Source organism: Pseudomonas sp. NPDC008258 (genome assembly GCF_042956345.1).
Lineage (GTDB): Bacteria > Pseudomonadota > Gammaproteobacteria > Pseudomonadales > Pseudomonadaceae > Aquipseudomonas.
Genome location: NZ_JBIBGE010000004.1, coordinates 1 through 57,671, shown reverse-complemented (window position 1 = coordinate 57,671; position 57,671 = coordinate 1). Strand labels below are relative to the sequence as shown.

Annotated in this window: 48 protein-coding genes and 1 riboswitch (1 of these 49 running past the window's edge); of the genes, 26 read left to right on the top strand and 22 right to left on the bottom strand. The window is 63.2% G+C overall.

All coding sequences use genetic code 11. The features are described 5' to 3' along the window. The 6 genes from pilH to ACFY9W_RS04330 form a co-directional block, all read left to right on the top strand. Positions 1-290, top strand: partial view of a twitching motility response regulator PilH gene (gene pilH / locus ACFY9W_RS04355; RefSeq protein WP_012274551.1) — the 3' portion only. The gene continues 76 nt to the left of window position 1, outside the view; the window shows 290 of its 366 coding nt (coding positions 77-366); the start codon falls outside the window, past its left edge; the stop codon is at positions 288-290. Next, complete coding sequence (locus tag ACFY9W_RS04350; RefSeq protein ID WP_012274550.1) at positions 287-841, top strand: chemotaxis protein CheW; 555 nt, start codon at positions 287-289, stop codon at positions 839-841. The genes pilH and ACFY9W_RS04350 overlap by 4 nt, the downstream gene beginning before the upstream one ends. Positions 842-888: 47 nt before the next feature. Continuing rightward, positions 889-2,928 carry a methyl-accepting chemotaxis protein gene (locus tag ACFY9W_RS04345; RefSeq protein ID WP_391126656.1) on the top strand — a complete coding sequence of 680 codons (2,040 nt, stop codon included), beginning with the start codon at positions 889-891 and terminating at the stop codon, positions 2,926-2,928. Between the two features lie 9 nt (positions 2,929-2,937). Then, complete coding sequence (locus ACFY9W_RS04340; protein WP_391126266.1) at positions 2,938-7,881, top strand: Hpt domain-containing protein; 4,944 nt, start codon at positions 2,938-2,940, stop codon at positions 7,879-7,881. Next, complete coding sequence (locus tag ACFY9W_RS04335; protein ID WP_391126264.1) at positions 7,874-8,347, top strand: chemotaxis protein CheW; 474 nt, start codon at positions 7,874-7,876, stop codon at positions 8,345-8,347. Before ACFY9W_RS04340 ends, ACFY9W_RS04335 begins: the two co-directional genes overlap by 8 nt. Before the next feature lie 139 nt (positions 8,348-8,486). Then, positions 8,487-9,104, top strand: a complete 618-nt coding sequence (locus ACFY9W_RS04330; protein WP_391126261.1) for a hemolysin III family protein — start codon at positions 8,487-8,489, stop codon at positions 9,102-9,104. Here ACFY9W_RS04330 and ACFY9W_RS04325 read toward each other — a convergent pair whose 3' ends face one another. The 3 genes from ACFY9W_RS04325 to ACFY9W_RS04315 form a co-directional block, all read right to left on the bottom strand. Next, a complete protein-coding gene (locus tag ACFY9W_RS04325) occupies positions 9,105-9,824 on the bottom strand; it encodes a 16S rRNA (uracil(1498)-N(3))-methyltransferase (RefSeq protein ID WP_391126258.1) in 720 nt (239 codons plus the stop codon). Positions 9,825-9,971: 147 nt separating this feature from the next. Further along, on the bottom strand, positions 9,972-11,378 hold the full coding sequence (locus ACFY9W_RS04320; RefSeq protein ID WP_391126255.1) for an adenosylmethionine--8-amino-7-oxononanoate transaminase: 1,407 nt from the start codon (positions 11,376-11,378) through the stop codon (positions 9,972-9,974). Positions 11,379-11,457: 79 nt separating this feature from the next. Further along, the gene (locus tag ACFY9W_RS04315) at positions 11,458-11,949 is read right to left on the bottom strand and encodes a hypothetical protein (protein ID WP_391126653.1); all 492 of its coding nucleotides are present in this window, start codon (positions 11,947-11,949) and stop codon (positions 11,458-11,460) included. A gap of 211 nt (positions 11,950-12,160) precedes the next feature. Here ACFY9W_RS04315 and ACFY9W_RS04310 point away from each other — a divergent pair, with 211 nt between their 5' ends. The 3 genes from ACFY9W_RS04310 (at position 12,161) to ACFY9W_RS04300 (ending at position 15,461) form a co-directional block, all read left to right on the top strand. Next, complete coding sequence (locus tag ACFY9W_RS04310; protein WP_391126252.1) at positions 12,161-14,023, top strand: FAD-dependent oxidoreductase; 1,863 nt, start codon at positions 12,161-12,163, stop codon at positions 14,021-14,023. 273 nt (positions 14,024-14,296) lie between these two features. After that, entirely contained in the window at positions 14,297-14,848 is a 552-nt protein-coding gene (locus tag ACFY9W_RS04305) for a cytochrome b/b6 domain-containing protein (RefSeq protein WP_391126249.1), read from the top strand. 34 nt (positions 14,849-14,882) lie between these two features. Continuing rightward, on the top strand, positions 14,883-15,461 hold the full coding sequence (locus ACFY9W_RS04300) for a YceI family protein (protein ID WP_391126246.1): 579 nt from the start codon (positions 14,883-14,885) through the stop codon (positions 15,459-15,461). 161 nt (positions 15,462-15,622) lie between these two features. On the opposite strand, the gene ACFY9W_RS04295 is transcribed toward ACFY9W_RS04300, so the two are convergent. From ACFY9W_RS04295 to ahcY, 5 genes are all read right to left on the bottom strand, one after another. Continuing rightward, complete coding sequence (locus ACFY9W_RS04295) at positions 15,623-17,518, bottom strand: DEAD/DEAH box helicase (protein WP_391126243.1); 1,896 nt, start codon at positions 17,516-17,518, stop codon at positions 15,623-15,625. Positions 17,519-17,736: 218 nt separating this feature from the next. Continuing rightward, on the bottom strand, positions 17,737-18,525 hold the full coding sequence (locus ACFY9W_RS04290) for a transporter substrate-binding domain-containing protein (RefSeq protein ID WP_391126240.1): 789 nt from the start codon (positions 18,523-18,525) through the stop codon (positions 17,737-17,739). Between the two features lie 232 nt (positions 18,526-18,757). Beyond that, positions 18,758-19,834, bottom strand: a complete 1,077-nt coding sequence (locus tag ACFY9W_RS04285; protein WP_391126237.1) for a hypothetical protein — start codon at positions 19,832-19,834, stop codon at positions 18,758-18,760. A 93-nt stretch (positions 19,835-19,927) separates the two neighbouring features. Beyond that, positions 19,928-20,773: a methylenetetrahydrofolate reductase [NAD(P)H] gene (gene metF / locus ACFY9W_RS04280; protein ID WP_391126234.1), complete on the bottom strand. Its 846-nt coding sequence runs from the start codon at positions 20,771-20,773 to the stop codon at positions 19,928-19,930. Positions 20,774-20,881: 108 nt separating this feature from the next. Next, positions 20,882-22,291, bottom strand: a complete 1,410-nt coding sequence (gene ahcY, locus ACFY9W_RS04275; RefSeq protein ID WP_391126231.1) for an adenosylhomocysteinase — start codon at positions 22,289-22,291, stop codon at positions 20,882-20,884. Positions 22,292-22,311: 20 nt separating this feature from the next. After that, positions 22,312-22,408, bottom strand: a riboswitch (S-adenosyl-L-homocysteine riboswitch). A gap of 178 nt (positions 22,409-22,586) precedes the next feature. Here ahcY and ACFY9W_RS04270 point away from each other — a divergent pair. Continuing rightward, positions 22,587-22,988 carry an acyl-CoA thioesterase gene (locus tag ACFY9W_RS04270; RefSeq protein ID WP_125465821.1) on the top strand — a complete coding sequence of 134 codons (402 nt, stop codon included), beginning with the start codon at positions 22,587-22,589 and terminating at the stop codon, positions 22,986-22,988. Between the two features lie 129 nt (positions 22,989-23,117). Here the strand turns inward: ACFY9W_RS04270 and ACFY9W_RS04265 are convergent, their stop codons facing one another. After that, complete coding sequence (locus ACFY9W_RS04265) at positions 23,118-24,353, bottom strand: cation:proton antiporter (protein WP_391126228.1); 1,236 nt, start codon at positions 24,351-24,353, stop codon at positions 23,118-23,120. Between the two features lie 283 nt (positions 24,354-24,636). On the opposite strand from ACFY9W_RS04265, the gene ACFY9W_RS04260 reads away from it, so the two are divergent. Both ACFY9W_RS04260 and ACFY9W_RS04255 read left to right on the top strand, forming a co-directional pair. Continuing rightward, the gene (locus tag ACFY9W_RS04260) at positions 24,637-25,470 is read left to right on the top strand and encodes an EamA family transporter (RefSeq protein WP_391126225.1); all 834 of its coding nucleotides are present in this window, start codon (positions 24,637-24,639) and stop codon (positions 25,468-25,470) included. 27 nt (positions 25,471-25,497) lie between these two features. After that, positions 25,498-25,884, top strand: a complete 387-nt coding sequence (locus tag ACFY9W_RS04255; RefSeq protein ID WP_391126222.1) for an MAPEG family protein — start codon at positions 25,498-25,500, stop codon at positions 25,882-25,884. Positions 25,885-25,995: 111 nt separating this feature from the next. Here ACFY9W_RS04255 and ACFY9W_RS04250 read toward each other — a convergent pair whose 3' ends face one another. Next, positions 25,996-27,147: an MltA domain-containing protein gene (locus ACFY9W_RS04250; protein WP_391126220.1), complete on the bottom strand. Its 1,152-nt coding sequence runs from the start codon at positions 27,145-27,147 to the stop codon at positions 25,996-25,998. A gap of 119 nt (positions 27,148-27,266) precedes the next feature. Here ACFY9W_RS04250 and ACFY9W_RS04245 point away from each other — a divergent pair, with 119 nt between their 5' ends. Then, positions 27,267-27,713: a cytochrome c gene (locus ACFY9W_RS04245; protein WP_391126217.1), complete on the top strand. Its 447-nt coding sequence runs from the start codon at positions 27,267-27,269 to the stop codon at positions 27,711-27,713. Between the two features lie 174 nt (positions 27,714-27,887). Here the strand turns inward: ACFY9W_RS04245 and ACFY9W_RS04240 are convergent, their stop codons facing one another. The 4 genes from ACFY9W_RS04240 to ACFY9W_RS04225 form a co-directional block, all read right to left on the bottom strand. Continuing rightward, the gene (locus ACFY9W_RS04240; protein ID WP_391126214.1) at positions 27,888-28,280 is read right to left on the bottom strand and encodes a DUF1090 family protein; all 393 of its coding nucleotides are present in this window, start codon (positions 28,278-28,280) and stop codon (positions 27,888-27,890) included. A 132-nt stretch (positions 28,281-28,412) separates the two neighbouring features. Then, a complete protein-coding gene (gene ligB, locus ACFY9W_RS04235) occupies positions 28,413-30,110 on the bottom strand; it encodes an NAD-dependent DNA ligase LigB (RefSeq protein ID WP_391126211.1) in 1,698 nt (565 codons plus the stop codon). Between the two features lie 145 nt (positions 30,111-30,255). Next, positions 30,256-31,446, bottom strand: a complete 1,191-nt coding sequence (metK, locus tag ACFY9W_RS04230; protein WP_016489516.1) for a methionine adenosyltransferase — start codon at positions 31,444-31,446, stop codon at positions 30,256-30,258. Positions 31,447-31,464: 18 nt separating this feature from the next. Beyond that, complete coding sequence (locus tag ACFY9W_RS04225; RefSeq protein ID WP_391126207.1) at positions 31,465-32,457, bottom strand: metalloregulator ArsR/SmtB family transcription factor; 993 nt, start codon at positions 32,455-32,457, stop codon at positions 31,465-31,467. 345 nt (positions 32,458-32,802) lie between these two features. Between ACFY9W_RS04225 and tkt the strand changes: the two genes are divergently transcribed. The 10 genes from tkt to ACFY9W_RS04175 all read left to right on the top strand — a co-directional run bounded on the left by tkt (position 32,803) and on the right by ACFY9W_RS04175 (position 43,194). After that, a complete protein-coding gene (gene tkt, locus ACFY9W_RS04220) occupies positions 32,803-34,800 on the top strand; it encodes a transketolase (protein WP_391126204.1) in 1,998 nt (665 codons plus the stop codon). Positions 34,801-34,979: 179 nt separating this feature from the next. Next, a complete protein-coding gene (epd, locus tag ACFY9W_RS04215) occupies positions 34,980-36,041 on the top strand; it encodes an erythrose-4-phosphate dehydrogenase (protein ID WP_391126201.1) in 1,062 nt (353 codons plus the stop codon). A gap of 12 nt (positions 36,042-36,053) precedes the next feature. After that, the gene (locus ACFY9W_RS04210; protein WP_391126198.1) at positions 36,054-37,217 is read left to right on the top strand and encodes a phosphoglycerate kinase; all 1,164 of its coding nucleotides are present in this window, start codon (positions 36,054-36,056) and stop codon (positions 37,215-37,217) included. After that, on the top strand, positions 37,217-37,468 hold the full coding sequence (locus ACFY9W_RS04205; protein ID WP_391126195.1) for a hypothetical protein: 252 nt from the start codon (positions 37,217-37,219) through the stop codon (positions 37,466-37,468). Before ACFY9W_RS04210 ends, ACFY9W_RS04205 begins: the two co-directional genes overlap by 1 nt. A 176-nt stretch (positions 37,469-37,644) precedes the next feature. After that, a complete protein-coding gene (locus tag ACFY9W_RS04200; protein WP_012274521.1) occupies positions 37,645-37,974 on the top strand; it encodes an MliC family protein in 330 nt (109 codons plus the stop codon). Between the two features lie 100 nt (positions 37,975-38,074). Beyond that, positions 38,075-39,139 carry a class II fructose-bisphosphate aldolase gene (gene fba / locus ACFY9W_RS04195; RefSeq protein ID WP_012274520.1) on the top strand — a complete coding sequence of 355 codons (1,065 nt, stop codon included), beginning with the start codon at positions 38,075-38,077 and terminating at the stop codon, positions 39,137-39,139. 237 nt (positions 39,140-39,376) lie between these two features. Next, positions 39,377-41,503 (top strand): EAL domain-containing protein, encoded by a 2,127-nt coding sequence (locus ACFY9W_RS04190; protein WP_391126191.1) that lies wholly within the window; start codon positions 39,377-39,379, stop codon positions 41,501-41,503. 39 nt (positions 41,504-41,542) lie between these two features. Further along, positions 41,543-42,043, top strand: coding sequence for a YgjP-like metallopeptidase domain-containing protein (locus ACFY9W_RS04185; protein ID WP_391126188.1), 501 nt, complete (start codon positions 41,543-41,545; stop codon positions 42,041-42,043). Positions 42,044-42,055: 12 nt separating this feature from the next. Next, positions 42,056-42,352, top strand: coding sequence for a helix-turn-helix domain-containing protein (locus tag ACFY9W_RS04180; protein WP_016395304.1), 297 nt, complete (start codon positions 42,056-42,058; stop codon positions 42,350-42,352). Between the two features lie 104 nt (positions 42,353-42,456). Then, positions 42,457-43,194 carry a transporter substrate-binding domain-containing protein gene (locus ACFY9W_RS04175; RefSeq protein ID WP_391126185.1) on the top strand — a complete coding sequence of 246 codons (738 nt, stop codon included), beginning with the start codon at positions 42,457-42,459 and terminating at the stop codon, positions 43,192-43,194. A 130-nt stretch (positions 43,195-43,324) separates the two neighbouring features. Here ACFY9W_RS04175 and yccS read toward each other — a convergent pair whose 3' ends face one another. From yccS to ACFY9W_RS04135, 8 genes are all read right to left on the bottom strand, one after another. Then, complete coding sequence (yccS, locus tag ACFY9W_RS04170; RefSeq protein ID WP_391126182.1) at positions 43,325-45,508, bottom strand: YccS family putative transporter; 2,184 nt, start codon at positions 45,506-45,508, stop codon at positions 43,325-43,327. A 211-nt stretch (positions 45,509-45,719) separates the two neighbouring features. After that, the gene (locus ACFY9W_RS04165) at positions 45,720-46,901 is read right to left on the bottom strand and encodes an aminoacetone oxidase family FAD-binding enzyme (protein ID WP_391126179.1); all 1,182 of its coding nucleotides are present in this window, start codon (positions 46,899-46,901) and stop codon (positions 45,720-45,722) included. A gap of 147 nt (positions 46,902-47,048) precedes the next feature. After that, positions 47,049-48,386, bottom strand: a complete 1,338-nt coding sequence (gene dbpA, locus ACFY9W_RS04160) for an ATP-dependent RNA helicase DbpA (protein WP_391126650.1) — start codon at positions 48,384-48,386, stop codon at positions 47,049-47,051. A 112-nt stretch (positions 48,387-48,498) separates the two neighbouring features. Then, positions 48,499-49,926, bottom strand: a complete 1,428-nt coding sequence (mdtD, locus tag ACFY9W_RS04155) for a multidrug transporter subunit MdtD (protein WP_391126176.1) — start codon at positions 49,924-49,926, stop codon at positions 48,499-48,501. A gap of 108 nt (positions 49,927-50,034) precedes the next feature. Then, a complete protein-coding gene (locus ACFY9W_RS04150) occupies positions 50,035-51,354 on the bottom strand; it encodes a metallopeptidase TldD-related protein (protein ID WP_391126173.1) in 1,320 nt (439 codons plus the stop codon). After that, the gene (locus ACFY9W_RS04145; RefSeq protein WP_391126171.1) at positions 51,354-52,796 is read right to left on the bottom strand and encodes a metallopeptidase TldD-related protein; all 1,443 of its coding nucleotides are present in this window, start codon (positions 52,794-52,796) and stop codon (positions 51,354-51,356) included. The genes ACFY9W_RS04150 and ACFY9W_RS04145 overlap by 1 nt, the downstream gene beginning before the upstream one ends. 32 nt (positions 52,797-52,828) lie before the next feature. After that, complete coding sequence (locus tag ACFY9W_RS04140) at positions 52,829-54,631, bottom strand: acyl-CoA dehydrogenase C-terminal domain-containing protein (RefSeq protein ID WP_391126168.1); 1,803 nt, start codon at positions 54,629-54,631, stop codon at positions 52,829-52,831. A 335-nt stretch (positions 54,632-54,966) separates the two neighbouring features. After that, positions 54,967-55,458, bottom strand: coding sequence for a hypothetical protein (locus tag ACFY9W_RS04135; RefSeq protein WP_391126165.1), 492 nt, complete (start codon positions 55,456-55,458; stop codon positions 54,967-54,969). A gap of 382 nt (positions 55,459-55,840) precedes the next feature. Here ACFY9W_RS04135 and ACFY9W_RS04130 point away from each other — a divergent pair, with 382 nt between their 5' ends. From ACFY9W_RS04130 to ACFY9W_RS04120, 3 genes are all read left to right on the top strand, one after another. Further along, positions 55,841-56,401, top strand: a complete 561-nt coding sequence (locus ACFY9W_RS04130; protein ID WP_391126162.1) for a hypothetical protein — start codon at positions 55,841-55,843, stop codon at positions 56,399-56,401. A 435-nt stretch (positions 56,402-56,836) separates the two neighbouring features. After that, on the top strand, positions 56,837-57,079 hold the full coding sequence (locus tag ACFY9W_RS04125) for a hypothetical protein (protein ID WP_391126159.1): 243 nt from the start codon (positions 56,837-56,839) through the stop codon (positions 57,077-57,079). 154 nt (positions 57,080-57,233) lie between these two features. After that, positions 57,234-57,497, top strand: coding sequence for a DUF3077 domain-containing protein (locus ACFY9W_RS04120; protein WP_391126156.1), 264 nt, complete (start codon positions 57,234-57,236; stop codon positions 57,495-57,497). Positions 57,498-57,671: the final 174 nt, after the last annotated feature.

Genomic DNA, 57,671 nt, shown 5'->3' with positions numbered 1-57,671 from the left:
ACCAGGTGCTCAAGGCCAGCAACGGTGCCGATGGTGTGGCCCTGGCCCGGCAGGACAAGCCCGACGCGGTGCTGATGGACATCGTCATGCCTGGCATGAACGGCTTCCAGGCTACCCGCCAGCTCAGCAAGGACCCGGAAACCAGTGCCATCCCCGTGATCGTGGTCACCACCAAGGATCAGGAAACCGACCGCATCTGGGCCACGCGCCAGGGCGCCCGTGACTTCCTGACCAAGCCGGTGGAAGAAGACGCGCTGATCGCCAAGCTCAAAGAAGTGCTGGGGGCTTGACCACCCGCCCGCAAGGCGCGTCGCTGACCGCCTTCGAGTTATTGCTGGACATCGACCGGCGCTGCCGCCTGCTGGTCGCCGACCAGCCCCCGCAGGACAACCGCCTGCAACAGTGGAGCGGCATCGGTTTTCGTATTGCCGGGCAGTGGTTCGTCGCGCCCATGGGCGAAGTGGCCGAGGTATTGCGTGAGCCACGCAGCAGCCGCGTCCCGGGTGTGCAGCCGTGGGTCTGCGGGGTGGCCAACCTGCGTGGCCGGCTATTGCCGGTAATGGACCTGAGCAGCTTTTTCGGCCTGGGCCACGCCGCCCCGGGCAAACAAAGACGGGTGCTGGTGCTGGACCACGACGACCTGTTCGTCGGCCTGCTGGTGGACGAGGTACTGGGCCTTCAGCACTTTGCCCTGGACAGCCTGCAACTGTCGCCGCCGCAGCCACTGATCCGTGCCGCCGCACGTTTTGTGCAGGGGCATTTCCCGCGGGAACGCAACTGGGCGATCTTCAGCCCCTTCGCCCTGGCCCAGGCGCCGGGCTTTCTCGATGTGGCGTTATAGGACCTGCGAACGTGAACAAGCCTGCCCCCCCCGTCACTGCCACCACCGTGACACCACGTACCCGCAGCATCGCGCAGATCACCGTGCTGTTTCTGATCCTGATCTTGTCGATCATCCTGCTGTTCGCCAATTTCGCCTACTTGAACACCCAGTCCAACTACGACAAGCAGTACATCGGCCACGCCGGCGAGCTGCGCGTGCTTTCGCAACGTATCGCCAAGAACGCCACCGAAGCCGCTGCCGGCAAGGCCTTGGCCTTCAAGCTGCTGTCGGATGCGCGCAACGATTTCGAGCGCCGTTGGGGCTACCTGCGCCAAGGCGACAAATCCACCGGTTTGCCCGCTGCGCCGCCCACCGTGCGTGACGAGATGGAGGCAGTACGCCGCGACTGGGAAAACCTGCGCAAGAACACCGATACCATTCTGGCCAGCGAGCAGACCGTGCTGTCGCTGCACCAGGTGGCGGCGACGTTGGCCGAAACCGTGCCCCAGTTGCAGGTGGAATACGAAAAGGTGGTCGAAATCCTGCTGCAAAGCGGCGCCCCGGCCAACCAGGTGGCAGTGGCCCAGCGCCAGTTGTTGCTGGCCGAACGCATCCTGGGGTCGGTCAACACCGTGCTGGCCGGTGACGACAGTGCGGCGCAGGCAGCCGATGCCTTTGGCCGCGATGCCGGGCGCTTTGGCCAGGTGCTGGAAGGCATGCTCAGTGGTAACTCGGCCATCCAGGTAACCCGCGTCGAAGACGCCGACGCCCGCGCGCGCTTGGCCGAAATTGCCGAATTGTTCCAGTTCGTGGCCGGCTCCGTGGATGAAATCCTCGAAACTTCGCCCGAACTGTTCCGGGTGCGTGAAGCTGCGGGCAACATATTCAGCCTGTCGCAAACCCTGCTGGACGAGGCCTCGCACCTGGCCAACGGCTTCGAGAACCTGGCCGGCGGGCGCACCCTCGATACCGTTGGCGGCTACGCGCTGGGCCTGCTGGCGCTGGCCTCGATCATCCTGATCGGTTTGGTCATGGTGCGCACCACCAACCGTCAATTGCGTGAAACGGCAGAAAAGAACGAACGCAACCAGCAGGCGATCATGCGCCTGCTGGACGAAATCGAAGAGCTGGCCGATGGCGACCTGACCGTGACCGTATCGGTGACCGAAGACTTTACCGGCGCCATTGCTGATTCGATCAACTATTCCGTAGACCAGCTGCGTGACCTGGTTGCCACCATCAACCACAGCGCCGTGCAAGTCGCCGCTGCCGTGCAGGACACCCAGAATACGGCGCGTCAGCTGGCCAAGGCCTCCGAGCACCAGGCCGAGCAGATCAGCGAGGCTTCTGAAGCGGTCGGCGACATGGTCGAGTCGATCGACCGGGTTTCTGCGCATGCCTACGAATCGGCCAAGGTGGCCGAACGCTCGGTGGCCATCGCCAACAAGGGTAACGAGGTGGTGCACAACACCATCAATGGCATGGACAACATTCGCGAGCAGATCCAGGACACGGCCAAACGGATCAAACGTTTGGGCGAGTCTTCCCAGGAAATCGGCGACATCGTCAGCCTGATCGACGACATTGCCGACCAAACCAACATTCTTGCCCTCAACGCCGCGATCCAGGCGTCGCTGGCCGGTGAGGCCGGCCGTGGTTTTGCCGTGGTCGCCGACGAGGTGCAGCGCCTGGCTGAACGCTCGTCCTCGGCCACCCGTCAGATCGAGGCGCTGGTGCGTACCATCCAGGCCGACACCAACGAGGCGGTGATCTCCATGGAGCAGACCACTGCCGAAGTGGTACGCGGCGCCCGCCTGGCCCAGGATGCCGGGGTGGCGCTGGCCGAGATCGAAGGGGTATCGCAGAACCTGGCCGACCTTATCCACAGCATTTCTGATGCTGCCCAGTTGCAGACTTCCTCGGCCGGGCAGATCTCCCACACCATGGCAGTGATCCAGCAGATTACCGCGCAAACCTCTGCCGGCTCTGGCGCCACCGCCGACAGCATCCGCCACCTGGCGCGCATGGCCAGCGAAATGCGCCGTTCGGTGTCTGGTTTCACCCTGCCGCCGCCTGCGCAAAGCCCAACTGAAACGCCGCGCTGAGGAGTGCCCATGGCTTCTGCTGCTGTAAGCCCCGAGCGCCACGACACGGTGGCGCTGGCCTGGACCAAAGCTGCCATCCTCGACTGCCTGGGCCAGGCGCGCCAGGCGCTGGAGCGCTTTGCCGGCGAGCCTGGCGACCTGTCGATACTGGCCTTTGTGGTCGACAACCTGCATCAGGTGCAGGGTTGCCTGCGCATGCTCGAGCTGCGGGGGGCGACGCGCCTGGCCGAAGAACTGGAACTGTTCGCCAGGGCCCTGGCAGACGGCCAGGTAAGCCCGCGGGGTGACTGCCTGGGGGCGTTGTTCCGTGGTCTGGAGCAGTTGCCCTCGTACCTGGAGCGCTTGCGCGGCGCCCGCCACGATCTGCCCTTGGTCATGCTGCCGCTGCTCAACCAGTTGCGTGCCTGCCGTGGCGTAGAGCCGCTGGCCCAGGCCAGCCTGATCAGCGGCGCAGCGCAGCGCTTTGCCGGCTCCGACGACCTGGCCAACCTCGACCTGTCGCTGGGCAACTGGCGCGAACAGTTGCAGGCCGGGCCGGGCCGCGATGCCCTGCGCTCGGTGGTGACCGCACTGTGCGACGACCTGATGCGCATCAAGGAGCGCCTGGACCAGTTCGTGCGTGGCGATCGCCAGCACAGCGAGCAGCTCGATGCCCTGCTGGCGCCGCTGCGCCATGTGGCCGATACCCTGGCTGTGCTGGGCTTCCAGCAGCCACGGCGGGTGATCATCGACCAGGTGCTGGCCCTGCAGGCCCTGGCTCAGGGCGAGCGGGCGGTGGACGATGCGGTGCTGATGGATGTGGCGGGCGCCCTGCTGTACGTGGAGGCCTCGCTGAACGGCATGGTCGGCCCGCTGGAAGAGAACGGCCAGGGCGGCCTGCCGGGCTCGGACCTGGCCGAGATCCGCCAGTTGGTGTTGAACGAATCACTGAACGTGCTGCAGCAGGCCAAGGACCTGATCGGCGATTACCTGGAGTCCGATTGGCCGCGGCAACGGCTGCAACCCTTGCCAGGGCTGTTGCATCAGGTGCGCGGGGCAATGTCGATGTTGATGTTGCCCGCCGTGGCTGAACTGTTTGCCGGCTGCGCGAGCTATGTGCAGCGCTGGTTGCAACACCCGGACGCGGAGCCGCCCGCCCAAGAGCTGGCCCACCTGGGCGAGGCCATGAGTGCCGCTGAATGCTACCTGCAATGGCGGGTGGCCGACCCGTTGGCCGATGCCCAGCCTTTCATCGACATGGCCCGTGCAAGCCTGGCGGCGCTGGGCGTGCACTGTACGCAGGCAGATGCCAGTGCAGGCCAGCACAGTAATGGCGATGGCATCGATGACGAGCTACGCGAGGTGTTCCTCGAGGAAGCTGGCGAGTTGCTACCGGAAATCGAGCGCCACTGGCTGCGTTGGCGTGCCGACAACCAGCAGCGCGAGGCGCTGGGGGAGGTACGCCGTGCGCTGCATACGCTCAAGGGCAGCGGCCGCATGGTGCATGCCGAGGCGGTAGCCGAACTGGCCTGGGGCGCCGAACACCTGCTGAACCGGGTGCTGGAAGGCCGCAGCGTGCTCAGCCCGGAAGGCGTGGTGGCCCTGCAACAGGTGTTCGTCCATCTGCCCGACTTGCTGGCCGACTTTGCCGCTGGCCAGTTGCCGCAACTGACCGAAATCGAACAGCTGGCCGGGCACCTGCATGCCTTGGCTGAAAACGATGCACCGGCTGCGGCTGATATCGATGGCCTCGATCCGCAGTTGCTGGATATTTTCCGCAGCGAGGCGCAAGGCCACCTGGCCAGCCTCGACGCTTTCCTGCAGGGTGCCGATGGCCGCGACACGCCGGTCAGCGATGGCCTGCAGCGTGCCCTGCACACGCTCAAGGGCAGTGCCGCCATGGCCGGGGTAATGCCGGTGGCCGAGCTGGCCACTGCCTTCGACCGTTTGGTCCGTGAATACAAGGGCCACCAATTGCCCCTTCAAATGGCCGAGATCGAATGGCTGGAAGCCGCACGCTCGCTGTTCCATCTGGGCCTGGCGCAACTCGACAGCACGCCGCTGGCCGCCATCCCCGGTGCGGCGGAACTGATCGAGCAGGTTGGCCAGGCAGTGGATGCCCGCCTGGCCAACCTGCATGACGACCCGCAGCATGCCCGGCGCAGCAAGCGCGACCCGCAGTTGCTCGCCAGCTTCCTGGCCCAGGCCATGGACATCCTGCTTGATGCCGAGTCATTGCTGTCGCGCTGGCAGCAACAGCCCGGCCAGCGTGACGCGCTGGATACCCTGCTTGATCAACTGACCACCCTGGGCCACGCCGCGCACCTGGCCGACCTGTGGCAGATGGATGACGTGTGCGAGGCCTTGCTGGACCTGTATGGCGCCGTGGAGGAGGGCAGCCTGCCCGCTGATGCACGCTTTTTCGCCCTGGTGCAGCGGGCCCACGAAGCGCTGCTGGACATGCTCGACGAGGTGGCGGCCGGGCAGGACATCCCGCCAAGGCCGGAGCTGGTCGACAGCCTGCGCCACCTGCTGGACCAGGCCCTGGCACCCGAGGCCACTGGCCTGGTGGGCATCGATTCGGTCACACCGTTGCACCCGGACATGGACCTGACGGATACCCTCGGGTTGGGGCTTGCGCATACCCTGCCAGAGGCGGGCGAGCCGCTGCCGGATGAGTCGGAAAGCCCCGGCGAAGAGCTGCTGGAAGTGTTCCTCGAAGAAAGCTCGGACATTGTCGAAAGTGCCGCCTCGGCGCTGGCGCGATGGCAGGCCGACCCGCGCAACAGTGTCGAGGTGGACAACCTTATGCGCGACCTGCACACCCTCAAGGGCGTGGCGCGCATGGTTGAAATCGCCCCCATCGGTGACCTGGCCCACGAACTGGAGTTTCTCTACGAACTGCTGGCGGCCGGCCGTTTGCCGCCGAGCGCGCCACTGTTTGCCTTGTTGCAGAACTGTCACGACCGCCTGGCCCACATGCTCGATGCCGTGCGCCTGGGGCAGCCACTGCATGCCGCCACGGCGCTCATCGACTATATCCGTAACTTCAGCAGTGCGGCCCTGACCGACAGTGCTGCCGGCCAGGGGCCGGTCGAAGCTGCCGCCAGTGAAGCGCCGGCGGCAACCCCGGAGCGGGCGCCAGGCGACATGGTCAAGGTCGATGCCGAATTGCTCGACGACCTGGGCAACCTGGCTGGCGAGCACTCGATCATCCGAGGGCGCATCGAGCAGCAAGTCAACGATGCACAGTTCACCCTCAACGAGATGGAAACCACCCTTGAGCGCATGCGCGACCAGCTGCTGCGCCTGGACATCGAGACCCAAGGGCGAATCTCCAGCCGGCAGCAGTTCGAAGGCGATGCCTATGATGACTTCGACCCGCTGGAAATGGACCGCCATTCCCAGCTGCAGCAGCTCTCGCGGGCCTTGTTCGAGTCTGCCTCGGACTTGCTCGACCTGAAGGAAACCCTGGCCCAGCGCGCTCAGGAGGCGTACAGCCTGCTGCAGCAGCAGGCGCGGGTGAACAGCCAATTGCAGGAAGGCCTGACCGCCACCCTGATGGTGCCCTTCGAACGGCTGGTGCCACGCTTGCAGCGCGTAGTGCGGCAAGTGGCCAGTGAGCTGGGCAAGCAGGTGGAGCTGGTAGTCGGCAACGCCGAAGGCGAACTGGACCGCAGTGTGCTGGAACGCATGGTGGCGCCGCTGGAGCACATGCTGCGCAACGCCGTCGACCATGGCCTGGAAAGCCGCGAAGCGCGCCTGGCTGCCGGTAAGCCGGAGCAGGGCACCATCCACCTGAACCTGCTGCACGAAGGGGCCGATATCGTCATCGAAATGACCGACGACGGTGCCGGTGTGCCCCTCGAAGCAGTGCGGCGCAAAGCCATCAAGCGTGGCCTGCTGGACCCTCAGGCGCAGTTGAGCGATCACGAGATTCTGCAGTTCATCCTGCGCCCGGGGTTTTCCACCGCCGAGAAGATCACCCAGATTTCCGGGCGTGGCCTGGGTATGGATGTGGTGCACGAAGAGGTCAAGCAACTCGGCGGCTCGATGAGCATCGAGTCGGCCCAGGGCAAGGGCGCACGCTTCTTGATCCGCCTGCCGTTCACCGTATCGATCAACCGTGCGCTGATGGTGCATCTGGGCGAAGAGCAGTACGCCATTCCGCTGAACACTATCGAGGGCATTGTCCGCGTGCCGCCGGCAGAGCTTGCGGCGTGCTACCAGCTGGATTCGCCGCGCTATGTCTACGCTGGCCACGAATACGAACTGCGTTACCTGGGCGAGTTGCTGCAAGGCCTGCCGCGCCCCGCGCTGTTGGGGCAAAGCGTGCCGTTGCCGGTACTGCTGGTGCATGCCAAGGAGCAATCGTTCGCCATTCAGGCCGACAGCCTGTCGCCCAGCCGCGAAATTGTGGTGAAGAGCCTGGGGCCGCAGTTTGCTGCGGTTGCAGGGCTGTCGGGGGCGACGCTGCTGGGCGATGGCCGGGTGGTGCTGATTCTTGACCTGCTTGGCCAGCTGCGCGGGCAGCAGCGGCGCCTGGCCCGTTTGCCGGGTGGCGGAGGCCAGCGCCAGCTGCTCGGCCCGGCGCCGCGCCGTGCGTTGCTGGTGATGGTGGTGGATGATTCGGTGACCGTGCGCAAGGTCACCAGCCGCCTGCTGGAACGCCACGGCATGAGCGTGCTGACAGCCAAGGACGGGGTCGATGCCATGGCCCTGCTGGAAGAGCACCGCCCCGACGTGTTGCTGCTGGACATCGAAATGCCACGCATGGACGGCTTTGAGGTGGCCACGCGCATTCGCCGTGACGAGCGGCTGAAAGACCTGCCGATCATCATGATCACCTCGCGCACCGGGCAGAAGCACCGCGACCGCGCCATGGCCATCGGCGTCAACGAATACCTGGGCAAGCCGTATCAGGAGTCGCTGTTGCTGCAGAGCATTGCACACTGGAGCCAGACCCATGCTTGAACTGATTTCCGGCCAGCGCAGCAGCCTTACCGGGCTGTTGCTGCCTTTGGGTGACCGTATGCTGGTGTTGCCCAACGTGGCGGTGGCCGAGTTGAGTGGCCAGCGCAACCTGGTGTGCCAGCACGGTGAGCCGTCCTGGCATTTAGGCTGGATCGACTGGCGCCAGCAGCGCCTGCCGTTGATTGGCTTCGAGGCGGCGTGTGGTGGTGAGACGCCGTGTGGTGAGCGGGCACGGGTTGTGGTGCTCAATGCCTTGGGCGACACCGGGCTGCGTTACCTGGCGCTGTTGCTGCAGGACATACCGCGCTCGTGCAAGCTCGACAGCCAGCTCAATTACGTGGATGTGGCGCTGGGGCGCCTGGAACTGGCGGCGGTGCAGGTGGGCGAGCAGGTGGCGCGGGTGCCCGACCTTGCCGGGCTGGAAAGGCTGGTGCGTGACGCGGAACTGCAACCTGAGCTTGGGTAGGATGTAAGGCACAGGGCCCTTTCGCGGGCACGCCCGCTCCCACAGGGCTAGTGGATAACCTGTGGGAGCGGGCGTGCCCGCGAAGAGGCCATAAGCATCACATCAGGAACCCAGCCCACCTCAGGAGGTCTGTGTTTGCATGTATTACGGTGAACGCTTCAACGCCTGGACCCACCTGGTTGGTGCTGTCCTGGCCTGTATCGGTGCCATCTGGCTGATCGTGGTCGCAGGCCTGCAAGGCGACCACTGGAAGATTGTCAGCTTCTCCATCTACGGCAGCACGCTGTTGTTGCTGTACAGCATCTCCACCCTGTACCACAGCACGCGCGGGCGGGCGAAGGTGATCATGCGCAAGCTCGATCACTTGTCGATCTACCTGCTGATCGCTGGCAGCTACACGCCATTCTGCCTGGTCAGCCTGCGCGGCCCCTGGGGCTGGAGCCTGTTCGGTGTGGTCTGGGGGTTGGCGGTTATCGGCATGCTGCAAGAAATCAAGCCGCGCTCCGAGGCGCGAATCCTGTCGATCATCATCTATGCGGTGATGGGCTGGATCGTGCTGGTGGCGGTCAAGCCGTTGCTACAGTCACTCGGTGGCGCCGGCTTTGCCTGGCTGGCTGCCGGCGGGGTGTTCTACACCGTGGGCATCATCTTCTTTGCCTTGGACAGCCGTTTGCGCCACGGGCACGGCATCTGGCACTTGTTTGTGATTGCCGGCAGCCTCATGCACTTCGTGGCGGTTTCGTTCTATGTGCGTTAGCTAAAAGTCGCCCCACAGTTGCTGTGCCACCGAGAGCGCAACCACTGGCGCAGTCTCGGTGCGCAGCACCCTTGGGCCCAGGCGTGCAGCATGGAAGCCGGATGCCTTGGCCTGTTCGACTTCGGCCTCGCTCAGGCCGCCTTCGGGGCCGATGAGGAAGGCCAGGGTGGCAGGCTTTTGGTGGCTGGCGAGCGGCTCGGCTACCGGGTGCAGCACCAGTTTCAGTTCAGCCTTGGTGCTGCCCAGCCATTCGGCCAGTGTGACTGGCGGGTGGATGACGGGCAGGGTCGAGCGGCCACATTGTTCGCAAGCGCTGATAGCCACCTGGCGCCAGTGGGCCAGGCGCTTGTCGGCGCGCTCGTCTTTCAGGCGCACTTCGCAACGTTCGCTGACGATCGGGGTGATTTCATTGGCGCCCAGTTCGGTAGCCTTCTGGATCGCCCAGTCCATGCGCTCGCCACGGGACAGGCCCTGGCCGAGGTGGATGTGCAGGGGCGAGTCGGCCTGGCCGGGCAGGGCCTTGTCGAGGCTGACACGTACGGTTTTCTTGCCCACTTCAAGCAACTGGCCGAGGTATTCCTGGCCGCTGCCGTCGAACAGCTGCACGGCAGCGCCGGGGGCCATGCGCAGTACGCGGCCGATGTAGTGGGCCTGGGCTTCGGGCAGGTCGTGCTCGCCAAGGCTCAGGGGGGCGTCGATGAAGAAGCGGGACAGTCTCATGGGTTTGCTCGGTAGAAGAGAGGCGCAGATCCCCTGTGGGAGCGGGCGCGCCCGCGAATCAGGCACCGCGGTGTCTGGCAAGGGCTTCGCCCTTGTTCGCGGGCTCGCCCGCTCCCACAGGGAAAGTGGTGTGGCGATCTGTCGGGGTTAGCCCGGGTCGCGGAAGTCGGGGTGGAAGTTGGCCGGCACCGCCACGCTGACGCTCTCGCGGGTAGCAATGTCGATGCCTTCGCTCGCCACCTCAGCCAGGAAGTCGATTTGCTCTGGCGTGATCACGTACGGCGGCAGGAAGTACACCACGCTGCCCAGCGGGCGCAACAGGGCGCCACGGGTCAGCGCATGCTCGAACACTTTCAGGCCGCGCCGCTCCTGCCACGGGTAGGCAACCTTGCCAGCCTTGTCCTTGACCATTTCGATGGCCAGTGCCATGCCTGTCTGGCGGATCTCGGCCACATGCGCGTGATCGGTCAGGTGCGCGGTGGCACTGGCCATGCGCGTGGCCAGGGCCTTGTTGGCCTCGATCACGTTGTCCTGTTCGAAGATATCCAGGGTCGCCAGCGCCGCAGCGCAGGCCAGCGGGTTGCCGGTGTAGCTGTGCGAATGCAGGAACGCGCGCAGGGTCGGGTAGTCGTCGTAGAACGCCTGGTACACCTTGTCGGTGGTCAGGCAGGCGGCCAGCGGCAGGTAACCGCCGGTCAGGGCCTTGGACAGGCACAGGAAGTCCGGGCGGATGCCGGCCTGCTCGCAGGCGAACATCGTGCCGGTGCGGCCGAAGCCCACGGCGATCTCGTCGTGGATCAGGTGCACGTCGTAGCGGTCGCAGGCTTCGCGCAGCAGCTTGAGGTACACCGGGTGGTACATGCGCATGCCCCCGGCACCCTGGATCAGCGGCTCGACGATCACTGCCGAAATGCTTTCGTGGTGCTCGGCCAGGGTCTGCTCCATGGCCAGGAACATGTTGCGTGAGTGCTCTTCCCAGCTCATGCCCTCCGGGCGCAGGTAGCAGTCCGGGCTCGGCACCTTGATCGTATCGAGCAGCAGCGCCTTGTAGGTTTCGGTGAACAGCGGCACATCGCCGACCGACATCGCGGCAATGGTTTCGCCGTGGTAGCTGTTGGTCAGGGTGACGAAACGCTTCTTGCCTGGCTTGCCGACGTTCTGCCAGTAGTGGAAGCTCATCTTCAGCGCCACTTCGATGCACGACGAGCCGTTGTCGGCATAGAACACCCGGTCGAGCCCGGCCGGGGTCATGGCCACCAGGCGCTCGGACAGCTCGATCACCGGCTGGTGGCTGAAACCCGCCAGGATCACGTGTTCCAGCTGGTCGACCTGGTCCTTGATGCGCTGGTTGATGCGTGGGTTGGCGTGGCCGAACACGTTGACCCACCAGCTGCTCACCGCGTCCAGGTAGCGCTTGCCTTCGAAGTCCTCCAGCCACACGCCTTCGCCGCGCCTGATCGGGATCAGCGGCAGCTGCTCGTGGTCTTTCATCTGGGTGCAGGGGTGCCACAGGACCTTGAGGTCACGTTGCATCCACTGATCATTGAGGCCCATGGGCACTTCTCCTGGCTTTGCGGCGTGGTTCGACCGCGTAAGCCTAAGCAATGCCGCAGGGCAGGACAACCGTCGCCGTTCAATGGCGCTGGGTGCTGGTCCATTCGAACTTGCGGATGTGCACGGTGCCGGCTTGCGAAGTGGAGATGGTCAGGCGCCGGAACGGCCCGTCTATTACTTGGTGGTAGGGCTGCGTGGCGATGGGGCCGGGGCGCAGGTCGCGAAAACCGCTGCCTTCAAGGGTGAGCCAATAGAAGTTGCTCGGAGCAGGGATAATCATGTCGTAATCGTGGTGCTCAGCCTCGAACAGCATGTGCAACTCGTCACACAGGAAGTCGCTGACCACGTAATACTCCAGCCGCAGGCACTCGACTTCCTGGCCGAAGGAGATTTCTACTTCACTGTGCTCACCAATGACCAGCTCAGTACCTTCTTCGCCCTTGAACGCTTCATGGAAGCCGGTCCAGGACGTGCTGTTGGAGCGGATACTCAGCCCGGAAGGTGTGCACAGCGTCTGCTTGTGCCACAGGAACTGCCGTTCAACGTGCTGGAAATGCTCCTCGAAGATCATGCGCATGCCCTCCTGGCGGGGCTTATGGCCATCTTCGCCAGCTTCGCCTGCGGCCGTGTGACATGGCTACTGGCAAAAATGTCAGTTGCCAAAAGCACTTGATGTCACTGCGCTGGCAGGGTTGGCGGAGGTGACGTATTCTTAACGCATCTCTCTCGGGGCATTCCTGCCTCTCCCCGCTTCTGTAACCTCTGACTCGGAGTTCGCCGACATGGCTGCTGCTTGGGTGCGCCTGTGCGCGTTGGTATTGATTGGTGTGTCCAGCGGCGCCGCGCTGGCCAAGGACAAGACACCTTCGGCAATCGTGGTAGGCGGCGGCCTGGCGGGCCTGACGGCAGCCTACGAGTTGCAGGCCAAAGGCTGGCAGGTAACCCTGCTGGAGGCCAAGCCGGGCATGGGCGGTCGGTCGGGGCTGGCCACCAGTGAGTGGATCGGCAACTCCAAGGCGCAGCCGGTGCTCAACCAGTACCTGGACCGTTTCAAGCTTGAAACACTGCCGGCGCCGGAGTTCGTGCGTACCCCCGGTTACCTGATCGACGGTGAATATTTCAGTGCATCGGACCTGGCTACCAAACAGCCTGCTACCGCCGAAGCGCTCAAGCGCTACGAAAAAACCCTCGACGACCTGGCCCGTTCGATCGATGACCCGCTGAACCCGCAGGCTACCAGTACGCTGTTCGCCCTCGACCAGATCAACGTCGCCACCTGGCTGGACAAACTGCAACTGCCGGCCACGGCGCGCCAGCTGGTCAACCAGCAGATTCGAACCCGCTACGATGAGCCGTCGCGCCTTTCGTTGCTCTATTTTGCCCAGCAGAACCGCGTGTACCGTGGTGTCAGCGACCGTGACCTGCGTGCCGCGCGCCTGCCTGGCGGCAGCCCGGTGTTGGCCCAGGCCTTTGTCAAACAGCTGAAAACCATCAAGACCAGCTCGCCGGTTACCTCCATCGTTCAGGACAAGGATGGGGTAACGGTGAAAGTCGGCAGCGTGGGCTACCAGGCCGATTACCTGGTCATGGCCGTGCCTCTGCGCGCCCTGGCCAAGATCCAGATGACCCCGGGCCTGGACAACCAGCACCTGGCGGCGCTCAAGGGCACCAACTACGGCTGGCGCGACCAGCTGATGCTCAAGTTCAAGAAGCCTGTGTGGGAAAGCCGTGCGCGCATGTCGGGCGAAATCTTCAGTAACGCCGGCCTCGGCATGCTGTGGATCGAACCGGCACTCAAGGGCGGCGCCAACGTGGTGATCAACCTGTCTGGCGACAACGCCCGCCTGTTGCAGACCTTTGGTGACAAGCAGATGGTCGACCAGGTGCTGATCCGCCTGCATGCGTTCTACCCACAAGCCCGTGGTGCCTTCACCGGTTACGAGGTCAAGCGTTACAGCGTGGACGCCAGCACCGGTGGCGCCTACCTGGCCTACGGGCCGGGGCAGATCAGCAAATACTGGCGCCTGTGGGAGCGCCCGGTGCAGCGTATCACCTTTGCCGGTGAGCACACCGACGCCCTGTACCCAGGCACCCTGGAAGGCGCCCTGCGCAGTGGCCAGCGTGCGGCCAGCCAGGTACAGGACCTGTTGGCCGGCAAGCCGTTCGACCCGGCCAAGGCGGCGCCGGTTGCAGCGGCAGCGGCGGCCGGTGCAGTGGCTGCCAAGCAGAGCAAGGGCGGGTTCTTCTCCAATATGTTTGGTGGTTCGTCCGACAAGGCTGACAAGGCGCCGGTGAAAGAGGAGCCGAAAAAGGTCGAAGAGGCCAAGCAGGACAAGCCGGGCTTCTTCAAGCGCCTGTTTGGCGGTGCGGACAAGCCTGAAGTGAAAGCCGAGTCGATTGCCAAGGCCGAAGAAGTGGCGCCGGTAGCAGCGCCTGCACCTGCTCCACAAGCTGCGCCGGCGCCGGTTGCGCCTGCACCTGTGGTCAAGGAGGCGGCGGCCAAGCCTGCGGCAACCAAGGCCGCCCCGGCCAAGCATGTGCCGGCGCACAAGCCAGCGCACAAGCCGGCCGAGACCAAGAAGGCGACCGCCAAGTCCGAGCCGGCCAAAAAGCCTGTGGCCAATACCCAGGCCAAGGCTGGCTGATGTATTGACTGTGCCGTCCTCTTCGCGGGCAAGCCCGCTCCCACAGGTTTCGCGCAGGTTCGAAGGCCTGCGCAGCACATGTGGGAGCGGGCTTGCCCGCGAATAGGCTGTTACTGGCAACCTCTATTTCCCCGGCTATCGTTAATGTTTCCTTAATGGGAAGCTTACAGAATAAATATCGGATTTCTCGATAATCCGTAGCAAGTTTTTCCGCTTTTATTCGATACGTTACGCGTTAGTCTGTGCACAGCTTTCACGGGGAATCACGCCAACATGCAACTGCGCAACTCACCTTCTCGCTACGGCGTGGTCAGCATCGTCCTGCACTGGGGCGTGGCGCTGGCAGTCTTCGGCTTGTTCGGCCTGGGCCTGTGGATGGTCGGCCTCGACTACTACAGCCCTTGGCGCAAGGCCGGCCCAGACCTGCACAAGAGCATCGGTCTGGTGCTGCTGGCGGTAATGTTGCTGCGCGTGGTCTGGCGCTTTATCAGCCCGCCACCACCGGCACCGGCCAACCACGGGGCGCTCACCCGCGTGGCGGCCAAGCTGGGCCACCTGGCCCTGTACGTGGGGCTTTTCGCAACGATGGTTGCCGGTTACCTGATCTCCACCGCCGATGGCGTGGGTATTCCGGTGTTTGACCTGTTCGAAGTCCCTGCACTGGTCAGCGACCTGCCCGACCAGGCGGACCTGGCCGGAGTCATCCATCTCTGGCTGGCATGGGGCCTGGTAATTTTTGCCGTATTGCATGCCCTGGCAGCACTCAAGCACCATTTCATCGACCGTGACGCGACCCTGACCCGCATGTTGGGCCGCAAAGCTTGACTCTCAACCTCAATTGCATAGGAAGGATATAAGGATGTTGAAAAAGACTTTTGCCGCTCTGGCGCTCGGTACCGCTCTGCTTTCCGCCGGCCAGGCCATGGCTGCCGAGTACAAGATCGACAAGGAAGGCCAGCACGCGTTCGTCGACTGGAAAATCAGCCACCTGGGCTACAGCTTCATCCACGGTACCTTCAAGGACTTCGACGGCAACTTCACCTGGGACAGTGCCAAGCCTGAAGCCAGCAAGATCAATGTCGACCTGAAGACTGCCAGCGTATGGTCGAACCATGCCGAGCGTGACAAGCACATCGCCAGTAAGGACTTCCTGGACGCCGGCAAGTACCCGGAAGCCAAGTTCGTCTCCACCGCTGTCAAATCGACTGGCGAGAAGACTGCTGACGTGACCGGCGACCTGACCCTGCACGGCGTGACCAAGCCAGTCACCTTCAAAGCCACTTTCAACGGTGAAGGCAAGGACCCATGGGGCGGCGAGCGCGCTGGTTTCAACGCCACCACCACGCTGAACCTGAATGACTTCGGCATCAAGGGCCCAGGCCCGACTTCGCAGACCCTGGACCTGGATATCAGTGTTGAAGGTGTGAAGCAGAAGTAAGCATTGCTTTGGCAATAAAAAACGCCGCCCATTGGGCGGCGTTTTTTTTCCCTTCGAGGGCCCTATCGCCGGCAAGCTGGGCTCCCACAGGAACACCACGGGCCCTGAGGGCAGTGATTTCCTGTGGGAGCTGGCTTGCCGGCGATAGGGCCGGCACAGGCTTAACCTTTTCGGGTCAACAAGGCAGGGCGCTCACCGCGTGGGCGGCTTGGCAGGTCATCCAGTTGCTCTGGTGTCGGGAAACGGTCCAGTTTGGATTCCTTGCGGATGATCACAGGCTGTTTTTCCGGCTGGCGCGGGTTGCGCACGGCCGGCTCTTGCCGGGCGGCATCATCACGGGCCGGGCGACCACGGCCAGCGCCGCCGCCATCACGACGGGCACCGCCACCGTTGTTGGCGCGCGGTGGGCGTTTTTCGCCGCCGCCGCCGCCGCTGCGCTGCTGGCCGCCATTGCGGGCCTGGCCCTGGCCACCGGCATTGCTGCGCTGGCCATTGCCTTGGCCTTGGCCAGCACCACCACCTGGGCGACGATTGCGGCCCTGGTTCTTGCCTTGGTACGGGCTGACATAGTCGGCGCGGTTACCGAAGTTGTCGATGTCGTCGTCCAGGAACTCTTCCGGGTCACGGTCTGCGGATGCTTTCGGCGCGCTGCTGCTGGCCTGCTGCTGTTGCTGCTGGCGCGGCTTCTTGTCACGCGGTTTGCGCGGCTGCTGTTGCTTGTCGCCGCTCTTTTCCTTGTCGGCCGGCTTCTCGGCAGCTTGCTGCTTGGCCTTGCCTTTATCCTTGCCTTTGTCCTTGCGGCCACCGTTGCTGTCTTTACCGCCTTCGCCACGGGCCTGCTGGTTGCGACCGCCACGGCCGTTGTTCTGTGGGCGCTCGCGTACTTCAGGTTTCTCGGCTTCCACCTGGCTGGCGTCAAAGCCCATCAGGTCGCCGTCGGCGATCTTCTGCCGGGTTACCCGTTCGATGCTCTTGAGCAACTTCTCTTCGTCCGGTGCGACCAGCGAAATGGCCTCACCCGAACGACCGGCACGGCCGGTACGGCCGATGCGGTGCACGTAGTCTTCCTCGACATTCGGCAGCTCGAAGTTGACCACGTGGGGCAGTTGGTCGATGTCCAGGCCGCGGGCGGCGATGTCAGTGGCGACCAGTACGCGCACCGTGTTGGCCTTGAAGTCGGCCAAGGCTTTTGTGCGGGCGTTCTGGCTTTTGTTGCCGTGAATCGCGGCGGCAGTCAGGCCTTGCTTTTCCAGGTACTCGGCCAGGCGGTTGGCACCGTGCTTGGTGCGGGTGAACACCAGCACCTGCTCCCAGGCACCCAGGGTGATCAGGTGTGCCAGCAAGGCGCGCTTGTGGCTGGCAGGCAGGCGGTACACGCGCTGCTCGATACGCTCGACGGTGGTGTTCGGCGGCGTGACTTCGATACGCTCCGGGTTGTGCAGGAGCTTGTCGGCGAGGTCGGTGATGTCCTTGGAGAAGGTGGCCGAGAACAGCAGGTTCTGGCGCTTGGCCGGCAGGCGGGCCAGTACTTTCTTGACGTCGTGGATGAAGCCCATGTCGAGCATGCGGTCGGCTTCGTCGAGCACCAGGATTTCCACGTGGGCCAGGTCAACCTTGCCTTGGCCGGCCAGGTCGAGCAGGCGCCCAGGGCAGGCAACCAGCACGTCAACGCCCTTGGCAATGGCCTGCACCTGCGGGTTCATGCCAACGCCGCCGAAAATGCAGGCGCTGACCAGAGGCAGGTCACGGGCATAGACCTTGAAGCTGTCATGCACCTGGGCTGCCAGCTCACGGGTCGGGGTCAGGACCAGCACGCGCGGCTGGCGCGGGCCGTGACGCTGCGACTTATCGGGGTGGCCGGCGGGGAACAGGCGCTCGAGAATCGGCAGGGCGAAGCCGCCGGTTTTACCAGTACCTGTCTGTGCGGCAACCATCAGGTCGCGCCCTTGCAACACGGCGGGAATAGCCCGCTGTTGCACGGGGGTCGGCTGGGTATAGCCCGCAGCCTCGATAGCGCGGACAAGAGCCTCGGAGAGACCGAGGGAAGCAAAGGACATGGGCGATCCTGTTCTCGTGTGGGCTGGGCCCGTTGGGATGTTCTGCCTGGCGCGACGGGCATCGGTGGGATGCGATCGCGTCCGGTCCAGCTGGGCTTTCACTGCACATCCGGGAAACGGAGGGTGGACGCGAAGGGGCGTCGGTGCCGATCGGGATGCCTGTTGCGAGGCCGAGCGTCCGGGCGTGAGCCGGGCGGGAAGGCCCGAGTATAACAGAGCTATCGCGCTGTGCTGCTTTCCTGCTGCTCAACGGCATTGAGAATGTTTCCGATGTCGCCTGTGTAGCGCTGGTTGATGTCGGCGAAGGCGCGTTCCTGCTTGAAGCGCTGCAGTTCTTCGGCAAAGGCCAGCGCCAGTGCCTCCCGCCCGGGTTTGCGTACCAGCCCCAGGTATTGGTCCTGGCGGTTGATCACCAGTGGCAGTTCCTCGATCTGTTGCGCCAGGCCCAGTTGCCGGAGCAGGTGGTGGCCAACCTTGCGGTCGGTGATTGCCAGGTCGATACGACCCAGCAGCAATTTGCCGAAGTTGGCTTCCTGGGTGGGTGCGGCCTCGCGGCGAAAATGCGTAGCCTCGTTGAACGCGGCGCCATAGGCGTAACCGGGGGAGGTGCCTACCGTGAGCCCGGCAAGGTCGTCCGGCCCGGTCACGGCATGGCGGCGCGCGCTGGCCTGGAACAGCACGAACTCGATTTGCGACAAGGGCTCGGGCGCGTAAACCAGGTAGGAGCGCCGGGATTCGGTCTGGAAGATGTCCAGAATGCCGTCGGCCAAGCCTTGCTCGATCATCGCCAAGCAGCGTTTCCACGGCAGGAACTGCCATTCCACCTCGACACCAAGGCGCTTGAACACCTCGGTGGTCACTTCGTAGTCGATGCCGTGGGGCGTGCCATCTTGCTGATAAATGTAGGGCGCCCAGTCATCGGAGACCAGGCGCAAGCGCTCGCCCAAGGCCAACGGGCTCAGGCAGGCGAGCAGCAGGATGCAGGACAGTCGGGCGACGAGTGGCATGGCCGGAGATTACGCGCTCGGCCGGAGCAAGGCCAGTGGGCCTGATATTCAAAGCGGCCGCGATCCTTGTGGGAGCAACTGTCTTATTCAAAATCTTCAAGCTCGCGCAATCTCTGTGGGAGCGGGCGAGCCCGCGAACACCGGCAAAGCCGGTGCCATCCACTGCGTTGCCTGTTTCGCGGGCGCGCCCGCTCCCACAGGGATTGTGCAAGGCTATGGAGGGGCGGGGGAATCAGCCTTGCGAGGTTCTCAGCAGATGTGTCTCGATTTCCTTGCGCCGCTCACCCAGCGACAAGCGCAGCCCCGGGTGGCGCAAGCACTGGCGCAGTTGCTCGGGCCGCATCTGGCCGTAGCGGGCATTGAGGTTTTCCAGCGCCTTGTCCCACCAGGCCGGCGCGCAGGCGCGGTCGAACTCGTTAGGGTAGGGGTAGCAGCCATACAGCAGCTCGCGAGCGAACTGGCGTTCGTGGCTGGGCAGGGTCAGGCTCAGCGCCTTGTAGCCCAGGCGGTGCAGGGCCGGTGGCCGGGGTAGCTGGTCGTTGACCAGCCGGACGTCAGCCAGCGCCGCCGGGCTCAGCGGGTCGTGGCCATGCTTGCGCAGCCAGGCCTGGATCTTCGCGCGAAATTGCGCCTTGCGGCTCCAGTAGTGGTGGATGATATCGGTGCACTCGGCCACCTCCAGCCTGCGGTAAGCCGCCACTGCCAGGCAGAACTCTTCCAGCGTGTAGGCCTCGCGCGCCAGCGGGTAGAACTCGTCCATCATGGCGATAGAACGGTCCAGGGCGTCGGCGTTTTCGGCCGTGAGGCCGATCACTCCAGAGTTGAGCAGAGGCATCTGGCAGTCGGCCAGGCCCCGCGCTTGCAGAATGGCCAGCAGGTTCTTGTACAGCAGGCACTTCTGGTTTGCGCCGTAGCGCGGGCCGATGGCGTTGCACAGCAGCTTGCCTGGCGCCACGCGGCTGAACAGTTGCAGTGGCGATGAGCGGAAGAAGGTGTCGGTGTCGATCAGCGCTGCCAGCGGGTGCTGTTGCAGCACCTGGCGCAGCAGCACATGTTTGCTGCGAAAGTGGTACCCGTGAGGCGCGTTCCATGCCTGGCGCGTGGCTTCGTCCAGCACGTGGACGGTGACGGGCAGTTCGGCATAGGGCTGCGGGTTGTCGGTGTACACCTGGATGTCCATGGCGTCGCCTGCTGCCGTGCCGAGATGAGCAAGGGCGCTGACGATGCTGAAGCAGGCTTCCTGGTGGTAGGTTGCCGGGCCAAAAGCCAGGTAGACAAGCTGTGGGCGCGATGGCTGGGGACGCTGCATGGCTGGCAAGACCTGTGTAACCCGAAAATGAACAAGGCTTTAGTCTATGACCAAAGCCTTAATCATTTCTTAAGCAGACTTTGCCAAAAAGTTTCAGCGCGGCAGCTTCAGGTTATTCCAGATCGCCAGGCTCGGCTCGGCCTGGTTCAGGGTGTAGAAGTGCAGGCCTGGCGCGCCGCCTTGCAGCAGCTGTTCGCACATGCGGGTGATCACTTCTTCGCCAAAGGCCTGGATGCTGGCGGTATCGTCGGCATAGGCTTCCAGCTGCTTGCGGATCCAGCGCGGGATCTCGGCGCCACAGGCGTCGGAGAAGCGTGCCAGCTTGCTGTAGTTGGTGATCGGCATGATGCCGGGCACCACCGGGATGTCCACGCCCAGCTTCTGTGCGCGCTCGACAAAGTAGGAGTAGCTGTCGGCGTTGAAGAAGTACTGGGTGATGGCGCTGTCGGCACCGGCTTTGACCTTGTGCACGAAGTTGGCCAGGTCGGCCTCGAAGTTGCGCGCCTGTGGGTGCATTTCCGGGTAGGCGGCCACTTCCAGGTGGAAGTGATCAGCGGTTTCCTGGCGGATGAACTCGACCAGGTCGCTGGCGTAGCGCAGCTCGCCACTGGCCATGCCCATGCCTGATGGCAGGTCGCCACGCAGGGCGACGATGCGTTTGATGCCAGCAGCCTTGTACTCGGCCAGCAGGGCGCGCAGGTCGTCTTTGGAGTCGCCTACGCACGACAGGTGCGGCGCGGCAGGTACCTTCACTTCGCTTTCCAGCTGCAGCACGGTGTTCAGCGTGCGGTCGCGGGTGGAGCCGCCAGCGCCGTAGGTGCAGGAGAAGAAGTCCGGGTTGTAGGTGGCCAGCTGCCGGGCAACGCCCATCAGCTTTTCATGACCGGCGTCGGTCTTGGTCGGGAAGAACTCGAAACTGTAGCGGCGTTCTTGTGACATCACTCGTTCCTCAAGCAGCCTGCTTCAAGCGGCAGGCTGCAAGTAAAAGCCAGGGCGGTGTGGGCCGGCCTGGCTTGGGCATCGTTGCGAAGCGTTGCCTGTGAACGCTTAGTAGCGGTAGGCGTGCGGCTTGAACGGGCCTTCGACGGTCACGCCGATGTAGTCGGCTTGCTGCTTGGTCAGCTGGGTGACCACGCCGCCGAAGCCGCGGACCATTTCCAGGGCCACTTCTTCGTCGAGTTTCTTCGGCAGCACTTCAACGGTCAGGCGCTCGGCTTTCTTCTCGTCCGACAGGTCGGCGAACTTCTGCTCGAACAGGAAGATCTGGGCCAGTACCTGGTTGGCGAACGAGCCGTCCATGATGCGGCTTGGGTGGCCAGTGGCGTTACCCAGGTTGACCAGGCGGCCTTCGGCCAGCAGGATCAGGTAATCGTCGTTCTGCGGGTCGAAGCTGCCAGCGCCGGTGCGGTGGATCTTGTGCACCTGCGGCTTGACCTCTTCCCAGGCCCAGTTCTTGCGCATGAAGGCGGTGTCGATCTCGTTGTCGAAGTGGCCGATGTTGCAGACCACGGCACGCTTCTTCAGGGCCTTGAGCATGTTGGCGTCGCAGACGTTCACGTTACCGGTGGTGGTCACGATCAGGTCGATCTTGCCCAGCAGGGCCTTGTCGATGCTGGCTTCGGTGCCGTTGTTGATACCGTCGATGAACGGCGAAACCAGCTCGAAGCCATCCATGCAGGCTTGCATGGCGCAGATCGGGTCCACTTCGGTGACCTTCACGATCATGCCTTCCTGGCGCAGGGACTGGGCCGAACCCTTGCCCACGTCACCGTAGCCGATCACCAGGGCCTGCTTGCCCGACAGCAGGTGGTCGGTACCACGCTTGATGGCGTCGTTCAGGCTGTGACGGCAGCCGTACTTGTTGTCGTTCTTGCTCTTGGTAACCGAGTCGTTGACGTTGATGGCCGGCACTTTCAGCTCGCCCTTGGCCAGCATGTCCAGCAGGCGGTGCACGCCAGTGGTGGTCTCTTCGGTCACACCGTGCACGCGGTCCAGTACCTGTGGGTACTTCTTGTGCAGCAGTTCGGTCAGGTCGCCACCGTCGTCGAGGATCATGTTGGCGTCCCATGGCTGGCCATCTTTCAGGATGGTCTGCTCCAGGCACCACTCGTACTCTTCTTCGGTTTCACCTTTCCAGGCGAATACCGGGATGCCGGCGGCGGCGATGGACGCGGCGGCCTGGTCCTGGGTGGAGAAGATGTTGCAGGACGACCAGCGTACTTCGGCACCCAGGGCAACCAGGGTTTCGATCAGCACGGCAGTCTGGATGGTCATGTGAATGCAGCCCAGGATCTTCGCACCCTTGAGCGGTTGCTCGGTCAGGTACTTGCGACGCAGGCCCATCAGCGCAGGCATTTCCGATTCGGCAATGATGGTTTCGCGACGGCCCCAGGCGGCCAGGGAGATGTCGGCGACTTTGAAATCGGTAAAACCAGCAGGCATGTTTGCAGCGCTCATGAGAGCCTCCATTCGTAGTGTGCGAATGGGCGCCGTTGTGCGTTAAGCGCCCGCGAGAGCGAGCAACGCCCCATCCGAGCCTGACAGGCCTAGCCTGCTGCAGCGCCCCTCGGACAGGTGGCGGGCATGGCACCGCTGTGGGCAACCATGTGAAACGGCGCAGATTATAGCCGCCCCCGCCAGCTTGCCCAAGGTTTTCTGTCGATTAATCGCGACGATAGTCGATGTTCAATGGAGCGATGGCGGCCGCTCTGCCATCATTGCCCTACGTTAGCCAAGCAGGTCAGGAGTACAGATGAACTTTCACACCCGCAAGTGGGTTAAACCCGAAGACCTCAACCCCAATGGCACCCTGTTCGGTGGCAGCCTGTTGCGCTGGATCGACGAAGAGGCAGCGATCTACGCCATCGTCCAGCTGGGCAACCAGCGCGTGGTGACCAAGTACATTTCGGAAATCAACTTCGTCAGCGCTTCGCGTCAGGGCGACATTATCGAACTGGGCATCACCGCCACCGAGTTCGGCCGCACCTCGATCACCCTCAAGTGCGAAGTGCGCAACAAGATCAGCCGCAAGGCCATCCTCACGGTCGACAAGATGGTCTTCGTCAACCTGGGTGAAGACGGGCAGCCGGCGCCGCATGGGCGTACCGAGATCAAGTACATCCAGGACCAGTTCCCGGATTCTGCCGTAGAGTGATTATCTGGGGCTGCTTTGCAGCCCATCGCCGGCAAGCCAGCTCCCACAGGTACAGCGCAGATCCAGGGTTGGGCGCCATCCTGTGGGAGCTGGCTTGCCGGCGATGGGCCGCACAGCGGCCCCAAGGTTTCAAGGCTGGGCGCTGACCTTGCGTACCACCCGGCCAATGCTCAGCCCCTGCACCAGGATCGACGACAGCACCACGATGTAGGTGATCGACAGCAGCAGGTCACGCTCCTCGCCCAGTGGCAGCGACAGCGCCAGGGCTACCGATACCCCGCCACGCAAGCCACCCCAGGTCAGTACCCGCACCGTGCCTTTGGGCACCGGGCGCCAGCGGCGCAGCAGCACGATGGCCGGTGCCACGGTCAGCAGCCTCGACAGCAGCACCGCCAGTGCCAGTACGCCGCCGGCCGCCAGGTGCATCCAGTTGAACGGCAGCAGCAACAGTTCCAGGCCGATCAGCGCGAACAGCAGGGCGTTGAGCATGTCATCGATCAACTCCCAGAAACCGTCCATGTAACGACGGGTCATGTCGTTCATCGCCAGGTTACGCCCCAGGTTACCGATGATCAGGCCGGCCACCACCATGGCGATCGGCGCGGAGACGTGCAGCTCGTAGCACATGGCCGAGCCACCGATGACCAGTGCCAGGGTCAGCATGACTTCCACCTGATACTGCTCGACGCTCTTGATCATGCGGTAAGTGGCGTAGCCGATCAGGCCGCCAAATACCACACCGCCGATGGCCTCGCGGGCGAACAGGATAGCCGTGTCGGTCATGCTCGGCGTTTCCCCCAGCTGGATGATGCCCAGCAACACGGTGAACACCACCACCGCAGTGCCGTCGTTGAACAACGACTCGCCGACGATGGTGGTTTTCAGCGGTTTGGAGGCATTGGCCGTACGCAGCGCGCCCAGCACGGCAATCGGGTCGGTGGGCGAAATCAGTGCACCGAACAGCAGGCAGTAGATCAGCGGTACCTGCCAGCCGAACATCGCGAATACCCAGTGCGACAGGTAGCCGATGACCACGGTGGCGATCAGTACGCCAATCGTCGCGAGCAAGCCGATCGGCCAGCGATAACTGCGCAAATCGCTGAGGTTCACGTGCAAGGCGCCGGCAAACAGCAGGAACGCCAGCATCCAGTGCATCAGCAGGTCGTTGAAATCGATCTGGTTCATCAAGCCTTCGACGCGTGCTTCCAGGCCAGGGAAGCCAATCAGGCTCAGACCCTGCAGCATCAGGGAGAACAACAACGCCGTGACCATCACGCCGATGGCAGGGGGCAGGCCGATGAAGCGGTAATTGACGTAGGTAAGGAGGGTGGTGAGGCAGATAAACGCGGCAACTAATTCAAGCATCCCAAATCCTGTAACAGTGGCTTCCAAGTCGTTACCCGAATGACTCGGGCAGTTCTTTGATGACCTGGCGCGGGGTTCGGGACACAGGGTTTGACCGGATTAGCCAAAATCGTTCCCGAAAACTGGCTGCACTGGGTACCCTGTGGGAGCGGGCGCGCCCGCGAACACCGGCAAAGCCGGTGCCATACACCGAGTCGCTTTCTTCGCGGGCGTGCCCGCTCCCACAAAGCCCCCCTGCGCGCTGTATATTCACAGCCATAAAAAGCCAAAAGGATAAGAAGGCGTGTTGGCAACATCCCTGGTGCTGGTCGCCGCCCTGCTGCATGCGACCTGGAATACCCTGATCAAATTCAGCGCAGAGCGGCTGCTGGTGATCGCCAGCATGGACACGGTGGCTCTGGCGTTCGCGGTGGTGGCCGTTCCCTTTGTCGAAGTCCCGCCTGCCACTATCTGGCCTTGGCTGCTGGCCTCGGCGCTCGCCGAGCAGCTGTACCGCTACCTGCTGATACAGGCCTATCGCGTGGGCGACCTGGGGCTGGTCTATCCTCTGATGCGCGGGCTGTCGCCATTGGTGGTGCTGGGGTTGACCCTGGCCTTTGCCGGGGAGTCGCTGAGCCAGCAGCAGATCATCGGCATCCTGCTGATCCCCTGTGGCATGGCCTGCCTGCTGTGGCAGGGCGGTGGTGGCGACCGGCTGCCCTGGTCAATGCTGCCGGTGGTCGCCCTGATCGGCCTGTGCATTGGCTGCTACACCTGGTTTGATGGCCAGGCCGTGCGCTTGTGGGGCAAGCCCTGGGACTACCTGGTGTGGCTGACCTTGCTCAGTGCCTGGCAATTCCCGCTACTGGCCAGTGTGGCGCGGCGAGCACCGTTCGTGCTGTTCTGGCGAACACAATGGCGCCTGGGGCTGGCGGTAGGGTTCTGCGTATTGTTCAGTTACGCCCTGGTGTTGTGGGCCATGCATCTGGGCTCAGTGGCAGAGGCGGCAGCGTTGCGCGAACTGAGTGTGATCCTTGTGGTGCTGTTCGGCATGCGCTACCTCAAAGAACCTTTTGGCGGGCCGAGACTCCTAGCTTGCGGGCTGGTCCTGGCAGGCATGCTGGTGATGAAGCTCTAACCCATTTTTGAACAAGGAGTCCTGCGCATGACCGTTGCCCTGTGGTGCATTTTGATCGCGCTGCTGTTGAACCCGCTGTGTGCCTTGATCGCCAAGGTGAGCAGCGGCCGCTTCGGCCTGAAGGACAATCATGACCCGCGGGCTTTTCTTGATACCTTATCGGGCTTGCCAAGGCGTGCGCATGCTGCGCAGCAGAACGGCTACGAGGCGTTTCCCGCATTCGCCGCAGCGGTGCTGGTGGCGGATATCGTCGGCAATGCCGAGCAGGTGACGCAGGATGTGCTGGGGGTGATGTACATCACCAGCCGGCTGCTTTACATCATTTGCTACCTGGCCGATTGGGCTGCACTGCGCTCACTGGTTTGGTTTGCCGGGTTGGCGCTGATCGTGGCGTTCTTTGTGGTTTCGGTCTGAAACCGAGTCGCCTGCTTCGCGGGCTTGCCCGCTCCCACAGGTACAACGCAGCATTCAAGGGCTGTGGTGTACCTGTGGGAGCGGGCGAGCCCGCGAAGAATCCAGCGCCGATCAAGGCACTTTAGGCACCTCGGGCAGTGGCTGGCCCTTGGGCCACAGCATCCAGATCTGCCCCTGCTGCTTCATGTTCCCGGCCAGTTCGCCGGCCTCCGGGCCGGTACCCCAGAACAGGTCGGCACGCACTTCACCGGCAATCGCCCCACCAGTGTCCTGCGCCCCCACCGGGCGTACCACGGGCGAGCCGTCCGGGCGCGTCGTGGACAGCCACAACAGGCTGCCCAGCGGAATCACCTTGCGGTCTATCGCCACACTGTAGCCAGCGGTAAGCGGCACGTTCAGCGACCCGCGTGGGCCTTCGTTGCTGTCCGGGCGGGCGCTGAAAAAGACGTAGCTGGGGTTGCTGGCCAGCAGTTCCGGTACGCGCTGCGGGTTGGCCTCGGCCCAGGCATGAATGGCACCCATGCTCACTTCTTCTTTTTTCAGCTGGCCCTGTTCCACCAGCCAGCGCCCGATTGGCCGGTAAGGGTGGCCGTTCTGGTCGGCATAGCCCAGGCGCAGTTGCCGGCCGTCCTCCAGCTGGACGCGGCCAGAACCCTGGATCTGCAGGAACTGCAGGTCCATCGGGTCGGTCAGCCAGGCCAGCACCGGAGCCTTGACGCCGTCACGATTGATCACTTCGGCAGTGTCGTAAGGCTTGAGCACTCGGCCATCGAGGCGACCGCGCAGGCGTTTGCCCTTCAACTCGGGGTACACGCTGGCCAGATCGACCACGATCATGTCTTCAGGGGGGCCGTAAACCGCCACATGGTTGGTCGCCGACTGCTTCAGGCTGCCGGGGTAGACCGGCTCGTAATAACCGGTAATCAGGCCGTTGGCATTGTTCCCGGCAGAGCGCAGGCCGTACACCGCCAGGTTCTGCTCCAGGAAGGTACGCACCTGGGCGGCACTCGCCGTGGCGCTGCCGGCCGCTTCGCAGGTAGCGGCCCAGACCGCGTCCCGCTTGAGCTTCTCGCAGCCACTACGCCAGGCGTAGAAACCGGCCAGCAGGTCTTCATCGCTGACTGCCGGCAGGTCTTTCCAGGTGGCCGGGGCGTAGGTGGCGATGGCGTGGGGTTCGGGCTTGGCGTTCTCGCCGCCGTTGCAGCCGGCCAGCAAGGCCAGCACCGGCAGTGTCCAGGCCAGGTGGCGCAGGGCAGATTTCATGAGTGTGTTCCTGTCATGGGCGAACATGAAGATTCGCCCCTGTATTTTATGTGGCTATTGGTCTTTGGCCCTTGGGCAGCGATACTGGCCGCCCATTTGCTTAGGCCGAAGTGAGCGTGATGTTGAAGCGATTGACCGTTGTTCTGCTGGCAGCACTGGCGCTGGGTGGTTGTGACCGGGTTGACCCGAACTCGCCGCTGGGCAAGCGCAAGGTGATCTTCAAGGACATGCTCAAGACCAGCGAAGACCTGGGTGGCATGCTGCGTGGCCGGTTGCCGTTCGACGGGGTCAAGTTTGCCGACGGTGCGCTGAAACTGGACGGCCTTGCACATCAGCCCTGGCAGCACTTTCCACAGGTACGCGATGGCGGCGACAGCGCCGCCCGCGCCGAAGTATGGGAGCGCCAGGCGCGCTTTCATGACCTGGCCCGGCAACTGGAGGGCGTTACCGGCGAACTGGTTGGCGTAACCCGTAGCCAGCCGCTGGATGTCGCGCAGTTGAAGGCGCCGATGGATAAGGTCGAAGCGGCGTGCAAGGCCTGTCATACCGAGTTTCGTAATCACTGAACACGTCATCGCTCTCACAGGCCAACACGTAACCACTTGATTGGCAGCGAACCTGTGGGAGCGGGCTTGCCCGCGAACACCGGCGAAGCCGGTGCCATACATCGCTTCGGCTTCTTCGCGGGCAAGCCCGCTCCCACAGGGTTGCGCGGCGGTTGATCAAGCTATGTTCGTCTATCAGCGGTCCAGGTCGTCGACTGCTTCCTGCAATTCCTTACGCGACTCGGCCAGCTTGTCCTTGCGCTTGTTGATCTTCTCGGCGTCGCCTTTCTTCTCGGCTTTTTTCAAGTCCTTTTCCCGCTGAGCCACTTCATGGCGTGCGTCGAGCACCTTCTGCTCACGCTCCTTGCGCAGGCTGGCGTCGGTGCAGTTGTCCACCCCGCGCAGGGCTTCTTCCAGCCCGGCCACCTGGTCGTTGTTGCCATGGTCACGGGCAATCTTCAGCTGGTTCTCGATGGCACTGCGCTTGGCCGCGCAGCCCGTCAGGCCTGCATCGGGCTCGGCAGCCTGGGCAGCGCCCGTAGCCAGGCCAAGTGTTGCAAGCAGCAAAAGGGTCGAAATACGTTTCATGAAAAGCCTCCTGGACGGGGCGGGGCAGCAAAAGTTGGTGGAAATCCTGCCTTGGTTTTGCCCATTTAGAAACCCTTGTCGGGTTTTTCTGGTGCAATCTCAGGGGTTGCCTACGGGTAAATTGGTAAAAAATCATTGCTCGCTGGGTTCGCTACCGTTCTGGAACCCGTTGATACCTGCTTTGGACAGCTCTGCCGCAAGGGCTTGAACCTCGCTGGCCGCAAAAAACGCCGTTAACTGCTGCCCGCGCTTTTCGCCAATACCGGCCATGGCCTGCCATTCACGACTGCTGCGCTTTTCCAGCGCTTGCCAGTCACCTGCCAGCGGCATGCGCGACGGTATGGGGGCACCCAGCCCGCGCATCCATTGGGCAAAAGGCCGTGAGCGGGCGGCGTTGAAGCTGCTCAGCAACTGCGCAGAGGTTGCCTCACTGATGCCGTATACCCGCCCCAGTCGCCCGGCATCCAGGTGCAGCCAGTCGGTCATCGAAGTCACCAGCCCGGCATCCACCAGTCGCCGCCAGGTGCCCGGCCCGGTACGTGGCAGGGCCAGCCCTTGTTTGCTACTGAGCCAGGTCAGGCGGGCAATGAATTGCTCCTCGCACCCCTCGCTGGCCTGCCAGCAACTGTGGGCGTGATAGCGGTCGGGTGCAGGCGCGCTGACTGCCTTGCGTTCGGTCGCACGGTGCACCACCTGCTCCAGGCGCGGGATGGTCAGCCCGGCCAGGCTGATGGCCACCTGGTCACCAGGGCGGATGTCGAGGCTGTGCCAGCGCGCCAGCGAGCCCAGGCTTACCTGGCTAACCCGCCGGTCGTCCAGGGTTACCGGCAGTAGATGCAGCACTGGCGTAACCCTGCCGGTGCGGCCAACCCTAAAGCGTACTTCGCGCACTTCGGCCAAGGCCTGCATGTAGGGGTACTTCCAGGCCGCGATCCAGTAGGGCGCCTTGGCCTGCCAGCGCTCGGCGGGTGGTCGGTTGCCCTGGCGCAGGATCACGCCGTCAGTGGCGAACGGCAGGGCAGAGCGGTACCAGTGATCTCGCCAATGGGCTGCGTCGTCCAGGGTGTCGATGGCAACGCTGAAGCGCAGGGCTTCCGGGAAGCCCAGTTGCGCCAGTTGCTCCAGGCGCTCCGCCTGCTGGCCTGGGCCGTGCGGCCAGCCCCAGACGAACAGGCCGATACCCGCGCCTTGTTCGCCGGTCAGTTGCTTGCGTGCCAGCAGCCCGGCCACACTGCCGCGGGCGTTGACGCTACCTGCCCGGGCTTGAACGTGCTGGTCCAGGCGCAGGTACAGCTCACCCTGCAATTGAAGGTCGATTGCCTGCGGTAACTGCCGGGTGATATTGCCAAGCTGGGGAATGTGCCGGCTCCAGTCGTGGCCTTGCGCGCCGTCGCCACGGCTGATCAACTGCACCAACTGGCCTTGCCGATAGATAAGCGAAACCGCAACACCATCGACCTTGGGCTGCACCCACACCCCGCTTTTGCCGGCCAGCCAGCGTGCCACGGCCTGGCGGTCGGGCAGCTTGTCGACGCCGGTATGCAATACCGGATGTTTGATCGGGCCGCGAGCAATGGCCAGGGGCGGCGGGCTGGCGGCAAGGCCAAAGCATTGCTGAAGGTGGCCCAGGCGCTGGCGGCTCTGGTCGTACAATTCGTCGGCCACCAGCGCGATACCCTGGCGATGGTAATGGTCATCCCAGCGGGCAAGGGTGGCTTGCAGTTGTGCGACTTCGGCATCGACCTGCCCTGGCGTCCAGTCGGGGCACTGTTCGGCCCAGGCCAATGGAGCCCGCAGCAACAGCAGCATGATCAACAGGGGGTAACGCATGGCCAGCATCCTTGCGTGGCGGGTGGGAACACCCAGCCTAGGCAGGTTCGCAGGTGCTTGCCGCCGCGCGATTGTCAGCCGATATGTCACAAAAAAGCCCCTGCCGATCACTCGGCAGGGGCTTTCGGCTGGTGCTGTAGGAAAGTTACAGGCCGGCAGCGTCACGCAGCGACTGGGCGCGGTCGGTGCGCTCCCAGGTGAAGGTGGTGAAGGTGTCGTCGCCGACAGTCTTCTGCTGTGGCTCACGGCCGAAGTGACCGTAGGCGGCAGTTTCCTGATACATCGGGTGCAGCAGGTCGAGCATGGTGGTGATGGCATACGGGCGCAGGTCGAAGCACTCGCGCACCAGCTGGATGATCTTGTCGTCGGAAACCTTGCCGGTGCCGAAGGTGTTGATCGAGATGGAGGTCGGCTGGGCCACGCCGATGGCGTAGGACACCTGGATCTCGCAGCGTTCGGCCAGGCCGGCGGCAACGATGTTCTTGGCCACGTAGCGGCCGGCGTAGGCGGCGGAACGGTCGACCTTGGATGGGTCCTTGCCGGAGAACGCGCCGCCGCCGTGGCGGGCCATGCCGCCGTAGGAGTCGACGATGATCTTGCGGCCGGTCAGGCCGCAGTCACCCACCGGGCCACCGATGATGAAGTTGCCGGTCGGGTTGATGTGGTACTGGGTGCCTTTGTGCAGCAGTTCGGCAGGCAGGGTGTGCTTGACGATCAGCTCCATCACGGCTTCTTGCAGGTCTTTCTGCGAAACCTCAGGGTTGTGCTGGGTCGACAGCACAACGGCGTCGATACCGACCACCTTGCCGTTTTCGTAGCGGCAGGTGACCTGCGACTTGGCATCCGGGCGCAGCCATGGCAGCAGGCCGGACTTGCGCGCTTCGGCCTGGCGCTCGACCAGGCGGTGCGAGAAGCAGATCGGCGCCGGCATCAGCACTTCGGTTTCGTTGCTGGCATAGCCGAACATCAGGCCCTGGTCACCGGCGCCCTGGTCTTCTGGCTTGGAGCGGTCCACGCCCTGGGCGATGTCCACCGACTGCTTGCCGATGATGTTCATCACGGCGCAGGTGGCGCCGTCGAAGCCGACGTCGGAGCTGTTGTAGCCGATGTCGATGATGACCTTGCGCACCAGGTCTTCCAGGTCGACCCAGGCCGAAGTGGTGACTTCGCCGGCGATGATGGCGACACCGGTCTTGACCAGGGTTTCGCAGGCTACGCGGGCGTATTTGTCCTGGGCGATGATGGCATCAAGGACGGCGTCCGAAATCTGGTCGGCGATCTTGTCCGGATGCCCTTCGGACACGGACTCGGAGGTGAAAAGGGAGTATTCGCTCATCTCGAAGGTTCCTGAAATTTACCGATGGTGTATGTCGCCAGCCGTCCGCTGGAAATGGCGGACCTGGATCTGGAAACCGTTACGCAAGCCTACGTACAGGCTGTCCGCATGGGCCAGCCCGGCAGCGTTGGCCCAGCGGGCCAGGTCGTCCTGTTCAAAGCCAAGCCAAAGGTCGCCGCAGGCGTCCCGCGCCCACCCCTGGTCATGGCTGCACAATTCGGTGACCAGCAGGCTGCCGCCTGCTTTCACCCGCTTGGCCAGCTGGCGCAAGGCCAGGGCCGGGTCGCTGAAATGGTGCAGCACCATGTTCAGCACAACGCAGTCGGCGGCCACATCCGTTGCACCCAGTGCATCGCCCAACTGCAGGTTGACGTTGTCGAGCCCTTCGCGTTGGCACACCTGGCGCGCCAGCTCGAGCATGGTCGGGCTGTTGTCCAGGGCGGTTACCTGGGCAAAGCGCCGGGCCAGGTCGGGCAGGAAACCGCCGTCACCGGGGCCTACCTCCAGGGCGCTGGCGGCCGGGTCGAAATGCAGCTTGTCGAGCAGCGCCAGCAGGCTTTCGCGGTACTGCGGCAGGCCGGCGATCAGGTCTTGCTGGGCGCGGAACTTCTCCTCCACGCGCAGGAAGAAGTCCTGGCTGGTGGCGGCGCGGCGCTGCTGTACCTGGGCTATGCGTGCTTGCACGTCGGACGGCAGGGCCAATTCGTCGACTTCTTCAAGCAGCGCCGCATGCAGCCGGCCACCCAGGCGCAGGCTGTCGGGCAGGGCGCGGCGGTAGAAGATGGCATTGCCTTCGCGGCGGGTGGCTACCAGTTCGGCCTGGGCCAGCACCTTCAGGTGGTGGCTCATGCCCGACTGGCCGATGTCGAAGATCTGCGCCAGTTCCAGCACGCCGAACGAGTCGTTGGCCAGGGCGCGCAATACGTTCAGGCGCAGCGCGTCGCCACTGGCCTTGCACAGGGCGGCCAATGCTTCGCGTTGCTCGGGGATCGATTGCGCACGGAGATTCATGGGGCGGCAGTCTAGACAGGCATCGATGCCCTAGCAAGGCCAATATCAAAAAGTTTTGATATTGGCTGATAGGTGGAACAGGAGGATAACCTCGAGGGCCTCTTCGCGGGCTCGCCCGCTCCCACAGGTTCATCACTGCTCTCAAGACCTGTGATGAACCTGTGGGAGCGGGCGAGCCCGCGAAGAAGCCAGCACGGTTCCCCGGATTTTTACCCGAAATCAGTGCCAATCAGAGGAAAATCCCCCAACTGCGACCATACGTCATTGCCCCAAGCCCCCCCAGTGGGCGAAAATGGTCGCCTTTTTTCGTGTCACCACCTATTCAAGCCCCCCAGGAGATCAGCGATGCCCAGCCGTCGTGAACGTGCCAACGCCATTCGTGCCCTCAGCATGGATGCCGTGCAAAAGGCCAACAGCGGCCACCCAGGTGCCCCCATGGGCATGGCGGATATCGCCGAAGTGCTTTGGCGCGACTATCTGAAGCACAACCCGAGCAACCCGAGCTTCGCCGACCGTGACCGCTTCGTGCTGTCCAACGGCCATGGCTCGATGCTGATCTACTCGCTGCTGCACCTGACCGGCTACGACGTCACCATCGATGACCTCAAGTCGTTCCGCCAGCTGCACAGCCGTACTCCGGGCCACCCGGAGTTTGGCTACACCCCGGGCGTAGAGACCACCACCGGTCCGTTGGGCCAGGGCCTGGCCAACGCCGTGGGCTTTGCCCTGGCTGAAAAAGTGCTGGGCGCCCAGTTCAACCGTGAAGGCCACAACGTCGTCGACCACAACACCTACGTGTTCCTGGGCGACGGCTGCATGATGGAAGGTATCTCCCACGAAGTCGCCTCGCTGGCCGGTACCCTGGGCCTGAACAAGCTGGTTGCCTTCTATGACGACAACGGCATCTCCATCGACGGTGAAGTGGAAGGCTGGTTCACCGACGATACGCCGAAGCGTTTCGAGTCCTACAACTGGCTGGTGATCCGCAACGTCAATGGCCACGACGCCGACGAGATTCGTACCGCCATCGATACCGCCCGCAAGAGCGACCGTCCGACCCTGATCTGCTGCAAGACCATCATCGGTTTCGGTTCGCCAAACAAGCAGGGCAAGGAAGACTGCCACGGCGCGCCACTGGGCAACGATGAAATCGCCCTGGCCCGCAAGGAACTGAACTGGAACCACGGCCCGTTCGAAGTCCCTGCCGATATCTATGCCGAGTGGGATGCCAAGCAGGCCGGTGCCAAGGCCGAAGCTGAATGGAACACGCGTTTCGACGCCTATGCCGCAGCCTTCCCGGAACTGGCCAGCGAGCTCAAGCGCCGCCTGAGCGGTGAATTGCCAGCAGACTTCGCGGAAAAAGCCGCTGCCTATATTGCTGAAGTCGCTGCCAAGGGCGAGACCATCGCCAGCCGCAAGGCCAGCCAGAACACCCTGAACGCGTTCGGCCCGCTGGTGCCGGAGCTGCTGGGTGGCTCGGCCGACCTGGCCGGTTCCAACCTGACCCTGTGGAAAGGTTGCAAGGGCGTCAGCCATGAAGATGCCAATGGCAACTACATGTACTACGGCGTGCGCGAGTTCGGCATGACCGCCATCATGAACGGCGTTGCCCTGCACGGTGGCCTGGTGCCTTACGGCGCGACCTTCCTGATGTTCATGGAATACGCCCGCAACGCCGTGCGCATGTCGGCACTGATGAAGCAACGCGTGATCCACGTCTACACCCACGACTCCATCGGCCTGGGCGAAGACGGCCCGACTCACCAGCCGATCGAGCAGCTGGCCAGCCTGCGCAGCACGCCGAACCTGGACACCTGGCGCCCGGCCGACGCGGTGGAATCCGCCGTGTCCTGGAAGCACGCCCTGGAGCGTAAGGACGGCCCGTCGGCGCTGATCTTCTCGCGCCAGAACCTGCAACACCAGGACCGCGACGCCCAGCAGATCGCCGATATCGCCCGTGGCGGCTACGTGCTCAAGGACTGCGCTGGCGAGCCTGAGCTGATCCTGATTGCCACCGGTTCCGAAGTGGGCCTGGCTGTTCAGGCCTTCGACAAACTGACCGAGCAAGGCCGCAAGGTGCGTGTCGTGTCGATGCCGAGCACCAGCGTGTTCGACGCCCAGGACGCTGCCTACAAGCAGTCGGTACTGCCGCTGGAAGTGGGTGCGCGCATCGCCATCGAAGCTGCCCACGCCGACTTCTGGTACAAGTACGTCGGCCTGGAAGGCCGTATCATTGGCATGACCACCTACGGTGAGTCGGCGCCGGCTTCGGCACTGTTCGAAGAATTCGGCTTCACCCTGGAGAACATCCTGGGTACTGCCGAAGAGCTGCTGGAAGACTGATGTAACAAATGGAGGGCAGTGACGCCCTCCAGGTCGTGCAAGGGGAGGGCTCTGCCCTCCATCGCGACACAAGGCCGCTCCTACAGGGTACTGCGCATGCAGCCCTTGTAGGAGCGGCCTTGTGTCGCGATGGGCCGCAACGCGGCCCCAAATGCCATCATGCGTTAGCGAGCCAACGAATGCCCCACCTGCGTCCCTACAAAGTTGCACTCAACGGTTATGGCCGTATCGGCCGCTGTGTCCTGCGCGCGCTGTTCGAGCGGGGGGCGAAGGCCGGTTTCGAGATCGTCGCGCTGAACGACCTGGCCGACCAGGCCAGCCTGGAATACCTGACCCGCTTCGACTCCACCCACGGGCGTTTCCCCGGCGAGGTGAAGGTCGACGGCGATTGCCTGCATATCAATGGCGACTGCGTGAGGGTAATGCGCAGTGCTACCCCTGAAGGCATCGACTGGGCAGCGTTGGACATCGACCTGGTGCTGGAGTGCTCCGGCGCCTACAACACCCGTGCCGATGGGCAGCGTTTCCTCGATGCCGGCGCACCGCGCGTGCTGTTCTCCCAGCCGATGGCCAGCGAGGCCGATGTCGATGCCACGGTGGTCTACGGGGTCAACCAGGCCTGCCTGACCGGCAGCGAGCGCCTGGTGTCCAACGCCTCGTGTACCACCAACTGCGGCGTGCCGCTGCTGCGTGTGCTGGACCAGGCGTTCGGCATTGAATATGTGCAGATCACCACCATTCACTCGGCGATGAACGACCAGCCGGTGATCGACGCCTATCACCACGAAGACCTGCGCCGCACGCGCTCGGCGTTCCAGTCGGTGATCCCGGTGTCCACTGGTCTGGCGCGTGGCATCGAGCGCCTGCTCCCGGAACTTGCCGGGCGAATCCAGGCCAAAGCGGTACGTGTGCCCACCGTCAACGTCTCGTGCCTGGACATCACCCTGCAGACCGCCCGCGACACCACCGCGGCCGAGGTCAACCGGGTATTGCGCGAGGCAGCGCTGGACGGCCCGCTTAAAGGCTTGCTGGCCTACACCGAGTTGCCCCACGCCAGCTGTGATTTCAACCATGACCCGCATTCGGCCATCGTCGATGCCAGCCAGACCCGTGTTTCCGGCCCCCGCCTGGTGAACCTGCTGGCCTGGTTCGACAACGAATGGGGTTTTGCCAACCGTATGCTCGACGTTGCCGAACACTTTCTGCACGTCGTTCATCCAACCCGCAACAAACAGCCCTGAAGGACTGCATTCATGACCGTGTTGAAGATGACCGACCTCGACCTGCAAGGTAAGCGCGTACTGATCCGCGAAGACCTCAACGTGCCTGTGAAGGACGGTGTGGTAGCCAGCGACGCGCGTATCCTGGCAGCGCTGCCGACCATCAAGCTGGCCCTGGAGAAGGGCGCGGCGGTAATGGTCTGCTCGCACCTGGGCCGCCCGACCGAAGGCGAGTTCTCTGCCGACAACAGCCTCAAGCCGGTTGCCGAATACCTGAGCAAGGCCCTGGGCCGCGACGTGCCACTGGTTGCCGACTACCTGGACGGTGTCGAGGTCAAGGCCGGTGACGTGGTGTTGTTCGAGAACGTGCGCTTCAACAAGGGCGAGAAAAAGAACGCCGACGAACTGGCGCAGAAATACGCTGCCCTGTGCGACGTGTTCGTCATGGACGCGTTCGGTACTGCTCACCGTGCCGAAGGTTCGACCCACGGTGTGGCCAAGTTCGCCAAGGTCGCTGCTGCCGGCCCGCTGCTGGCTGCCGAGCTGGATGCCCTGGGCAAGGCCCTGAAGGCCCCGGCCAAGCCGATGGCCGCCATTGTTGCCGGCTCCAAGGTGTCCACCAAGCTGGATGTGCTGAACAGCCTGAGCAGCGTTTGCGACCAGCTGATCGTTGGCGGCGGCATTGCCAACACCTTCCTGGCCGCTGCTGGCCACCCGGTAGGCAAGTCGCTGTACGAGCCTGACCTGGTCGACACCGCCAAGGCCATTGCCGCCAAGGTCAGCGTGCCTCTGCCAGTCGACGTGGTGGTGGCCAAGGAGTTCGCCGAAACCGCCGAAGCCACCGTCAAGGCCATTGCCGACGTAGCTGCTGACGACATGATCCTGGACATCGGCCCGCAAACCGCTGCCAACTTCGCCGAGCTGCTGAAGTCGTCGAAGACCATCCTGTGGAACGGCCCGGTCGGCGTGTTCGAGTTCGACCAGTTCGGTAACGGCACCCAGGTACTGGCCAAGGCCATCGCTGACAGCGCCGCGTTCTCCATCGCCGGTGGCGGTGACACCCTGGCAGCCATCGACAAATATGGCGTCAGCGAGCAAATCTCCTACATTTCTACCGGTGGTGGCGCCTTCCTCGAGTTCGTCGAGGGCAAGGTCCTGCCAGCGGTGGCAATCCTGGAAGAGCGGGCCAAGGCCTGATGACGTCGGCGCTTGGCAAAGGGAGTGGCCTGATGGTCAAGCAATTGCCTGTGATGATGCTGGCTGGCCTGCTGAGCGCCTGCTCTGGCAGCCCGGCCTCGGATGCCGACCCGGCGCATCCGCCCAAGGGCGGTTGCTACCAGTCCGAATGGCAGGCCGAAACCGTGCCGGTCATCAGCAAGCGCGTGGGCCCGGAAGGCCTGGAAAAGTACGACGAAGACCACCAGCGCAAGGCGCCGGGTTGCCCTTGATCGGGTGACAGGCAACCTGACGGCTGATTTGTGGTCTTCAAAGGGGGCCGCTGTGCGGCCCTTCGCGGGCTCGCCCGCTCCCACAGGTACAGCGCCAGCTTCAAGGATGTGTGGTCTCTGTGGGAGCGGGCATGCCCGCGAAGGGCTGCAAAGCAGCCCCAAATCGAGGAAACTGAATGAAAGCGCTTTTGGCCGTGACGGCCCTGGCGACACTGGCAGGATGCTCACTGCTGCAGCCGGCGCAACCCGCCCCGGCAGACAACTGGACCCGTTGGGTCTGTGACACCCAGGCCGAAGTGCTGTGGCGCTTCGCCGATGCACAACGCGACCAGGTTGACGTGCGCCTTGGCGGCGGCGACCAGGTCTACCGGCTCAAGTCCGAGCCGGGTGCTTCGGGTGCGCTGTACAGCGATGGCATGCTGGCCTTCCACACCAAGGGCGAAGAAGGCCTGGTGTACTGGGTGGCAACCAACGATCTGATTGGGCGGGGCTGCAAGGCACCGTGACTGGCCGGGCCGCGTGAATGGCCCACACTACTTGAACAGCAACCGCCCCTGCGGCAGGCTTGCACGAAACAAACGACGCTTGTCGGGAGAGAGATACACAATGGCACTCATTAGCATGCGCCAGATGCTGGACCACGCCGCCGAGTTCGGTTACGGCGTACCAGCTTTCAACGTCAACAACCTCGAGCAGATGCGCGCCATCATGGAAGCGGCCGACAAGACCGACTCCCCGGTGATCGTCCAGGCTTCGGCCGGTGCCCGCAAATACGCTGGCGCCCCGTTCCTGCGTCACCTGATCCTGGCGGCCATCGAAGAGTTCCCGCACATCCCGGTGTGCATGCACCAGGACCACGGCACCAGCCCTGACGTCTGCCAGCGCTCGATCCAGCTGGGCTTCAGCTCGGTGATGATGGACGGCTCGCTGGGTGAAGACGGCAAGACCCCGACCGACTACGAGTACAACGTCCGCGTTACCCAGCAAACCGTTGCCATGGCACATGCCTGCGGCGTTTCGGTGGAAGGCGAGCTGGGCTGCCTGGGTTCGCTGGAAACCGGCATGGCCGGTGAAGAAGACGGTATCGGCGCCGAAGGCGTGCTGGACCACAGCCAGATGCTGACCGACCCGGAAGAGGCCGCCGACTTCGTCAAGAAGACCCAGGTTGACGCCCTGGCGATCGCCATCGGTACCAGCCACGGTGCCTACAAGTTCACCAAACCACCTACCGGTGACGTGCTGGCCATCGACCGCATCAAGGAAATCCACAAGCGCATCCCCAACACCCACCTGGTGATGCACGGTTCTTCCTCGGTACCGCAAGAGTGGCTGGCGATCATCAACCAGTACGGCGGCGACATCAAGGAAACCTACGGTGTGCCGGTCGAAGAGATCGTTGAAGGCATCAAGTACGGCGTGCGCAAGGTCAACATCGACACCGACCTGCGTCTGGCATCCACCGGTGCCATGCGTCGCCTGATGGCCACCAACCCAAGCGAGTTCGACCCACGCAAGTTCTTTGGCGAAACCGTCAAGGCCATGCGTGACGTGTGCATCGCCCGTTACGAAGCCTTCGGCACTGCCGGTAATGCCTCGAAGATCAAGCCGATCTCCCTCGAAGGCATGTACCAGCGCTACCTGAAAGGTGAGCTGGCCGCCAAGGTCAACTGATCTTCAGGCAGCAATGAAAAAACCCGCAGCGATGCGGGTTTTTTTATGCGCGTCAGAATGTGACATCCATGCTGGAGCATTCGCATGCACATTATTCCGGCAGACTGACCGTTAGTCGGCTACCGTACAGGTGAATCACTGATAGCGTTCTGATTGCATTGCGCGTTGCATTCTCAGGTCTAGAGTATTAATGGATCCAACCGTATCTTGAAGTCGGTCACATAACAGAGAAGCAGCATGGATGGCGCTCAAGCTCAACCACAGCCACTGGATGGCAGCTCGGTACTTCTGGTAGTAGATGACTACCCGGAAAACCTGATCAGCATGCGGGCCTTGCTGGCCCGGCAGGATTGGCAAGTGTTGACGGCAAGCTCGGGGATGGAAGCCCTGAGTGCGTTGCTCGAACACGACGTCGACCTGGTCTTGCTGGATGTACAGATGCCGGAAATGGACGGCTTTGAAGTTGCCCGGCTGATGCGCGGCAGCCAGCGTACCCGGCTGACCCCGATCATATTCCTCACCGCCAACGAACAGTCCGAAGCGGCCGTGCTCAAAGGCTACGCCAGCGGCGCCGTGGACTACATGTTCAAACCGTTCGACCCGCAAATTCTCAAGCCCAAGGTCCAGGCGCTGCTCGAACAGCAGCGCAACCGCCGCATGCTGCAACGTCTGAGCCGCGAGCTGGAGGCCGCCAGGGCGTTCAACGCATCGATTCTGGAGAACGCCGCCGAGGGCATCCTGGTGGTGGATGCCCAGGGCATCATCAGCTTTGCCAACCCGGCCATTTCACGCTTGCTGTCGGCCCCCGTGCAGCAGTTGCAGGGGGCCCACCTGCTTGACCTGATACAACTGGCCAGCGCCTGCCTGTGGAATGAGTCGGACTTCTACCAGGCCTATCTGGGGCGGCGGATATTCCGTGTGCATGATGCCCAACTGCGTACCCTGAGTGGCGAACTGGTGCCCGCGGCGTTGTCCTGTGCACCGCTGCCGGCCGACCAGCAAGCCATGGTGGTGACGGTGCTGGACATGTCAGTGGTGCGCAACCTGCACCAGCAACTGGAGTACCAGGCCGTTACCGACCCGCTCACCGGGTTGCTCAACCGGCGTGGTTTCTACCAGGCGGCAGAGGGTGCGCTGCTGCGCAACGAGCGTTCGGACAAGGCGCAGGCGCTGATGTACATGGACCTGGACGGCTTCAAGCGCATCAACGACTCGTTGGGCCACGAAACCGGAGACCGCGTGCTGCGCTGGGTTGGCGAGCAACTGAAAGACTGCCTGGGCAGCGAGGCCTTGCTGGCGCGGATGGGCGGTGATGAGTTCACCGCACTGTTCGACAGCCTGCCTTACCCCGAGCAGGCGGGGCGTTACGCCGAAAAATTGCTTGAACGTATTTCCATCAGCCATCAGATCGAAGGGCTTGATGTAACCCTTGGCGTCAGCATCGGCATCGCCACCTACCCGGACTGCGGGGCCAATGTCGAAGGCCTGCTGCGCGCAGCCGACGCAGCGATGTACGCCGCCAAGCAGGCCGGTCGCCAGCAGTACCGGTTCTATGACCAGGAGCTCAACGGGCGGGCACGCTCACGGCTGATGCTGGAAGATGGCGTGCGTGCCGCCATCGAACAGCAGGACTTCACCCTGGTGTACCAGCCGCAGGTGTCGTTCATTGACGGCCGTCTGCGGGGGTTCGAGGCCTTGCTGCGTTGGCAGCACCCCAGCGTTGGCGACGTACCGCCGGGGCTGTTCATTCCGTTGCTGGAAGAAGCGCGCCTGATCAACCGCCTGGCCAGCTGGATCTATCGTCAGGGCGCGGCCCAGCGCCAGGCCTGGTACGAACGCTTCCCCGCAGACCTTGTGCTTGGCATCAGCCTGAGCCGTGCGCAGTTCGTCATGCCTGGCCTGGTCGAGGAACTGCAGCGGGTCATCGAGCTTTACCAGCTTGTTCCGGCGCAGCTGGAGGTGGAGGTCGCGGAAACCTCGCTGATGTACAACATCGACGCGGCCGTGAAACAGATCCACCGCTTGCGCGAGCTGGGGGTGCGGGTGGCCCTGGATGACTTTGGTGCGGGCGACTGTTCGTTGCGCATGCTGCGCGACCTGCCAATCGACACCCTCAAGCTCGATCGCCACCTGGTGGCACGCCTGCCCGATTCGGCGGTGGATGCTGCGCTGGTGCGCAGCGTGATCGGCCTGTGTGCCGACTACCGCATCACGGTGATTGCCGAAGGCGTGGAAACCCCGACCCAGGCCGCGTGGCTGAAGGCCAATGGTTGCGAATACGTGCAGGGCTTTTTGGTGGCTTACCCAATGACGGCGGCGGACGCCAGCGGCTTCCCGGCGATTTTCTCCTGGCCAGGGTCATGATTGGCTAGAATCGGCATTCGTTACGCCGAATGCAGCGCCATGACCGTACTACGTTACTTGCAAGCATACCCCCCGCACCTGCAGCAGCAAGTGCGCCAGATGATCGACAGCGACCGCTTGGGTGAGTACCTGCAGCGCCGTTACGCCGAGCGCCACGATGTGCAAAGCGACAAGGCGTTGTACGGTTATGCCCAGGATTTGCGCCAGCAGTACCTGCGCAGTGCGCCGAACCTGGACAAGGTGCTGTTCGACAATCGCCTCGACCTGACCCATCGGGCGCTGGGCCTGAACACGGCGGTGTCGCGGGTGCAGGGCGGCAAGCTCAAGGCGAAGAAGGAAATCCGCATTGCCTCGCTGTTCAAGGAAGCCGCGCCGCAGTTCTTGCGCATGATCGTGGTGCACGAGCTGGCGCACCTGCGCGAGCGCGATCACAACAAGGCGTTCTACCAGCTCTGCCAGCACATGGAGCCGGACTACCACCAACTGGAATTCGACCTGCGCGTCTACCTGACCTATCGGGAGCTGCCGGGCAACTGTTAAGGACCACGCAGCATGGAAGTGAGCAAGACCAAGAGCAGCTTCTACCGCCGGCTTTACGTGGCCTGGCTGATCGACAGCCAGACCGCGACCAGCGTACCTGCCCTGATGGAGGCTACTGGCATGCCGCGGCGCACCGCCCAGGACACCATCGCGGCCCTGGCCGACCTGGACATCGTCTGCGAGTTTGAACAGCAGGAGGGCGCACGCAACCACGCCGGGCATTACCGCATTCATGACTGGGGCGCGATCGACAAGCAGTGGATCATCCAGCACCTGCGGCAGATACGGGAAGTGCTCGGGTATCCCTGAACGGCCAAAATAGAGGCAAATTGACACTATTGGCCGCTGCTCCCGGAAACAGCTTTGTGTAATCTCATCGCCAGTGTGTCCCTCCATTGCGAAAGGACGTGAGCATGCGGCCACTGCTTTGTGTTCTGGGTTTACTGGCAATGATGCTGGCAACACCCGCCCCGGGTCACGCCAGGCTACGCCTGGTGGCCGATAACTGGCCGCCGTTCACCGATGCCAGCATGGCGGGCGGTGGCCTGGCGACCAGTATTGTCACCACTGCGCTGGCCCGCGCAGGCTACGCCGCCAGTGTCGAAGAGGCACCTTGGGCGCGGGCGCTGCTGGGGGTGAGTGAAGGGCGTTACGACGTGCTGATCAATGCCTGGCAGAACGATGCCCGCGCCCTTGTCGGGCAGTTCTCCAGCGCCTATCTGACGAACCGCATTCGCTTGCTGCAGCGCACGGGGGAGGTGTTCCGCTACCAGCGTCAGTCGGACTTGTACCCTTACAGCATTGCCGTGGTGCGTGATTACGCCTACTCACCTGAGTTCGACGGCGATACCCGGTTGAACAAGGTGCCGGTGCGCAACTTCTCGTCGGCGGTGCGCATGCTGGCGGCCGGGCGGGTGAACCTGGCGGTAGAGGACGAGTATGTGGCGCGTTACAACTTGCAGCGTGAGCCGCAGGACGTGCGCGATGGGGTGATGCTGGTGGAGCCGCCGCTGGGGGAGAACACCTTGCATATACTGGTCAGCCTGAAGCACCCGGAGCATGCGCGGATTGTAGAGCGGTTCGAGCGGGCGATTGTGGCGATGAAGGCCGACGGCAGTTATACGCGGCTGTTGCGTCAGCATGGCTTTTGATCCCGGTTGCCTGTAGCGGCCCATTCGCGGGCACGCCCGCTCCCACAGGATTCATACACACCTCGAGACCTGCGCCGTCTCTGTGGGAGCGGGCGTGCCCGCGAAAGGGCCGCTACAGGCAACACAAGGCTCAGGCCGGGGAACCTTCCTTGATCAGGTGCGCTGCCAAGGTCCGCAACGGCCCCAACTGCCGGCAGATCAATGCCAACTGCGTCTGCACCAGCCGCTGGTGCTCATCCAGTTCATCCGGCATCTGCTCCAGGGCATTGGCCAGCGCCTCTTCGGCATCACTGTGAATGGCCACCGGCAGCCGCGCCGCGAGCCCGTTGGCAATCTCGTCCAGGCTACTGGCCAGGCTTTGCCCCGCACCTTCAATCAACTGCTCCTGCACCTCCGCCGGCAAGGCTGTATCGCGGTGCGCGCCCAACCCCGAGAGGTAGCTGAGCAAGGTGTGCGACAGCACCAGGAAGCGGAAGCCCACATCCGCCTCTTTACGGAAATGCCCTGGCTCCATCAGCATGTTGGCCAAGGTGGTGGATAGCGCAGCATCGGCGTTGTGGGCATTGCGCCGGGCCAGGCGGTAGGCCAGGTCGTCGCGCTTGCCATGGGCATACTGCTGCATGATCTGGCGCAGGTACACACTGGCACAGGCCAGGGTATTGGCCAGCGCCTTGTTCAGCCGCCGCCCTTGCCAGTCAGGCAGGAACAGGAATACCGCCAGGATGGCGATCAGGCTGCCCACCAGGGTATCGAACAGGCGCGGCAGGAACAGCCCATAGCCATCGCCGATCTGGTTGAAGCAGAACAGCACCATCAGGGTAATGGCAGCTGTAGCCAAGGCGTAGCGGGTGGTCCGGTTGACGAAGAACACCACCCCGGCGACCACGGCGAACAGCGACTGGATAACCGGGTTGGGGAACAGGTCGAACAATGCCCAACCCACCGTCAGGCCAACCGCGGTGCCAAAGATCCGCTGCACCAGTTTGCGCCGGGTAGCACCGTAGTTGGGCTGGCACACGAACAGCGTGGTGAGGATGATCCAGTAGCCTTGGGTCGGGTGGATCAAGTGCACCATGCCGTAGCCGATCGACAGCGCCAGCGGCAGGCGCAGGGCATGGCGGAACAACAGCGAGGTCGGCGTAAGCTGGGTGCGCAGGCGTGTCCACACGTCTTTCAGCGAGCGTGGCGAGCGGTCGAGCAGGCTGCTGTCGCTGGCATCGGCCAGGCTGTCCGGGTTGCTGGCGGCACTCAGCAGGCGGTCCAGGGTGGCCAGGTTGGCCGCCAGCGCCCGCAGCGAGCGCAACAGGCCACGCCATGCCGGGTTGCTCTGGATGCGCAGGTGCTCCAGCGAGGCGTTGAGGTCTTCAAGGGCTTCGGGATAACCGCTGGCCAGCACGAACGGCTGGCGCAGGCGGATCGAGCGTGCCAGCTCCTGGCAGGACGAACCCTGCTTGCGCAGCAGGCGCTGGCAGCGAAACATCACGTCGCTGTGGAAAAATGCATCGGTCAGGGCGTTGTAAGGGTAGTGCGAGGCACTGACCCGCTCGTGAATGTCCTGGGCCAGGAAGTACAGCTTCAGGTAACGGCTGACTTTGGAGTTCGGCTGGCTGTTGCCCACGCGGTGCAGGATGATTTCCTTGGCCGCGTTGAGCGCCGCCACCACCTTGCCGTTCTGCTGAGCCAGTTCCAGGCGCCGGGCTTCGACGTCGAGGGTGCGGATGGGCTCGAACAGGCTCGCCTTGAGCTTGAGGTAGCTGCCCAGTTCGAAGAACAGCTTGGCCAGGCTTTGCTGCACCGGCTGGTTGGAAAACAGCGCTTGCCACAGCACCGACAGCAGCCCGTACCAGGCCGCGCCCGCCACCAGCAGCAACGGCTCGTGCCAGAAGTCCGTCACCTCGCCGCCGCGCTGGTCCACCCCGATCATGGTGTAAACCGCCGTGATCAGTGTTGCCGAGGCAATTGCCCCATAGCGCTCGCCCAGGGCACCGAGCATGGTCAGGCCGAATGCGGCCAAGGCCAGCGCAACGACGAATATCCAGGGGTAGGGGAACAGCAGCTCCACCGCCAGCGCGGCGATGGCAAAACATACCAGGGTAACGGCCAGGGCGCTGAGGCGGCCCTGCCAGCTGTCGTCGGTTTCGGCCAGGGCGCTGGCGATGATGCCGAGGAACAGGGGGATCAGCAGGGCCATCTCGTTCTGGTACCAGCACAGGGCCAGGCTGCCGGTGAGGGCGATGGTGACCCGGATGCTGTAGCTGAACTTGTCTTGGCCCCACAGGCGACGCAGTGACTGACGGAACGAGCTCGATGACATGATGGCCTGCTAGGCAGTGATCAGAGGAATACCTTTCAGAACCGGTTACTGGGGCCGCTTTGCGGCCCTTCGCGGGCGCGCCCGCTCCCACAGGTACTACACAAAACCCTGTGGGAGCGGGCATGCCCGCGAAGGGGCGCGAAGCGGCCCAGATTCCGGCACTGGGCACGGGCCAGCAAGAAGCGTTCCGTGCTGCTGAATGGATTCTACTCTACACGAACTGCGCTGCGGCGTTGGCCGATGCCCAGGCCCACTGGAAGTTGAAGCCGCCCAGGTGGCCGGTAACGTCGAGCACTTCGCCGATGAAGTACAGCCCGGGGCTTTTCAGCGACTCCATGGTCTTGGACGACACTTCGCGCGTATCCACGCCGCCCAGGGTGACTTCGGCGGTGCGGTAGCCTTCGGTGCCGGCCGGTACCACTTGCCAGTTCGCCAGTTTTTCAGCGATCTGTGCCAGCTCTGGCGGGGTGTACTGTTTCATCGGTCTGGACTCGAACCACTGTTCGGCCAGCAGGTTGGCCAGCTTGCGGGTGAACACCTCGCCCAGCACGGTCTTCAGCTCGGCATTGGCGCGCTCGCTCTGCATCTGTTGCAACCAGGTCAGCGCATCGCGGTCGGGCAGCAGGTTGATTACCACCGTGTCACCGGCTTCCCAGAACGAGGAAATCTGCAAGATCGCCGGGCCGCTCAGGCCGCGGTGGGTGAACAGCAGGTTCTCGCGGAAGCTGGTGCCATTGCAGCTGGCGGTGCAGTCCAGCGAGGTGCCGGACAACTCGGTGCACAGTGCCTTGAGTTGGGGCTCGGTGATGGTGAACGGCACCAACCCGGCGCGGGTCGGTAGCAGGGTGTGGCCAAACTGGCGCGCCACCTGGTAGCCGAAGCCGGTGGCACCCAGGGTCGGGATCGAAAGACCGCCGGTTGCGATCACCAGTGACTGGCAGGCGAACTGGCCACCGCTGGTCTGCAGCAGGTAGCCGGTTTCGGTCTTTTCGATCTGTTCGATGCTGGTGTGCATGCGGATTTCGGCGCCGGCCTCGTCGCACTCGGCCAGCAGCATGTCGAGGATGTCACTGGCCTTGTTGTCGCAGAACAGCTGGCCGAGCTTCTTCTCGTGGTACGCAACGCCATGCTTGCACACCAGTTCGATGAAGTCCCATTGGGTGTAGCGGGCCAGGGCCGACTTGCAGAAGTGCGCGTTCTGCGACAGGAAGTTGGCCGGCTCGGTATACATGTTGGTGAAGTTGCAGCGCCCGCCGCCAGACATGAGGATCTTCTTGCCCGGCTTGTTGGCGTGGTCGAGCAGCAGCACCCGGCGGCCGCGTCGGGCGCTGAGCTGGGCGCACATCAGGCCGGCGGCGCCGGCGCCGAGGATGATCACTTCGGTGGAGTGCACGGTGTTACCTCATGGATAGCCGGGGCCGCTTTGCGGCCCATCGCAGGCAAGCCAGCTCCCACAGGTACTGCACAAGCCTGAAGGCTTGTGGTGATCCTGTGGGAGCTGGCTTGCCTGCGATGGGCTGCAAAGCAGCCCCAAAAAATGTCAGACGATGCGGACTTTCAGGGCGCGGCCCTTGATCTTGCCGCTGTTCAGCCGCTGCATGGCCTGCTTGGCCAGTGCCCGCTCCACGGCAACAAACGCCTGGAAGTCGAAGATGGCAATTTTGCCAACCTGCTTGCCCGGGATGCCGGCGTCACCGGTCAGTGCGCCAAGAATGTCACCCGGGCGCAGTTTGTCCTTGCGCCCGGCAGCGATGCACAGGGTGCTCATTACCGGCAGCAGCGGCTCGCCACCTTTGTTCTTGAGGCTGTCCAGCGAGTCCCAACGCAGCGGGCTTTTCTGCAAGTCTTCGATGGCCTGGGCGCGGTGGCCTTCGGCCGGTGCTACCAGGCTGACCGCAATACCTTTCTCGCCAGCCCGGCCAGTACGCCCCACGCGGTGTACGTGGATTTCCGCATCACGCGCCAGCTCCACGTTGATGACCATGTCCAGGCCATCGATGTCCAACCCGCGCGCGGCCACGTCGGTGGCTACCAGCACCGAGCTGCTGCGGTTGGCGAACATGGTCAGCACCTGGTCGCGGTCACGCTGTTCCAGGTCGCCGTGCAGGGCCTGGGCAACGATACCCTTGGCGGTCAGGTGGGCAACCACGTCCTCGCACTGCTGCTTGGTAAAGCAGAACGCCACGCACGACACCGGGCGGTAGTGGCCGAGCACGCGGGTGACGGCTTCCAGGCGCTGCTGCGGATCGATCTCGATGAAGCGCTGTTCGATCTGGTTGTCGGTGTGCAGGCTCTCGACCTTCACCTGCTGCGGGTTACGCATGAAGTCGGCGGCCAGTTGCTTGATGCCGGCCGGGTAGGTGGCCGAGAACAGCAAGGTCTGGCGACGCGACGGGGTCTTGCCGATGATGCTGGCAATGGCGTCGAAGAAGCCCATGTCGAGCATGCGGTCGGCTTCGTCCAGCACCAGCGTGTTCAGGCCATCGAGCACCAGCGTGCCCTTGTCCAGGTGCTGCTGGATGCGCCCCGGGGTGCCGACGATGATGTGCGCGCCGTGCTCCAGCGAAGCGATCTGCGGGCCCAGCGAAACGCCGCCGCACAAGGTGAGGATCTTGATATTGTCCTCGGCGCGGGCCAGACGGCGCAGCTCCTTGGCCACCTGGTCGGCAAGTTCACGGGTAGGGCACAGTACCAGCGCCTGGCAGCCGAAGTAGCGCGGGTTGATCGGGTTCAGCAGGCCGATGCCGAAGGCGGCAGTCTTGCCGCTGCCGGTCTTGGCCTGGGCGATCAGGTCCTGCCCCTTGAGGATGACTGGCAGGCTCTGCGCCTGGATCGGCGTCATCGAGGCGTAGCCGAGGGCGTCCAGGTTGGCCAGCATGGCAGTGGACAGCGGCAAGGTGGCAAAGGCGGTGGATTCGGTGGTCACGAGGCGGGCCTGCGGTGCGAAGCTAAAAATGCCGCACAGTCTACCAGCCTCATGGCCATTCGCCCTAAGACTCTACGTGCTCTTCCGGACGACGGGCACGCCTTCCGTCCGTCGGCGCCAGTTGCAGGAAGATCGCCGCCGCCAACATGGCCATCACGCCGATGGTGACGAAGGTCAGCTGGAAGGCACCCAAGGTAGATTCCACGCCTTCAGCACTGCCGGCAGCGGTGAAGCCACCGAGTAGTGCACCGGCACAAGCCACGCCCAGGCTCAGGGCCAGTTGCGCGACCACCGACAGCAGGCTGTTGCCGCTGCTGGCGCTGGCGTCATCGAGGTCGATCAGGGTCACGGTGTTCATCGCGGTGAACTGCATCGAGTTGACCGCGCCCAGCAAGCCCAGCTGGATCAGCAGTACAGGGTAGGGCGTCTGCTCATCGACCAGGCCGAGGCTGGCCAGTAGCAAGCCCAGCAGCAAGGTATTGCCGGTGAGGATGATGCGGTAACCGTAGCGCTCGATCAGTGGCCGGGCGACAGACTTGGCCAGCATGGCCGCCGCTGCCAGCGGGATCATGCTCATGCCAGCCTGGGCCGGTGAGTAGCCCAGTGCGACTTGCAACAGCAACGGCACCAGGAACGGCAGGGCACCGCTACCCAAACGGGCGAACAGGTTGCCGAGGATGCCGATGGCGAAGGTGCGCACACGGAACAGGCTGGGCGAGAACAGCGGCTCCGGGTCACGGCCGGCACGCAGCCAGTAGGCGGCCAGGCAGGCCATGCCGGCGAACAGCAGCAACATCACCCGCAGGTGCGGCAGGTGCAACTCGCCCAGGCCCTCCATGGCGATGGTGATCAGTACCATCGCAGCGCCAAACAGCAGGAAGCCGGGCCCGTCGAACGTGGTGCGCTCGGCGCCGCGCAAGTCCGGAATGAACTTCCAGACGGCAAGGCAGCCGATCAGGCCGACGGGCAGGTTGAGCAGGAAGATCCAGTGCCAGCTGAGGATTTCCACCAGCCAGCCCCCCACCGTCGGGCCAAGCAGCGGGCCGAGCAGGCCGGGGATGGTGATGAAGCTCATGATTCGCACCAGTTCGCTGCGCGGGTAGGCGCGCAGCACCACCAGCCGCCCGACCGGCAGCATCAAGGCACCGCCCAGGCCCTGCACGACCCGGGCGAAGATCAGAAAACCCAGGCTATTGGCGGCAGCGCACAGCAACGAGCCAAAGCTGAACAGCAGGATGGCGCTGAAGAAGATGCGCTTGGTGCCGAAGCGGTCGGCGATCCAGCCCGAGGCGGGAATCAGCAGGGCCACGGTGAGCATGTAGGCGATGATCACGCCCTGCATGCGCAGCGGGTCTTCGGCCAGCGAACGGGCCATGGCCGGCAGCGCGGTGTTGAGGATGGTGCCGTCCAGGGACTGCATGAAGAAGGCGATGGCCACCACCCAGGGGATCCAGCGGGCGGTGACGGGGTCCAGCGGGGTGCGTTCGGGCATGACTTCCTCGTTTGTCAGTGCCGGCCCTTTCGCGGGCACGCCCGCTCCCACAAGGTTACGCGTTCCCTGTGGGAGCGGGCGTGCCCGCGAAGAGGCCGGTGATGCCTATCACAGTGTCAGGGTCAGGCCTTTGACCAGCGCCCCCGGCAAATGACTCGACCCGGTACTGCGCTGTCCATAGGTGCTGGTCGACAAGATCATCTCGCGCTCATGGGTCAGGTCCTCCAGCTGGCTGCCGAGCAAGCTGTACAGGCTGTCATCGAAGCGCATGGTGTTCACCGGCCCCTGGATCTGCCCGTTTTCCACCCAGAAGGTGGCGAACCGGGTCAGCCCGGTCATGCGCGCTGCCGGCAGGTCCGAGTAGTTCAGGTACCACAGGTTGCTGATGTACAGCCCGGTGCCCAGCCGCTCAAGGACCTGCTCGCTGGCCAGGTTACCCGGCGCCAGGCTCAGTGCACACGGCGATTCGTAGCTGTCGGCACCATTGGCCATCAACGCGAACTCGGCTGCACTGCGGGCACTGATCAGCCGCTGCAGCGCCTCGCCTTGCTGGATCAAGGGCACATCCAGGCGCGGTGCACCCTCATCGGAAAACGCCGGGCTAAGCGAACCGCTGACCTGCTCGGTGAAACTCACCAGTGGGCTTAGCCGGGCATCGCCGTTGTACAAACGCTGCAAGGCGCTGTTGCCGGTGGCCAGGGCCTGCGCGGAAAAACCGCCCCAACACAGCATGCCGGCGATTTCATCCATGGCTGCCGGGGCCAGGTAGGCGCGGTAGCTGCCAGGCTTGAGGGTGACCACCGGGTGACCGAGAAAGCCCAGCTGTTCCCGCGCCTGGCGCAGGCGTGCCGTGAAGTCGTCGGTGTTCCACATCTGGCCGGCATAGTTGGCTTTTACCGCTTGGCCATTTTCATGGAACAGGCTCCAGTCGAAGTTGAAGCTGTTGGCCTGGTGCCAGCCAAAGGCGCCGAACGAGCTGGCAAAGCCCCGGCAGATCGGCCCGCCAGCGTAGATACCGACCAGGTCCAGCGCGCCGGCTTCGCGGTCGAGCAGGGCCAGCACGTCGCTCAGCTCGGGCAGGGGGTGTTCCTGCAAGCTGTGGCTGTGCCAGGCGCTTTCGTCCAGGCGCAGGTAAGGGTCGACAGCCAACAGCGGCAGGGTCTGGCGCAGTTGCGCCAGGGCATCGGCAAGGCGCTGGCGGTCCAGTTGCACGTCACCACTCAAGGTCACCTGCTGCTGCGCCTGGCGCCCATCGCGGACCAGCCGCAACTGTGCGCTGGCCTGGCTCACTTCACCGGCCTGGCGCACCTTGGCATGGTTGAAACGCACAAATTGCGACTGTTCGGCGCTGTAGCCCAGGGTGAACTGCTCGCCTGCGTGCAGGGCGGCGCGCACATCCCCGACCAACGCTTCAAACGTGTGTTTCATCAGGCGTCCCCCCCGAATACGTCGATCTGGCGGAATACGCAGGCCGGCGAGGCATGCCCGACCCGCACCACCTGGTTAGGTTCGCCCTTGCCACAGTTGGGCGTGCCCAATACCTGGAAGGTGCTGCGGTCGCCGACTGCCGACAGGTTGCGCCAGAACTGTGCGGAGATGCCGCGATAGTTGGGGTTCTTGACGATGCCCGTGAGTTCGCCGTTTTCGATCAGTTGGCCCCACTCGCAGCCGAACTGGAACTTGTTGCGTGCATCGTCGATGGACCAGGAGCGGTTGGTGCGCATCAGGATGCCATGCTCGATGCCTTTCACCAGTTGCTCAAGGCTCTGGTCACCCGGCTCGATGTTCAGGTTGGCCATGCGGTCGATCGGCGCACGGTTCCAGCCGCAGGCGCGGCTGTTGGCCACACCGTCCAGGCCGGATCGGAACTGCGAAAGTGCGCCGCCCAGTGGGCGCAGCAGCAAGCCGCCGCGGATCAGGAACTGCTTGCTGGCCGGGGTGCCGTCGTCGTCAAAGCTGTAGCTGGCCAGCTCTTCGCCGATGGTCGGGTCGAACGTCACGTTCAGCAGGCTGGAGCCGTATTGCAGGTGGCCGAAGTCGCTGGCCTTTACGAAGCTGGTGCCGGCGTAGTTGCGCTCGTCACCGAGGATGCGGTCCATTTCCAGCGGGTGGCCGATGGATTCGTGGATCTGCAGCATCATCTGGTCAGGCATCAACAGCAGGTCGCGCTGGCCGCTTGGGGTGTTGGGGGCAAGCAGCAGTTGCAGGGCCTCGTCGGCGACCTGCCGGGCGGCGCCCACCAGCCCGCAGCGCTCGATGATCTCGAAGCCGCCCTGCTGGCCGAAGTTGTCGCGGCCCAGGCTGCGGCTCTGGCTGTCCTGGCCGTCGCTGGCGGTCACGCCCAGGCCCGGGAACAGGAAGCGCTGGGCGTGGCGCAGCTCGGCACCTGCCGAGTTCAGGTAGGTTTGTTCTACCAGCGTCAGGCCCAGGCTGGCTTGCCAGTCCACCAGGCGGTTGTCCTTGGGCACGCTGGCCGATTCGGCGGCAAGCAGGCCAAGGCAGTCGGCGAGGGAGGGCACGGGTTGGTCGACGTTGGGCGAAACATGGTCGTGACGGGCAGTGGTCACGGGCTGGTCGCGCAGGTCGAGCAGGCTGTGCGGGGCGATCTGCCGGGCCAGGGCCTCGGCTTGTTCCAGCGCGCGTTGCAGGCCGCCCTGGGACAGGTCGGCGGTGGCTGCGTAAGCCTCCACACCGTTGACCCGCACCGTGAGCATGGCGCCTTCGTCCTGGCTGAAGAAGGGTGGCTCGGCAACGTTGCGGCGAACCGACAGCGCCTGGTGCGACTGTTTCACATGGCGCAGGGAAAACAACTCGGCCGTGCTGCGCAGCGCGGCAAAGCGCTGGCGCAGCAGGGCGCTGGTATCGAACATGTGGAAGCCTCCGTGTAAACGGTGGCTCCCCCTTAGAACCACTCGTCCTGCATGGTGAGGCAAGTGTCGTCGCGCGCCTCTAGCAATGCCAGCTCATTATGGCAGCCCGGTACTTCCCAGGTCAGGAAATAACGCGCGGCCTGCAGCTTGCCCAGGTAGAAATCGCGGTCGGCGGTGTTGCCCTTGAGCAGGCCGAGTTCGGCGTGAATGGCCTGTTCCAGCCAACGCCAGCCGATCACGCAGTGGCCGAAGGCCTTGAGGTACAGGGCCGAATTGGCCAGGGTGCCCGCGACTTTGCCCTGGGTCAGGTCGCCGAGCAGGGCGAGGGTCACGGTTTGCAGGCGGTTGACCAGCTGTTCCAGCGGTTGGCGCAGCGGGTCGAGGTTCGGGTGATGGCTAGCGCGTTCGCCTGTGCTGGCGAACAGGCGGATCAGCTGCTTGAGGCCGGCGCCGTTGTTCTGCGCCAGTTTTCGCCCAAGCAAGTCGAGCGACTGGATGCCTTCGGTGCCCTCGTGGATCGGGTTCAGGCGGTTGTCGCGGTAGTACTGTTCTACCGGGTATTCGCGGGTGTAGCCGTGGCCACCGAGAATCTGGATGGCCAGCTCGTTGGCCTTGAGGCAGAAGGCCGAGGGCCAGGATTTGACGATAGGGGTCAGCAGGTCGAGCAGTTCCTGAGCCTGCTTGCGGGTGCTTTCGTCACTGGCGGTCTGGGTATCGTCGAACAGGCGTGCGGCGTAAAGGCCCAAGTCGAAGGCACCTTCAACGTAAGCCTTCTGTGCCAGCAGCATGCGCTTCACATCGCTGTGTTCGATGATCGGCACCGCCGGGCTGTGCGGGTCCTTGTTGTCTGGCAGCCGGCCCTGCGGGCGCTGGCGGGCGTATTCCAGCGAATACAGGTAACCGGCGTAACCGAGCATCACTGCCCCCATACCGACGCCGATGCGCGCCTCGTTCATCATCTGGAACATGCAGGCCAGGCCTTGATGAGGCTGGCCGACCAGGTAGCCGACGCACCCGCCATTGTCGCCGAAGTTCAGTGCAGTGGAGGTGGTGCCGCGCCAGCCCATCTTGTGGAACAGCCCGGCCAGCAGCACATCGTTGCGCGGGCCACGGCTGCCGTCCGGGTTGACGTGGTACTTGGGCACGATGAACAGCGAGATGCCTTTCACCCCGGGCGGGGCATCGGGCAGCTTGGCCAGCACCATGTGCACGATGTTTTCCGACAGTTCGTGGTCGCCGCCGGAGATGAAGATCTTGTTGCCCTTGAGCCGGTAGCTGCCGTCGCTTGAAGGTTCGGCACGGGTGCGGATATCGGCCAGTGACGAACCGGCGTGGGGTTCGGTCAGGGCCATGGTGCCGAAGTAGCGGCCCTCAATCATCGGCTTCAGGAACAGGCGCTTCTGTTCCTCTGTGCCGAAGCTTTCGATCAAATTGGCCGCGCCCATGGTCAGGAACGGGTAGGCCGTGGTGCCGGCGTTGGCGGCCTGGAAGTGGGCGAAGCAAGCCTGGGAGACCAGGCTGGGCAGTTGCATGCCACCGACCTCGAAATCCCGGTTGGCGTTGAGGAAGCCGGCTTCAAGGAAGGCTTCGACCGCGGGTTTTACCTCGGGGATCAGTTCGGCGCGGCCGTCCACGTAGCGAGGCTCGTTTTCGTCGGCCTTGCGGTTGTGTGGGGCGAAGAGCTTTTCGGCGATGGTGCGGGCTGTAGTCAGGGCGGCATCGAAGGTTTCCCGGCTGTGCTCGGTGAAGCGCGGGCGCTGGGTGAGGGCTTCGGCGTCGAGGACTTCGTAGAGCTCGAAGGCCAGGTTGCGGGGGCAGAGCAGGGTCTCGGGCATGGGGGCGGTCCTGAGGCGGGATGCTGCGAGTGTAGGTATCACCAAGTGGAGGTGACTACCATGATTGATCCAGTTGATATTACGGAACAGACAGAAACATATTCGAGTGTTCATCCCTTTGACGTCCAGCCTCCGCTTGGATAGCATTACGGCGTTGCTACAGACCGGAACCCTGGATCAGGGGGTAGCAATGCCGGGAATCAGCTGATACTGATTTCTCCCAGCCAGTGAGCGGGATTGGAAAGGCAAGGCCGATATTCTGATATAGCAAAAAGCCCCGAAACGAATGTTTCGGGGCTTTTTGTTTTTGGGGGTTTTAGGAAGGTAATCGGTCATTAGATTATCAATCCATCATTGCGCTTTTCTAGTACATAACGAACATTCAGAAGTTGGCCTTTAGGCATGCTTGCTCGTCCCCATGAATCTACTTCATAGGCTGATATTATATTCACTCTGAGGTTGTCTTTTGCCTCCGTCAATTTGCGTATTTCGAAAAATATCGCGTAATCAAAAGTGTCCAGGCAAAAGTAACGGCGATTATTTCTGCCAGCGAAATGGGCTCGGACCTTGGCATCGATGAATCGCTGAGCAATGAATTCTGGCAGCTGTTTTGAGCACTCGTAGCGTCTCTGGCTGAAATTGCGCTGCTCGTTTGATCGCGGATGGGTGAGTAGCGGGCCTTCGCCCTTGTTGTCGGTGAAACAGTGGAATCCAAATATGAAATCCACACTTATTACGCGTGAGACAGTTTTGAATGAATGGGTGGCAGGTCGCAAGTGCGCCATGCAATGTTCTCTACCGTTGATGATCAAGTTCTTCCAGCGCATGGCAATCACTCTTTGAGAGTGGTTATGAAAATGTGCGCAGCGCTGAAGGTCAATGACTCGCTTTCTCAATATTGTTGCGGAATGTCAATCGGAAATTTCTGACTAAGCGCGGTGGAACATATGATAGATATTTTTGTGAGTATGCTGTAGAGGTGACTTTTGTTCGTGTCGCGCGTAGTCTGCTGAGCGCTGTAATATGTGCGGCAGATACCTACAATCCCGCCGTGCGTGCGCGGCCATATACTCTGACACTAATAGCGTCAGTTCATCTTACAAGCTGAAGCGATGTTTCTCACACAGTCAGCTGGCGCCGGACTGCTGCGCATGGAGTGCCGCATGGCTTTGAATGCGCGTTCACGTATCCAGAGGGGAAACATTTCATATGAGTGATTTTGCAAATGGCGGCATGGCTGATACTAAAGCTGAACAACCGCCTTTCTTCGTGGTTTCACCGGGCAAGGTCGCTGTCATGGGGTTCTTTACCTTTGGCATGTACTGGCTTTATTGCTTTTATCAAAACTGGAAACTGCACAAAGCCAGGACCGGTGAGGAGGTTAGTCCTTTCTGGCGTTGCTTTTTCGCGTTTCTCTTCATCTACCCACTGTTGAGGCGGGTGAACGACTGTATTCGTGAGTCGGGAAAGTCCATTGAGTGGTCCATTCTCGGATTAACGCTTACGCAGTACGTCTTGGCCGTGGCCGGAGTCGCCGTCAACGTGATGCTTGAAGGGCGACCGGTAGCTGTCCTGTTGGCGTCGTTCGTGTTTCAGGCTGCGTGGGTAATGCTCTTTATCGCGATGCAGAACGGCATCAACCTTAGTGCGGGCGATGTGTCGGGGCAATCCAACAACGGCCTAACGCTGGTCAACTGGCTGTGGATGCTGCCCGGTATTGGGCTTCAGTTGATGATGGTGTTTGCTCTGGTTGCAATCGCAATGGCTTGATGCCTGTCAGTGGAGCCGCCTCGCGCCGCGCGGGCGGCTTCAGGTGGTGTGAGGGCCGCCATGTTTTCGACACAGGCGCTGCAAACCCTAAGGCGAACACCTGTCAGCCTACCGTACTCTAGTCAGCACCCAGGCAGTTTCTTAGGTTTTTGCCTATTCCATGTAGTCCATTTCCCAAACATACTCCCAGCCCCCTCCAAGCCATTGCGGTGTTCTGGGTAGGGCCCTAGTCTCGGGTGGTCGCTGCCAAATCAGTGACCGGCTTTGACAGGCCGTCCAGAAAATTCTCATGGCCTTCGTCTTTATGGCGGCTGTGTATGGGGCACTTCGTGTGCGCCGGGTTTTTGGTTTTTTCTGCCGGTCTGTCAACCCATGCACAGCTGCCACCCTCTTGTTTGACAGCAGAAGGTGGTGGCCCTTACCGAGAAAAATCCAATGCTGAAGATAGTCCCCGATCCACCCCATGACGCGCATTTCCTTGAAGACACGCTGATCCAGGCCACGGATTACGCGCTGTGTGCCGCGACCGTTGTGCATCACGCCATGCTGCTGCAGCCCAGGTCGCCGGCTTCGATCCTGATGATGACCTCGATGCATGAGCTGGAGGCGCTGCGGGCTTTGTTGGAGTCGGCACTGGTTCAGGTGCAGATGCCCAGCGAGTCCAGGACTTCGCACTAAAGCTGATTAATGTGTTGTGAGGGCCGGCCCCTTCGCGGGCACGCCCGCTCCCATAGGATCACCACAGTCTTCAAGACTTGCACAGTACCTGTGGGAGCGGGCGTGCCCGCGAAAGGGCCGGCCCAGGCAGCCGAGAATTTCAGGGGATTGAACAATGACAACAGAAGACACCCAGTTCACCGTCGGCAAGACCACTTTCTACCAAGGCGAAAACGGCACCCATCCGCTGTTTCGCATCGAGCCGGGTATCCCGTGCAGGGATGCCCGCGAGCAATCTTCGGAGTTGATGGGCTATGTGCGCGAACTGACCATTACCGGGTTGATGGATGAGAAACCGATGATGCTCTGGGCTGCGCATTACCTGAGTTCAATGGCCAAGGCGCTGATGGATGATGCTGAGTTGGGGATGAGGCAGTGAGGGTCTGGCTTCCGGTTGCGTGAAGGCGGCGAACACGTGTCAGCCAAAGCCCAATCTCAAAACAAGCACCCATAAAAAAGGTTCTTCACGGAATCCCGGGAAAGACAGAAACAAGAACGCCGGTTTGATGGATGATGTTCGTGCGAGCAAACACATCAACAAACCGGCGTTCTT

Coding starts and splice junctions, on each gene's coding strand:
- ACFY9W_RS04340 (WP_391126266.1), top strand. CDS start 2,938: ATGGCTTCTGCTGCTGTAAGCCCCGAGCGCCACGACACGGTGGCGCTG.
- ACFY9W_RS04335 (WP_391126264.1), top strand. CDS start 7,874: ATGCTTGAACTGATTTCCGGCCAGCGCAGCAGCCTTACCGGGCTGTTG.
- ACFY9W_RS04330 (WP_391126261.1), top strand. CDS start 8,487: ATGTATTACGGTGAACGCTTCAACGCCTGGACCCACCTGGTTGGTGCT.
- ACFY9W_RS04325 (WP_391126258.1), bottom strand. CDS start 9,824: ATGAGACTGTCCCGCTTCTTCATCGACGCCCCCCTGAGCCTTGGCGAG.
- ACFY9W_RS04320 (WP_391126255.1), bottom strand. CDS start 11,378: ATGGGCCTCAATGATCAGTGGATGCAACGTGACCTCAAGGTCCTGTGG.
- ACFY9W_RS04315 (WP_391126653.1), bottom strand. CDS start 11,949: ATGATCTTCGAGGAGCATTTCCAGCACGTTGAACGGCAGTTCCTGTGG.
- ACFY9W_RS04310 (WP_391126252.1), top strand. CDS start 12,161: ATGGCTGCTGCTTGGGTGCGCCTGTGCGCGTTGGTATTGATTGGTGTG.
- ACFY9W_RS04305 (WP_391126249.1), top strand. CDS start 14,297: ATGCAACTGCGCAACTCACCTTCTCGCTACGGCGTGGTCAGCATCGTC.
- ACFY9W_RS04300 (WP_391126246.1), top strand. CDS start 14,883: ATGTTGAAAAAGACTTTTGCCGCTCTGGCGCTCGGTACCGCTCTGCTT.
- ACFY9W_RS04295 (WP_391126243.1), bottom strand. CDS start 17,518: ATGTCCTTTGCTTCCCTCGGTCTCTCCGAGGCTCTTGTCCGCGCTATC.
- ACFY9W_RS04290 (WP_391126240.1), bottom strand. CDS start 18,525: ATGCCACTCGTCGCCCGACTGTCCTGCATCCTGCTGCTCGCCTGCCTG.
- ACFY9W_RS04285 (WP_391126237.1), bottom strand. CDS start 19,834: ATGCAGCGTCCCCAGCCATCGCGCCCACAGCTTGTCTACCTGGCTTTT.
- metF (WP_391126234.1), bottom strand. CDS start 20,773: ATGTCACAAGAACGCCGCTACAGTTTCGAGTTCTTCCCGACCAAGACC.
- ahcY (WP_391126231.1), bottom strand. CDS start 22,291: ATGAGCGCTGCAAACATGCCTGCTGGTTTTACCGATTTCAAAGTCGCC.
- ACFY9W_RS04270 (WP_125465821.1), top strand. CDS start 22,587: ATGAACTTTCACACCCGCAAGTGGGTTAAACCCGAAGACCTCAACCCC.
- ACFY9W_RS04265 (WP_391126228.1), bottom strand. CDS start 24,353: ATGCTTGAATTAGTTGCCGCGTTTATCTGCCTCACCACCCTCCTTACC.
- ACFY9W_RS04255 (WP_391126222.1), top strand. CDS start 25,498: ATGACCGTTGCCCTGTGGTGCATTTTGATCGCGCTGCTGTTGAACCCG.
- ACFY9W_RS04250 (WP_391126220.1), bottom strand. CDS start 27,147: ATGAAATCTGCCCTGCGCCACCTGGCCTGGACACTGCCGGTGCTGGCC.
- ACFY9W_RS04245 (WP_391126217.1), top strand. CDS start 27,267: ATGTTGAAGCGATTGACCGTTGTTCTGCTGGCAGCACTGGCGCTGGGT.
- ACFY9W_RS04240 (WP_391126214.1), bottom strand. CDS start 28,280: ATGAAACGTATTTCGACCCTTTTGCTGCTTGCAACACTTGGCCTGGCT.
- ligB (WP_391126211.1), bottom strand. CDS start 30,110: ATGCGTTACCCCCTGTTGATCATGCTGCTGTTGCTGCGGGCTCCATTG.
- metK (WP_016489516.1), bottom strand. CDS start 31,446: ATGAGCGAATACTCCCTTTTCACCTCCGAGTCCGTGTCCGAAGGGCAT.
- ACFY9W_RS04225 (WP_391126207.1), bottom strand. CDS start 32,457: ATGAATCTCCGTGCGCAATCGATCCCCGAGCAACGCGAAGCATTGGCC.
- tkt (WP_391126204.1), top strand. CDS start 32,803: ATGCCCAGCCGTCGTGAACGTGCCAACGCCATTCGTGCCCTCAGCATG.
- epd (WP_391126201.1), top strand. CDS start 34,980: ATGCCCCACCTGCGTCCCTACAAAGTTGCACTCAACGGTTATGGCCGT.
- ACFY9W_RS04210 (WP_391126198.1), top strand. CDS start 36,054: ATGACCGTGTTGAAGATGACCGACCTCGACCTGCAAGGTAAGCGCGTA.
- ACFY9W_RS04205 (WP_391126195.1), top strand. CDS start 37,217: ATGACGTCGGCGCTTGGCAAAGGGAGTGGCCTGATGGTCAAGCAATTG.
- ACFY9W_RS04200 (WP_012274521.1), top strand. CDS start 37,645: ATGAAAGCGCTTTTGGCCGTGACGGCCCTGGCGACACTGGCAGGATGC.
- fba (WP_012274520.1), top strand. CDS start 38,075: ATGGCACTCATTAGCATGCGCCAGATGCTGGACCACGCCGCCGAGTTC.
- ACFY9W_RS04190 (WP_391126191.1), top strand. CDS start 39,377: ATGGATGGCGCTCAAGCTCAACCACAGCCACTGGATGGCAGCTCGGTA.
- ACFY9W_RS04185 (WP_391126188.1), top strand. CDS start 41,543: ATGACCGTACTACGTTACTTGCAAGCATACCCCCCGCACCTGCAGCAG.
- ACFY9W_RS04180 (WP_016395304.1), top strand. CDS start 42,056: ATGGAAGTGAGCAAGACCAAGAGCAGCTTCTACCGCCGGCTTTACGTG.
- ACFY9W_RS04175 (WP_391126185.1), top strand. CDS start 42,457: ATGCGGCCACTGCTTTGTGTTCTGGGTTTACTGGCAATGATGCTGGCA.
- yccS (WP_391126182.1), bottom strand. CDS start 45,508: ATGTCATCGAGCTCGTTCCGTCAGTCACTGCGTCGCCTGTGGGGCCAA.
- dbpA (WP_391126650.1), bottom strand. CDS start 48,386: ATGCTGGCCAACCTGGACGCCCTCGGCTACGCCTCGATGACGCCGATC.
- mdtD (WP_391126176.1), bottom strand. CDS start 49,926: ATGCCCGAACGCACCCCGCTGGACCCCGTCACCGCCCGCTGGATCCCC.
- ACFY9W_RS04150 (WP_391126173.1), bottom strand. CDS start 51,354: ATGAAACACACGTTTGAAGCGTTGGTCGGGGATGTGCGCGCCGCCCTG.
- ACFY9W_RS04145 (WP_391126171.1), bottom strand. CDS start 52,796: ATGTTCGATACCAGCGCCCTGCTGCGCCAGCGCTTTGCCGCGCTGCGC.
- ACFY9W_RS04140 (WP_391126168.1), bottom strand. CDS start 54,631: ATGCCCGAGACCCTGCTCTGCCCCCGCAACCTGGCCTTCGAGCTCTAC.
- ACFY9W_RS04135 (WP_391126165.1), bottom strand. CDS start 55,458: ATGCGCTGGAAGAACTTGATCATCAACGGTAGAGAACATTGCATGGCG.
- ACFY9W_RS04130 (WP_391126162.1), top strand. CDS start 55,841: ATGAGTGATTTTGCAAATGGCGGCATGGCTGATACTAAAGCTGAACAA.
- ACFY9W_RS04125 (WP_391126159.1), top strand. CDS start 56,837: ATGCTGAAGATAGTCCCCGATCCACCCCATGACGCGCATTTCCTTGAA.
- ACFY9W_RS04120 (WP_391126156.1), top strand. CDS start 57,234: ATGACAACAGAAGACACCCAGTTCACCGTCGGCAAGACCACTTTCTAC.